This is a genomic window from Lysinibacillus sp. NPDC093197 (assembly GCF_044754025.1).
In the GTDB taxonomy this organism is placed as follows: domain Bacteria; phylum Bacillota; class Bacilli; order Bacillales_A; family Planococcaceae; genus Lysinibacillus.
The window spans coordinates 515727-573397 of the sequence record NZ_JBIVOH010000002.1; the positions used below are offsets into that span (position 1 = coordinate 515727).

Genomic DNA, 57671 nt, shown 5'->3' on the forward strand with positions numbered 1-57671 from the left:
TGCACTTCATTCATTAATGTATGTAGTAATTCGATAAATGCTAATTGACTATCAAGCACAGTTTCCTTTCGTTCACTAGAAAGCTGCTGCCATGTCCAACCAGGTAAACTATAGCCACTTAATCGATAAAGGACGAGTTGTTTATTATTATCTGATACAGGTAAGGTAGCTAATACACGAAGGCACTCTTCAAGTAGTTGTTTTTGCAATTTTCCTGATTGATACTGATAGTCCTGCAAAAAATTACGTACCCATGACTGAACTTGAGCATCTTTACTAATAGGAGAAAATGAACGAATCCCCTCTTTTTGATAAGATAGACTTTGGACGACTAAAGAAAGACGAGCAAAAAATACATGCTCATTTCCTCGATAATACCAGCCGTCAAATAAAAAAGCAGATGTTTGCTCTGCTCGCTGTAAACCGAGCTTTTTCATGGAATAATGACCAGATTCCTGCATACTTAACCAACTATATTGCAAAAAGGTTGCTACAGCCTCGTCAAATATCGCGCGTGGTAGCTTTGGGAGTAATCCAAAAAAGTTATGTAGCTGAAACAGTCCAACATCTTGAATTGTCTGACCTGAACGCTTTCCTCTAAGGATATGATAAGCTGCAGAAACTGTTCGTTCATTATTAAGTTTTTGAAAGATTTGCAATAAAATTTGATAAAACATTGAAGCAAATTCCTCCAATTTAATAGTATTAGGTTGAAATGTAAGTTAAACATCTTTAAAATGAGTATGAAGCTTTGTAGGACCATCGTAAAAGGAGAGAAAGAAATGGCTAAATACACAATTGTTGATAAAGATACATGCATCGCTTGTGGCGCATGCGGAGCCGCAGCACCCGATATTTATGATTATGATGATGAAGGAATTGCCTTCGTTATTTTAGATGATAACATGGGAACTGCTGAAGTTCCAGAAGATCTACTAGAAGACATGCAAGACGCTTTTGAAGGTTGCCCAACAGATTCTATCAAAGTGGCTGAAGAACCTTTTGATGGCGACTCTTTAAAATTCGAATAGGTAAACATCATTACTAAATAAAGGCATCCTTCATTGGATGCCTTTTTGTTTGAGTTGGTTTTGTATTTTGACATTAAGATAAAGAGTGCGTATATGTCATTTCAAATGAAGTTGTAAGCTCTTTTCATCTTGTTATTGCAACCATAAATTATGTATGATAAGATTTTAGTAGTTGGTACTAATAACAGATATTATTTCGTAAAGGGGTTCTTATAAATGATGGACAATTTATTACAATTAAAAGATAAAAACATTGTCGTAATGGGTGTTGCAAACGACCGCAGTATTGCTTGGGGTATTGCAAAACGTTTATTTGACGTAGGTGCAAATGTTATTTTCACGTATCGCCAAGAACGTTCATTAAAAAAATTACAAAAGCAACTTGAAAACTACGGCCAAGCAGATGCATTTGTCGTACAATGTGATGTTAATAGTGATGAAAGCACAAAAGCAGCATTCGATACAATCGGTGCAAAAGTTGGTGTTATCCACGGTATTGTTCACTCTGTAGCATTTGCCAATGCAGAAGACTTACACAATCGCTTTTTAGAGACAACACGCGATGGCTATGCATTCGCTCAAGATACAAGTGCGTATTCGCTTATTTCAACTGCAAAAGCAGCACACCCGTACATGACAGAAGGTGGCTCTATTGTAACGATGAGTTATTTAGGCGCTGAACGCGTACTTGATGGCTATAACGTAATGGGTGTTGCCAAAGCTGCATTAGAAGCGTCAATGCGCTACTTAGCTGCTGATATTGGGCAAGACAATATCCGTGTAAATGCAATTTCTGCTGGTGCTATTCGTACACTTGCGGCAAAAGGTGTTCCTTCATTCAATACGATTTTACACAAAATCGAAGAAACAGCGCCGTTAAAACGCAATGTTCAACAAGATGAAGTAGCTGATATGACAATTGTAATGCTATCTCATCTATCACGTGGGGTAACTGGCGAAACAATCTACATCGACGCTGGCTACAATATTATGGGTTAATAAAAGACAAAAAGTGTTAGATTGACTACAATCAATCTAACACTTTTTGCTGTTGATGTTCGCTACGGCGAGTGCTTTCCGCGGGCACATCGCAAGCCGCAACCGACGCTTACGCGCCGCCTGTTGCGTCTTACGTTTTGTGCGTTCCCGCAGGAGTCACTCGCCTCCGCTATCATCAACTAGTATTCTCTTTCTATTTTTATTTACTGCATAAGAGAACAGCTATGGTTTCATTTATTTTACATAGCAGAAAAATACAAACAATCCAACACTTTCTTGATGCACTGTTGATGTCCACTACAGGGATGCTTTCCGCGGGCATACCGCAAGCTTCAACCCTGCTATGGCACTGTTTGTTGCGTCTTACGTATTGTGCATGAGTCGCCTCATCCGCTACCATCAACGAATGCTTTACTTCTGTTCATTTTCCTTGATGGGAGACTCACCTTCTTTAGAAATTATATTCCGTTTTTTCGCATTTCCGCCATAATCTTTTCCATTTTGTCTTCAATATTTGTGTCCGTAAATCGGCTAAATTGTATTTCATCGACTATTTTTCCGTCACGCATAAACAGTATACGATCAGTCCTTGCGGCAATCTTTGGATCATGTGTTACAAGCAGCACCGCTGTCCCTTCTGCATTAATTTCTGTAATAATGTCCATGATTTCCTGTGCTGATTTTGAATTAAGTGCACCAGTCGGCTCATCACCAAAAATAATTTTAGGATTGCTTATTAGTGCGCGGCAAATGCCTGCACGTTGTAGCTGTCCTCCCGAAACTTGTGTAATATTACGTTTTTCAAGATCGCTTATACCTACCTTTTTCATAAGCGCTCTTGCCTTTTTTGTAATCTTATCAACACTTTTTCTGTTATCTCGCATTGAAGGAAGTATGATATTATCCATAATATTTAAGTTTTTAAGTAAAGTTGGCTGCTGAAAAACAAACCCCATTTTTGTTCTCCGTAAATCGGCAAGCTCCTGTTCACTAAGCATTGACAAATCCATTCCATCAAAAGACACCTTTCCAGTGTCAATGCTATCCATTCCACTTACTGCATACATAAGTGTAGATTTCCCTGAGCCTGATGGACCCATAATCGCAACGAATTCCCCCTCGTTTATTTCAACGGACACACCATTGAGAACATTGTGCCTTTTTTCTCCTGCACCGAAAGATTTTACAATATTGTCACCGATAATCATTTTCTTCATAAACTACTCCTTTATATTTTCGGATATTTTTATTTTCCCAGCCCCAGAAGTACTAATAATTGTTGCAATTAGTACCGAGCATGCCATCATTAGCGGACAAAGTAAGTACGCCGCTAACGGATTGACCGAAAATGTAAACGACGAAGCACCAAAAGAAGAGATAACCGCGCCTGCTAGTAATCCTCCGAGCGTGTTAGCAAGAAGTGTACCAACAACAATTCCAATCATTAGTACGAATAAGGAACGGGCAGCATACTGTGACATAATATCTGAATTTGTAAAACCTAACGCTTTCATTACAGCAATAGAGTATCTATCCTTTGCGATAAGCATTTTCATAAACAATAACGTAACTAATACAGTAATAAAGAGCGCCACGGCAATTGCGACACGAGAAGCCTTTCCAACTGCATCAATTGTTGAGCCGAAAGTTTGTAAGACGTAATCATTAATGTCTGAAACTTTTGCATAGGTAAATAGATTCGTATACTCAGTCATTCTATTATCCAGCACAGCTTTATCGGAAAATTCCACGCTAATAACACTCCACATCATGTCTGTAGAATTGTCATTAAAAATAGCCTTTGCGGTTTTTCCACCGTTTGTAATATCGGAATAAATGCCGCTTATCGTGAAATTTTGCTCCTTTCCTGCAATGATAAGGGTTATACTATCGCCTATTTTTTTACTAAGCTCATCGGCGTTTAACTTTGAAAGTGCAATTTCATTTTGTGAAACGGGTGCCCTCCCAGTCGAATATTTTATTGGGAAGATTGAATGGTCACCAAGTTCGATTTTTATATTTCGCTCTGTTCCATCTTCCATTTTTACTTTAAATGTTTTTGTCGAAAGAACAGTATGCTTTGAAATGGTACTGTCATTGTTTATAGTATATAAAATTTGTTCCGTTTTTTTAGAAATATGATCAGTCTGCTGGATGTCAATACGCATATCGTAGTTGCCAATACCCATATACTTGATGAAGTTATTTGAGGAAATCGTGTTGTAAAGGTTTAGTGGAACAATCATGATAAATGCCGATATTACAAGCACTGTTAGCATTGTGGCGTAAAGTCTTTTTCTTGACAGTACATCTTTAATGCCAAGAAATATATTTGTGTTAAAGAGACGGTTGCTGTTCAAGCAAAACTTCCTTGTAGCACTGTTTTTTTCTTGGGAAGTGCCATGGCGTATTGCTTCAGCAGCGGAAATTTTACGAAAGCGTTTCAACACTCCATTTACATAAGCAATAATTGCAAAAAATACAATAACTATACCAATTATTCCGAAAAGCGATGCAAGAGAAGAATTGTCGCTTTCCCCCATATAAAGCCTAATATTTTCAAGAAGCATGTTTTTGAACAAGAATGAACATACATAGCCGATTACACTACCTGCTAACGCAATGGCTGCATATTTTGCAAGATATATCTTCTTTATGTCTGAGACTGGTAATCCGATTGCCTTCATAACACCAATTTCACGGTAGTCTACTTCGATTTTTGCGAGGAGAGTGAAACGAATGCACATAAATGCTATGGCAACGACTAGTATACTTATAAGAAGTATGATTGCTATCATCATTCCGTCTGAAAGTGCATTAATCGTTTTAAACAGTGGATATGTTATCGTCGGTCCATTCGCTTCAAGTCCTGCAGTTGCATAGGCGTTTTCAAATTCGCCGAGCGACGATAAATCCTTTAATCTGAACTCAATTAAATATTCTGTACGGCCAAAGTTTTTTATGTCTGCGTAATCATTTTTACTAATAAGAAATCTCTTCGAAGAGGAGAGCATGGAATTCATCTGTGAATCTCTTAGAAATCCTGCAACAGTGAATGATTTCCCACTTATCGCTGCAATGTCCCCGACCTTTACGTTGTTTTCCTTCATATAACGTAATGGAACATAAAGCTCACCATCAGATGCGTTAATAATATTACCATCAAGATCCAACAGGTAATCGAATTTCTCACTTTGAATGCTAAAACCATTATCCTGAACATTATTTGCAAACGAACTATTGCCTAAAATAATTTGCGAGCCGTCAATATTAAGAAACTCAAGCACTTGAAAATCTTGGACGTTACTATTCTGTTCAGCAAAGCCTTTAAGTCGCACTGTATTAATATCACCTACATGCATTTGCATAAAATGAGGGGTTTTCGCCTGCTTCATAAGTGTATCTAACTCCCCCGAAAGATTTACAACAAGTATTGCTGATAGCGCAACAAGCATAGCCGCGACCGCAACAAATATCATTGTTGTTAGCGAAATTAGTTTGCTATTGGAAATATCATTGCGGATTATTCTGTAATACATACGTCACCTCTGTTCGAGATTTTTAACAGATTGAAAAACATACCCCCACCAACTAGCCTTCCTGACCTAAGAAAAAAAAGAATTTCCTAAAAAATAGCCGAATTAATCAGTATTTTTCTCAACTAGCTGCCCTCTTTTCCATTGTCAAACATCCTCATCATGTGCATAAGACTTCCACTTTCAACTCCTAAAAGTCGTTCGACGTTAAAAATTAATGCTTGTACTCGACCCGCGAACTCAGCATTCGTCAAATTGACCATTGCATCATCAAAAACAGTATTGGTATATGCCACTATCATTTCCATACATTCATACGGATATGGCGTATGAAATAGTCCTTGCTCAATGCCTTCACGAATAATCCCCGTTAATACTGGTGGAACTTCGTTAACTATAACTTTTTGTATTTTCTGATGCATAAGAGCATTTTGCGGCTTATGCATATGCTCTATTACTTCTTTGCCGTTACCGTCACTAATATTCAATGCCATGACAACGCCGATAATACGCTCATAGACGGATATATTCTTATCAGCAGCAATTTTCTTGGCAGATTCTAAAATTTGCACAGTATAGCGTTCAATCAACGCATCCATAATATCCTCTTTCGACTTAAAGTGATAATACAGCGTACCCCGTGCAATACCTACTTTTTCTAAAATTTCGTTTGTACTTGTGCCATCAAAACCTTTTTGACCGAAAAGCTTATCAGCTACATCCAGTATTTCGTTTCGACGCTCTTCAGCTTCTTTTCGCATTTCTTCCCCCTTACTGACCGACTGTCTGTCTATACCATTTTATGGTACAACTTTCCATTTTGTCAATAATATATGCTAAATATTGTTTTCGAGTGGATAAAAAATCACCCCCTCTCTACGAACAGTTAGAGCTGAGGTGATTGTTCAATTATCCGTCATGTGAAAAATAAAAGGAGTTCTATCAACTTAATACTTCACTTTACTAAGCCGGTAATTAACCGTTGTTTCGCAATGACGCTTTTTAATACAAATGTTAGCATACAAGCAATGACTAAAAATACTGTTATCATTGCAATTACGCCTACCCAGCCGAAGTGCATCCAAAACACACCCCCTGCGGTTCCACCAACACTCGAGCCAAAATAATAGAAAAATAAATACAGTGATGATGCTTGTGCCTTATCATGAGTTGCACGTTTGCTTACCCAGCCACTCGCTATTGAATGGGCTGCAAAAAATCCAAATGTGAAAACTGTAATACCTAATATTTTTAACAAAAGAAGACTTTGTAATGTAATAATTGCACCTGCAAGCATAATAGCAATTGCTAACAATAACATTTTTTGACGCCCAAACCGATCGGCCAAACTGCCGAACCATGCCGAACTAAATGTCCCTACTAAATAAATAACGAATATCCACCCGACAATTGTGGCACTTAAATTATATGGTGGTGCCATTAATTTAAAACCAATATAGTTGTAAAGCGTCACAAAGCTTCCCATTAACACAAAGCTAATACCAAATAAACAAAGCATAGATGGATCCTTTAAATGCTGAATAAGTGATTTTGTTAGCGCCTTTATTTGTAACGGCCGTGCCGTAAAATTTTTGGAATTCGGTAGCATCCATATAAATAACACACTAATCATCAAACTAATTACGCCAAGCACAATCATGCCAACTTGCCAGTTATACAAGTCTGTCAATGTACCGATAATGACACGACCACTTAGCCCCCCTACAGAATTGCCGCTTATGTAGAGCCCCATCGCAACGCCTAAACTAGTCGGAGCAATTTCCTCGCCTAAATAAGCCATAGCAATAGCTGGTAGCCCAGCAAACACAACTCCTTGAATAACACGCAATACTAATATAGTTTCAAAGTTTGGTGAAAAAGCTAGTGCTAACGTTAAAGCCGATGCTGCAAATATAGATATTGTCATTAACGACTTTCTTCCCCAAGCTTCAGATAACGAGCCGACAATTATCATACTAATCGAGAGTGCCAATGTAGTTACCGATAATGACAAACTTGCAACTGCTGGTGAGACACGAAACTCTTCGGCAAACGTCGGTAGTAACGGTTGCGATACATATAAGTTCGCGAAGGTAATAAACCCTGCTAAAAATAAAGCCCAATTTGCTCTGTTAAATGCTTTTGTTCCCTTCTCTATATAGTCCATCTCTATCTCCTTCCAGTGACGCGTCCTATCTATCTATTATTCTAATACAACATTCTGTAAAAAACACTGGAAGGTTGTCAAAATTCAGACAAACTATATGTACTTTTCTTTTTGTTTCCACTATTTTTATTTGACAATTTCACAGAAAGTATAATTCTGCGTCATTAATTTTTCGAATAATACACATGCCCTAGAAAAATATCTTTTTTCTGTTAAATGAATGTTTTTACTATTTTGAATTAGCATTTAGTGTGCTACAGTGAAGGAATAATCTAGAAATCAATGTTTTTATAAAGACTCGGAGGTATCCCATGAAAATGATTGAAGCTTTAGCTCTATCAGCGCACTATATCCATCTTGCATTAAAAGAGGAAGCGATTGTAGCTGTCATTGAGAAGGAAAGTGAAACAGTTGTAAAATATTTAGCAGGCAAACGTGTAGACACAGGTTATGTGGATGGCCAAAAAGTAAATGCGAATGATCAAAATGTGTTCATCGCCTTTGCTGGAAAAAATGCAGATGTCATCATTCCCGAGAACGTATACGGTATTGCCATCAATGCTTTTGCATTTCCGATTCGAGAAAATGGTAAAGTTATTGGGGCACTAGCCTTTGGATTACCAATTGATAATGAGCTCAAACTCGAACAGTATATGAATACAATGGATAATATCGTGAATAATCTTCAAGATAAAGTACATACCATCGCCTCCCATTCAGAGGAGTTAGCAGCAACTAGTGAGGAAATTAACAAACAGGCGCAACACGCGCTTGAGGATTCCGAAAAAACAAATGATGTTACAGATTTAATAAAAAGTATTTCTCGTCAAACGAATTTACTTGGCTTAAATGCGTCGATTGAAGCGGCTCGCGCAGGTCAGCATGGAGCAGGTTTTAATATCGTTGCACAGGAAGTCAGAAAACTTTCATTTGAAACTTCTAGTGCAACGGAAAATATTGAAGCTTCTCTTCGCAATATTAATAGAAATCTTGATAATCTAAAGCAAAATATGGGACAAATTAATGATGCAACAAATGAACAGGCCCAACTTGTGCAAGATTTTAGTGAAATTATTGAAGAACTAACGACGCTAAGTCAAGAAATGAAGGGCTTTATGCATAATGCTTTGAAATAAAATATAGAATTGAGGCGGCAATAGTATGGAAATTATTATCAATCACGAATTATCGTTACGAACAATCACTTTAGATGATGCAGAGGCTGTTTTCACGCTAACAGATAATTCGAGAGAATATTTACGTGAATGGTTACCGTGGGTAGATTTCACAAAAGAGCTTTCGGATACAAAAAGCTATATCGAAGGCTGTATTGCTGGCTACGAAGCAAAAAGTAGCATGTCGCTAGCTATTATTTTCCGCGATAAAATTGTAGGAATCGCTGGCTTTAATACTATTAATTATAGTAATAAAATTGCAGCAATCGGCTATTGGCTCGGTAAAGACGCTCAAGGCCATGGCATAATGACCAAAACAGTACAAGCATTATTACAATATGCGTTTGACGAACTACAACTAAATAAAGTTGAAATCCGTGCTGCTGTGGGCAACACAAAGAGCAGGGCTATCCCTGAACGACTTAATTTCACAACAGAAGGAACAATTCGTGCTGCAGAGTGGCTATACGACCACTACGTCGACCACGTCGTTTACGGCATGCTTGCGAGCGAGTGGAAATAAACGACAATACCTACAATGTAATAAGATAGATTACTGATAGAGTGTTGGCAAAGATGTTAGTAAATTTCCGATAGTTGATGGCAGCGGAGGCGTTGACCCTTATGGGAACGCACGCCACGTAAGACACAACAAACCGCGCGTTAGTAAGGGTGTGCCTTACTGTGTGCCCGCGGAAACAAACCGCCGTAGCGAACATTAACGACAAAACAAAAAAGTGTTAGATTGACCGCAGTCAATCTAACACTTTTTCTAATGTTTATTGTTCAACTGTTTCTTTTTGTTTTTCTGTAGCAACAGGTTCTGGCTGTTTCACTAGCTCTGTCGCAATACGCTCAAGCTCTGGTCTCAATGTGTGCTTACCAGCGTAGCTTTCGATTAATTCCTTCACATCAATGCCTGACGTTTCCTTTAATGTTTCCTGTAGTGTTGACATTAAGTTCGTTGCATAAGAAGTCACCTTATTAGCACCACTTCCGCCTTCTCCGCCACCAGTATCAACAACTGTAATTTTATCGATATTGCCTAGTGGACTTGCAAGCTCTTTCGCATACTCTGGCATCATGCGTACAACCATATCAAGGACAGCTGCTTGACCGTAGTACTCGAAGGCTTCTGCAATTTTACGTTTCGCTTCAGCTTCTGCAAGACCTCGTAGGCGAATAATATCGGCTTCTGTTTCACCTTGCGCACGCTCGGCATCCGCTTTCGCGATACCATCTAAACGAATCTTCTCCGCTTCTGCCTTTGCTAACGACTCAATACGATATTTCTCAGCATCTGCTTGCGCAAGCTCACGCATTTTTTCAGCTTCTGCATTTTGCTCAACTGCATAACGATCAGCATCTGCTTTTTTCTTCACTTCTGAATCGTATTGCTTTTCACGACGTAAAATTTCTTTTTCTTCTAATTCAATTTGCTTTTGACGTTCAATAATGCGAATTTGCATTTCTTGTTCAGTTACTTCCTGTTTGGCACGTGCAGTTTCTAATTCATAAGCTTGGTCTGCACGAGCTTTCGCAATATCTTGCTCACGACGGAATTCCGCCACTTTTAATTGATTTTCTTTTTCTGCTTCCGCAATTTCTGTTGCACGTTCTATTTCAGCCTTTTGTGCTTCTTTTGATGCTTCTGCACGCTTAATACGTGTTTCTTTTTCTGCAACTGCAGTCGCAATATCTGCATCTCGTTTAACTTGTGCAATTCTTGGCTTACCAAGTGAATCAAGATAGCCATTTTTATCGCGCACATCTTTAATTGTAAAGGAAACAATGACAAGACCCATCTTCGCTAAATCTTGAGAAGCAACACGTTGTACCTCTTGCGAGAATTTATCTCGGTTTTTATAAATTTCCTCAACCGTCATCGACCCTAAAATCGAACGTAAGTGTCCTTCCAATACTTCACGTGCTTCACCTTCACGTTCTGCCTTTTGCTTTCCTAAAAACTGCTCAGCAGCTGTAGCGATTTCTGAAATAGAACCACCAATTTTAATAATTGCTGTACCATCTGCCATTACTGGAACGCCCTGTTCCGTATAAACTTCAGGTGTTGTAACTTCTAATTTACTTGATAGTAAGCTTAATGGTTGAGCTTGCTGGAAAATCGGGAAGACGAATGTACCGCCCCCACGAATAATTTTAATTCGATTTCCTGACTCATCTTTATGTACATTTTTTGAGCCAAGATAGCTACCTGTTACAATCAGTGCTTCATCAGGACCCGCTGTACGATACTTTGTTACATATAGTGCTACAAGAGCGATTAAAATAAATGCTACAATACCTAGAACAATCAAAATATCCATTGACATAATAGTATCTCTCCTTTAAATAAATTTTTTTTCATAGGCTCTCACAAAAAGAGTGCCTGCCCTCACTTCAACTACAAGGACTGTCGTATCATAATCAATTACCTCATTGTCAAAGCCTGTTGCACGCTTTGCAATCATACCGCTTGTAGTCTCAATGACAACTTCACCAAAGCCATCAGACGGTATCGGTACAATAACCTTACCTAACTGACCTTCAAGTGATTCTTCTGTATAGGCTAATGAGACATCAGCAGATTTTAGTGGAACGAGAATAAATAAATAAAATAGGGCACTTAAAATAACTCCAATTACAGCAGCTACACCTATATTCCAAACGCTAGGGAAAAAGGCTAACTTTTCTAAAATAAATCCAGCTGCTGACATTAACGTAATGAAAGAAAGAATGACACTTGGATTAAAAATCGGTAGACCCTCTCCTATGCCCTCGACAGCATCACCGAAAAACATAAACAAAACCGTTGCCAGTCCCGCGAAAATTAATACCACTAAATAAATTTGCTCCAATGTATAGCCAAATAGCGTCAAATAGATCACCCCTTTTCAACGTATTACCTACTATACGGATGCACTGAGAAAAAAGTTTCAAAATTTTTTAACAAATAAAAAAGATTTCTATGTAATGATCTTAATTTACGACAACTTGCTTGAATTAAAGACTATGTATCACCTTCTGAATTAGCTTTAAGGATATTGATAATACGTACTTGCACATTATGTCTGCCGTATTTTGTTGCTACTTCTTCAGATTCTACTAGAATATCTAACTTATAACCTTTGATGGCTCCTCCTTTATCTGCTGAAATAGCTCTAAATGATTCATATGGTGTCTTTATTTCTACAATAGTTCCTAATGGAAGTACTGATGGATCCACCGCTACAATCCTTAACCCATTATAATAATTAGTTTCACGAACATTAATGCCCGTTACTGTAATACCACTACAACCTTTGCAATCGGGACCATAATATGATGCATTAAATTTCATCCACTTTTTAGTGTTTTGTTTTTGTTTCTCTTGGTTGCTGATTGTTTGAACTTTCTCTTTAGAAGACGGATTCTTACTTTGTTCAACTAGCAAGATTTTTTCTTTTCTAATCATAGCTTCCTGTTTCAACCTCTGCTTTTCCTTTTCTATTTGTAATTTTTCTTGCCTTAAAGTTATTGCTTTACTACGAATCATTTTCATAGAGGTTTCTAACTTGATCTTTGGGGAATTTTGTAATAGTTCTTCACCATTATGACTGCTTTTATGTAGTTTTTTATCTTCCAAGGTAAAATTCATTAAAATAAAAAGTAGTAATAATATAAACGTTATTTTATATACATTCATTAAAATACCTAGATGCTTCAACAGAAAAACCACCGCATAATCCCAACCTTTTCAATTAATTCATCTAATATGGTAGTTTTATTTCGGTTCTTATTATGTATTATATTTATTAAGTCTTATGTATTAACTATTTTTGATTAAAATATTAATAGTCTTTAAAAATGCTTCTACAGTTTTAAGTGTTTCTATTTCTAAATGTTCCATTTCCGCTGAAATCATTAAATTTAATTTGCCCATTTCCTGGTATGCTAAACCCATTGCATAACGATCAACTTTATTTCTATTTAAATTTCTATTGTTGGAAGCCTTCATTTTGCTCCTTCCCTTCACCTTAGCAGTAATTCAAATCATTCCACATATACCTGTTTTTCTATAAAATCAATTAGCTTATTCAGCCTTTCCAATGTTTTTTCTTTTTCTGACTGAATTTGTAATTGTTCTATGTGCTTTGTAATATCTACCAACTTTATTTGAAATGCTTGACTCTTATGCAAAAAGTCTTTCATATTATTGTCACTTTCAAACACTCTTCCTTGATTAATAGCACCAAAAATATAACCAAAATCTAACGTCAATTCTTTTAATAACTTATTTATCGTATCCATATAAACCCCAACCTTTGTCATTAGTATCACTTCTTTAATTTTAAATTATTTCATTTAAATAATTCCGTTATTTCAATAGATTCTATACTTAGCGCTATTAATTTATCTTCTCTAGTATAATATGTCCTGGATAGTAGCTATTTAAATATTCCTTTAGACTATTTAAACATGTAATACTATCATCAATAATCGACTTTCTTAAAAAGCCATTATATAAATAAATTATATTTTTAAGCTCCACGACACAAAATAAATTTTCTTGATTATCATCCAATTGAACTAAACTATCATATTGGATATCTATACTTTGTGATTGTTGATAGATAAATTTTGTATCATCAACATCTTTAATTAATTCTAGTTCATCCTCATTCCATGTATCCATTAGTATTAAACTCGATACAGAGCTATCCATACATTTACATTCTAAAATATTTCCCCCCTCATCGCTCAAAATAACATTTGTAATTCCACCGTTAAAGTCTTTCAATAACTCGTTTGAAATATTACTTTCATTAAAAAGAACTAACTCTAAAATAGCTGTTGTTTGTAAATCATTCATAATAAAACCTCCTAGTATTACACTAAACTAACATATTTTGCTCAACCATATTAGATTTGTCCTTATCTTATCACGAACAGATGTTCGTTTACAAGTTTATTTTAGAGAATTTTTACATTTTATCTAATGTTCAATTTAAAAATTGCGCCTAAAAACAACAGCACGCTGTTTTTGACTAGAGCATTAGTATTTATTGAGCTACCAATCGTTTAACCTAGTAAGCACAATCCAATCCACTAATAATTGTTTACTTAAAAATCTGCAATAAAAAAAACTGGTATTCACCAGTTCTATAGCTCAATATTAAAGTGTCCATAGTTTTTTTTCATAAAATCAAAATCTAATTTATGTTTAAGAACAGAATAACTTACATACTTGTTATCTTTGTTCGCAAAACCAGTATCATATTTAATTGCGACTTTATCAAGTAGTTCTTTATTTACTATTTTTATTTCATTATCTTTTATCATGTCCCATATATACCACATCATTCCTGAGATCTGTATTGTACTGGCAATTAAATTATTATTATCAAAAACTGTTTTTGCTAATTCCAATGCTCTATTCCCGAAGGAAGCTCTCAGTTGAATATCGTTACTATTTACATTTGCTTTTTTAAAGATATAGGTATTGTCAGAGAAGTATTTTTGGCCTTGTTTAGGGATTAAACTAGTAGACGAAACTTTGTCCAGTTTTTCAAGCTTCCAATAAAGATCTTCTGTAATATTTATTTTTCTTCTACAGCCTTTACTCGTCAACTTAGCAAAATAATTTCCGTTTTCACTACTTAAATCCTCCATTTTTAAATTTAATATTTCGCTATACCCTTCTCCTTTTATTCCCTCAAATAAACATAATAAAAATACCGCATGTCTTTGGTCGTCAAATAAACGCATATAAGTTAGTAATTGTTCTCTTGTGTATCTGACAATCGACGCTTTAAAAACAAATCTACTACAGTATTCCATATCAATGATGCTCGGTAACCTTTGTGAACGATTTTTTGTATGTCCGTTCATTATTGCCCAATCTATATATCTAGAAATAAAACCTATGGACGCACTTAACGGTTGTGGGCTAGGAGATTTCAAACTATAAAATAACTCTTCTAACTCTACTTTATTCATATCAAAAATATCTTTATTTTTTTGATTTTCAATTTGAGTTGCTTTATTGAAGAGTGAGAAATACGTAGTTAAACTATTATCCTTTATATCTAAAGATGTTAAATACCATTCCTTAATATCCTTATTAAATACATTATCTTTCAGCATCAGTTATACACCTCATTATTGAATTAAATTCTCAAATACTTTCTGAAGTTTTTTTCTATTTTGAACGCTTAGTCCCCCATATTGGAGAATGCCAAGCTCTTCCCATAACGGATTATGTATAGAGAAGTCTAGCTGATTTAAATAATTAGCCAAACTTTCAAATGCGATATTTTTGGCATGCATTTGTGCAGCTAATTCAATATGTCCATTAAACATTCGATTTTTAAACATTAAAGAGCTTTTATCATTTAAATGCTCTTTATAATAAGCAAAAAGATACATCATATATTCATTAATTACTTTCGCTATCTTTACTACCTCTATACGACTTTCTAATTCAAAGCTATTATTGATTGCATTTGATAGCTCTGAAAAAGTAACTACCTCACCATATGAATATTTAATATTTGAATTAGAAGTGATTCTTCCCTTCAATTCCCCTTCCACCTTTAATTCAATCACAACTTCATCAGATAACTTATCCTTAGCCAATTCTTGCAATCTTGGTTTTGGAATCGGATTAGCTTTTGCCATATCTACTTGAACTCTTTTACATTGTGCTTCTGTCATATTTGAAATGATGACAATCATATTACCTTCTAGCTCGGTCTTTTTCATGTAGGCATTATAGATAGAGAAAGTTCGATGTGCACCATCTAAAACATCCAATATAGTTCCTTCTAACAATGTCAGTGTTTTTTCTTTTTCATCGTAAAATAATTCTAGTCCTTCATTTCCAGTACCAACTTTTGCATTATATCTCAAAGTAGAAGTAATCAAATCTCCATTTAATGTTTGTTTTTCAATCTCACGTAATGATTTCGGATTTAGATTCATCACTTCTATAATTTCGTTTTTTAACTTTTTCTTTTTTGCTTGCCGCTGGATATTGGGGTTATACATCGTAATGCCACTCATCCATAGCTTACCGATAATTGCATTTGGAATAACTACAGTAAATTCGTTATGTCCTGTTTTTATTACATTTTCAAAAGAATAGGGTAACGTAATAATATCTTCATATGGAGATTCTCTTATATACAATCTTAATTCTTTGATTTCAGAAGGATTTAGCCATTCTTCAAGCCAATTACAATTATATTCTTCAAGTTTTAAATTAAATTGTTCACCTAATAATAATAACTCAAATAAATTTGCTTCACTTAGCACATCTACATCGTTAATCATTTCTAAAATATTTCCTATATTAATGTTATGTCTATTAAGTTGAATGGAAATCTCATCTAAAAATACATCATTTTGAACGATTAATGGAATTTTCGCTTTAATTTCTTCAACTAATAATTCACGGGTTTTACCAATTTTCAAACTTTACACTCCCTTGTTTTTCCATTAATTATCTAATTATTTCAATAGTACCATATGCGATATTAAAATGTAACTACAATAAATGAATTAATTAAATTTACAACCTTTTATTACCCTTAATAATTATTATTTGTATATCTCTATTATATAGGAAGAAACAATATAAAATTATATATTATAGGATTCTAATAAATTAATTAATTAAAAAAACGTTGAATTATTATTTACTGCTATTATAATATGAATAAGTGATATCTAATTTATTACATTAAAGGAGATGAAGGTATGGCCCACCAAACAGCTAAAGATACAAAATACAATCAGTTAGTATTATCAGATGAAACAGTAATTAAGGAATTATTGACGTTTAGGGGTTCGATAGATGATACGATGTTTAATGGAAATCAAGTAGGATGTACTTCGAGCACTTTAAAAATGAATACAGATGTTATCAGTTTATTCGCCGATTTAGATAAATTAATAAAAAAAAGTTTGGACGAAGAACAGATTGAATTACTTAAATACATAGCTAAAGACTTCTCTTATCATAAAATAGGACAGCTTTTAGAAATTCCTATTAAAACAGTTGGCCGAAGATTGAATACAATTTGTTCACGAATAAAACAAGAAAACGATCGACAATGGAGAAAAGTCGTATATACGCAAAAATTAAACTTAAAATCAAAACGATGTAGCAAATGCAAAGAAGTTCTTCCTGCTACGGATGAATTTTATAGTATAAACAACAGTAGCAAAGATTTATATCATTCACAGTGTAAAAAATGCAAAAAGTAATGCGAAATATATTTGGGCGAAAATAGTAGTTTTTAAGATACACTAGTCAACTTAATAAGTAGAAGGAGCAATCATATGAAACTACAATTACCTCACGCTACCGTAGAACTGAATTTAAATCTCCCGATAGAAGAAAGAGTTCAGTATGTAAGTTGTTTGTTAGAAAATGAAAAATTGATTTATAAAGGGGAAGAAATCTCTTTAGAGTTATATTTTAGCCTCACAGCAAATACATACAATACGTTAATTCTGTTAGACATGATAGGCTATTATATAACTAAAGGATATTTTACGAAAGAGGAATTATTATTAGAAGAAGAAAATTTAATATTTATTAAAGAGACGAAAAAGCGCAATAAAAGGCGTAGAGAAATTGCCAAGTTATTTAAAGGTCAAATAGCGCAGCATCGTTTGCAAGATAATTACGTATTGTCTCATTATAAACAAAAAGAAATTAAAAAAGGATCAATTCGACATAATACATTTTCTAATACTTCTTATTTAGAAGCAATCACATTTGGAATCGAAGAAGCAGAGGAAGATTAAATCCGATAAATGAATTAATACAAAATACATAATGAAATTTTCAAATGTATCTATGCACTTGCATGGATACATCATGAAGGTTTCATATTAAAAAAGTTTATCACATTAGTACATATCGAAAAATTAGAAATTAACAATATATAGTAGGCGGTGTTAATTAAATGAAATAATATAAAACACAAATTGAAACCTTCGAAATAAACCCTCTTTAGGAAGTGAGGACAAAGGAGAATGAAAATTGTAAATAATTTATCTAAGTTTTATCAACAATTGAAAAATGATGAAAAATTACTTCGTTTACTGTATTACTTGCCAAAAGATTCATTAGACGACCCGCTTGATGAGTCAAAATTGGAAATCTCTCAATTACCTAATAAAGATTTAATTATAAACAACATATTAGTTATTGGGGATAAAACAAGCGATTTAATAATAGATTCTGCGTTTTGTCGTATTTGTTTATATACTGGTCCACGAACACCTCAAAAACATTATCTCAAAACAACAAATCTTTTTACTGAAAACCCCTATTCTAGCACGCAGCAATATATTTTTGATATTTATACACCGAATACTATTAATAATGTAGATTTTCGACTTGATTGGCTCGGCGAATCCTTGAATGAAGCACTCTTTCAGGAGAATCTCATAGAGTTTAAAGAGTTAAGATTCTACAGTGGGATGCCGCTTTTAAATATGCCTGACGGTTTTGTAGGATATCGTTGGATTTTTACTATCCCTTCCAGCCAAAAAACACGAGGTTTAAAATGATGAGCATTTCAACAATAAAAGCATTTGGCAAGCCAACCCCCTATAAGGGACTCCATCTTCATCCTATTCGAATGGTAGATGCTGATGAATTTTATGATTGCGTGCAATGTTTACTCTTGCCTAAAAGCGACTTTCAAGAACCCGAAGTAATTAGAATGTCTTATTTCATGTTTCTCCTCGCCCTCTCCCAAAATAATGATGGTAAGGATTTAGTATCCAAGCTAATTGCTCTATATCGCTTAATCTTTAAAACAGAAAACATACAGTTAACGGTCAATGAAAAAGGCATGGCATTTATTATTGTCGACGGTATTTCATTACACGAACGTGATTTTGATAAAATCAAGACCATTATTAGCGAGCAAAACCTTATCGATTTAGATGATGAATTTATCGATCCAGGTACTAAAAAAGCGATTCAAGAGGCTCGAGCATTCATGGCAAAAAGGAAAACAAGACAAGCAGATATAGAACAGCAAATAGTAGCCTACCATTGTAAATCTGGGCTCCCCTACCACGAAATAAAAAACTTAACACTTTATCAATTTCATAAAGGGTTAATAAGAATGGATTATATGGTTAGTAGCGAAGCAATTTTAAATGCTCGTTATACAGGTATGGTTGAATTTAAAAATGAGCAAGACCTTCCTCATTGGTTAGGACATATAGAAGAACCGAAGAAAAATGAAGATGTCATTATGACAAAGACTGCATTCGATAAACAAATGAAACAGCTAGGACTTGATCCTAGTATAAATAAAAAACAATAATCTAAAAGGATGGTAATTTATTATGACACAACAAAATCAATTTTTAACTTCAGTAGCAAATGTACGTTTATTTGATCGTTTAACGGATGAATTAATTCTTAATGGGAAAACATTGTTAAATTCATCTATGACGCAAGCAATTCAAACACAAGCAATTCATGCAGGTAAAGGCTCTAAAAAAGTTTATGAGCTTAATTACCAAAAAGAATTAACATTCTCTATTGAAGACGCTGCATTCGATACTGCTTATATTGCTTTACAAAACGGGACAGAAATTAATCATCAATTAGCTGAATTCTACACTGATGAAATTATTCTACTTGATGAAAGTGGTAAAGGAACACTAGCTGACAAGCCTATTGGCAAAGTCCATGTGGAACAATTGAATGGGACATTCACACAATACGCTCCTACGGGTAAAGATATTTCTGTTCCAGCTTTAGCTGGCAAAGAAGTGCAAGTTGTCTATGCAGTACAGGAAATGATGGATACGATTGAAATCTCTGCTGATTCATTCCCGAAAGCTGTGCGTATGGAGTTAAATGTTGATATTCGTTCGAATAATGGGAAAACAGGTGAAGTCATTATTGAAGTGCCGAACTTTAAACCAAATGGTGCAGTTGAAATTTCAATGACGCATGAAGGGGTAGCTTCTTCTTCCCTAGCAGGTAGCTCACTGGCTGATAAAAAAGGAAACTACGCATACATTAAACTTCGCAATTTAACGGACGAAAAAGTACAAGTAACAGCACTAGCTTCAAATCCTTCACGTCTAGTTCTTGATTCAACCGTTCCAGGAGATTCACAACAAATCACTGTACTAGGTATTCGTGGTCCTGGTTACAGTAACGTGCTGTTACAAAACAGTGATTTAACTTGGACTTCAAAAAATTCAACAATTGCAAGTGTTGATACAAATGGCATCGTAACTTTAGGCGCAAGTGCGGCAACGAATGATCAAACAATTATTGAAGTAACAGATGGTACATATCTTGAAGCAATTACTGTTGATGTAATTTAAGTGAATTAATAAAAAAAGGGTAGAGAATAGTTCTCTACCCTTTTATTTCAATGAAGGAGTCGAAAAAATGGCTAAACGTGAAACGAAACTAACACTAGCAGATATTCAAAAGAATGCTGATGAATTAAATAAAAAACAAAAGTTTTACATTGATAAAAATCTTGGGAAATTTATTTATTACTACCCAAAGTTCAGTAGACGTAAAAAAACAATGTTAATTAATGATTTAGCAAGTACATTTAAATATGTTCAACAAAAAAACTTAGATTTCTTTAAAAATGACCATGAGCTTCAACACTATATCCTCTTTTTAATTATCAAACATTTTACTGAACTAAAAGCTGAACTGAAAGATAAATCAATTGAAACTCATTTTGCTACTATGCATAATCTAGTAGAAATTGGCTGGTATGACCTATTCCTATTGGAAATGTTCTCAGTACAAGAAATCTCAAATGTTCTCGAAGAAATTAATAAGCAATTAAATATCAGTATTCAGTTTTTAGAACTTGAAAAACAATTGATGAGTAAATTAGAACCCAATGACAAAATTCAATGAATTTAAATAGTTAAAATTTTGAACTACTCCCCTACCTTTTTAGGTGGGTATTTGAACATTTTAGGATATTTATATATTCATAGAAAATTTGATAAAGGAAGAATGCAGCAACTTTTATAGGCGCTGTATTTTTTGTTTATCTCATAATAGGAGGGAAAAACAATTGAGTACTAACGGTACACAATCAAATAAACCAATGGATTTATTAGTCGCACTAGGAGTCAATGACGAGGTTTCAAGAAAGAATATTAATACATACATAAAGAGATTAAAAAACATAAATACGCTTACGATAAACTTTGACGTAAAAGGTTTTAATACGACTTTATTTATGGAATATGAACAGCAAATTAATGCCCTTCAACAACATTTAGATACGTTAAACGTACAACTGCAAAATGTTGGAGCTGGATCATCCCCTACCCTTTCACAATTCAATGAATTCAAACAACAAATAACCACAACAGTAAAATCGATTGACAAGTTAAATGAAGCTATTGATGATAGCAATGTAAATGTGAAATCATTTTATAAACGTTTAGCAAGCATTCCTACTGGTGACCTACAATCATTAGAACAACTACTAAAGCAACTTAAAAGAGAAGTAGAAAAGGTTAATTCCAACCAAATTCAATTAAACGGCTTACAAGAAACACAACAAAGTCTGCAAAATCTCGAAACAACGTTATCTAATTTTTATGCATTATATAATGCCTATGCAAACAACACTGACTTCGAACAATTAGCTTCCCAAATCTCAGATTTAAATACACAGATCAATGACATACAATTCGGTGAAGGTTTCAATATCGCCGGCATTTCAGAAATCTCAAGCCAATTAGAAAACATTAATCAAGGTATTATGGAGTTTAGCAAAAATACGAAAGAGGCCTCACAAAGTTCTACTTCTCTTGGTGACACATTCTTAAAAGCAATAGATACGACTACCACACTGAAAGGGATCTTTGAAAATACGGAGAGAAGTGTAGGCACATTTGGAAAAACACTTTTATCAGCAACAGGTATCGGTTTAGGCTTTATGGCGGTAGATTTTGTTATAGGGAAAATCAGTGAGAGTATTGCAAAAGCAAAGCAAAAGGCAGAAGACTTAAAGGTAGCTCAAAAGGAAATTTTGAATTCCTATACTGAACATTCCACTGAAATAGATGGTCTGGTATCAAGATACGATCAGTTAGAGGATGCTATGGCATTGGGAAATACAGATGCATCCGTACTTGCCGAATATCGAGATATTTCTAATCAACTTGCAGAATTTTTACCCAATTTAGTTAATGGTGAGGATGAATTTGGCAATAAAATTGTTGGGTCCTCAGAAGCCTTAAAAGTAAAAATTGGTCTTCTTAAAGAACAACAAGTAATTGCCGCACAGCTAGCTGAACAAGCCGCTAATGATGATCGTGATGACAATATTAAAACGCGAAACAAAACCATTTCTAAACTTGAGTCAAAACAAAAAAATTTAGCGGAAGATGCTACTATTACCCTTTCCCATACTGCAAATTTCAACCCTAATTTATATGAAAAAGTTAACTTTAGGGATAGTAAAGGAAAACCTGCACTTAAAACAACAGAGGATTATGATAAAAAAATAAAAGATTTGACAAAGCTTCAATTAGATGCTGAGAATAATGGCGATAGTCAGCTAGCAGCTTACTATCAGAAATTAAACATTCAAGTAAAACACTTTAAAGAAGAAATTGTTAAGAACGAAAGAGAACTTAATCAGGAAGTTTTAGCACAAAAATCAGATTACATTGCTACTATTGCCCAAACCATAAGTGAAAACGATAAATTAACGGAAAGTGCAAAAAACAATGCAGAAGGTTTTGCAGCACAACTAATCGCTGCCACAGATACAAGTAATTTAAATACTTTACAAGAATCTTTAACAACCTTATTTTCTAACACAAATGCTAATTCATTCATAGCCGATATAACAACCGCCTTCCAAAACATGGAGAATGCGACTACTGACACTTTTGACTCAATGGCTAACGAAACAAAAGATAAAATTTCAACTATTAAAGGTGAGTTATCTAAATTAGGATTAAGTGAAGATGAAGTTGGAAGTATTATGGATTCTTTAAACGGTCATTTCAATGATACAATTACTACTCAAAAGAAATTATCAGTAGAAATGCGAGCAAATCATTTAACATTTGCAGAAGCAAAAGCAAAAACTTCTGAACTTAAAGATGAAGTAAAACAATTTCAAACGGTTTATGAACAATTGGCTGGTGTTGAAGAAAAACAAGTTAAACATACAGATGATTTATTATTTCAATATGATGCTTTAACTAAACAATTAGGAGACTATTCTGAACAAACATTAGGAGATATCTTAAACAAAGATGAGTTAACGACAGAGGAACAATTCTTAAGAGAAACTTTAAATAAAAGAATGGAGGTAATGAAAGAATTATCTGCCACCTATCCAAATTTATTAGAAAATGACTCCAAACTAATAGGTATCTCATCTGAAAAAATAAATGCTATCGAAAATGAAAACAAAGCATATGCCACGTTGCTGAAAGCCTATAAATTATATAATGATGAAAAACTAACTGACGATCAAGAAAAGACTGTCGCTTCTGCCCAATTGGCATTAGAGAGAATTAAAATTTTAAAAGCTGAGTTAAATGCAATTTTACTTGCCCGAGCTAGCTTACAAGAAAAATATGATAAAGAATTAGAGACTTTTAATAATAATAGTAAAAACGGCATAAAAGACGATGGCTATAGATTATACTCTATGTCTCGATTAGGGATGATACTGGATTCACAAGAATCTGAAAAAAATAAGGATTTAACTGATAAACAAAAAGTATTAAATGATACAACTATCGTTATTGAAAATATTATTGATACTGTTGAAAATTCTACAAAAGTATCCAAGTCTAGCAATAAAACAATCCAACAATCCACCTATATTACAGATACATATAAACAGTCACTAGAAAATTTAAATCTTGAAATTGAAAAGCAAGTAAAACTTCAATCTACCCTACCGAAACATTCTGAAGAATATCGAAAATCATTAGAACAGCAATTAAAACTAGAAAAAGATAAATTATCGATTATAGAAAAACAAGCTAACTCTATTCAATCCCAAGTCTCTTCATCAAAAATCAATAAAACCGGGATGATTACAAGCAATGAATCGGCATCAAGTACTGCCAAAAAAATAAGTGGATGGTCGGGTAAAATTACAAGTTCCTATGGAGGACGTCTAGATCCTATTACTGGTCAACCAGATAAACATTTAGGAATAGACATTTCAGCTAAAAAAGGGACACGATTAGAGGCAAACGTATCTGGTACAGTCGTAAAAGCAGGTAATGCAGTAAAAAATAAAGAACATGAATCCTATGGAAATATTGTAGTCATTAGAGACGATTCGGGTATTGAACACCTTTATGCTCATTTAGATAAAACGGTAGCAAAGGTTGGAGAATACATTCAAGCAGGAACTTATATTGGTGACACTGGAAAAGAAGGGAGGACAACAGGTCCCCACCTTCATTATGAAGCGCGTAAAAACGGTCAACAAATTGATCCAACAGCTTATTATAATAATGCAAACTCAGGCACTATACCTGATTCTTCTAACGTTGTTGCAACTGGACAACAAGCTATAGATCAAGCAAAATCTGAACTAATCAATTTGCAAATGGATATTTTAAATCAAAAAGAAGCCATTGCCAAATTAGAAAAGGAAATTATTGATGCGTACTTACTTCCGTTTGAATATAAGAAATCAAATTATGATAAATTTCTAGAAAATAGCGCTAATCGCTTAAAGAAATATAAAGAATCATCAAAGGAATACCGCAATGAATTAGATAAGCAAGCACAAGCATTAATTGAAAAAAAGAAAATTAATGTTGCTGAAATTGAGCAATTAAAACAATTTATTAATAGTGGCCAACTATCAGCTGCTGTCGTTGCAGAGTATACTGAAAAACTACATGAATTAGGTAAAATTAATAGCGAAATTGATTTTGCAATTGTTGATGTTGATACCTCGAAATTAGAATCGTATGTAAGTCTTGTTAATGATTTAATCAATTCCTTTGAAGATAAACGTAAAACGAAAGATTCCGCCCTTGATTACGAATATTTGGTTCTAAATGAACTCGATACTGCATCCCTCAAATATCAACAATCACTTGAAAAAATTAATACAACCATGCGTGAAAAACAAAATATTAATCGTCAAGAATTAAGTGATATTCAAAATCTAATGAATACGGGACAATTATTTGGCGAGGCATTAACGACAGCTAATGACAGAGGGACCGAATTAAAAAAGGATATTAAACAACTCCAGCTTGATATTCAAGATAATAATTATGAAATCATTGTCAATATTAAAACCCAATCTGATGTAGCTATTGCAGATATGCAATTTGAGAAAGACAGAGCAGAAGGAATTCGCAAAATGTATGAAGAAGGTTCTGCTGACTATGCCAAATATACTGATATCATGCTTAAGCAGCAAGAAAAGATTGCAGAGAAACATTTAGAAACAAGCAATAAGTTAGCTGAAGAATTGAAACAGAAAGATATAACCATTGAAAAATCCAAACAAATTGAAGACTTATTAAAAGCGGAAACTTTAGCTTATATTAATGCCACACTTGCTGTAAAAGATTATACAAAACAGCTTGAAGAAGCGAATAAATCCAAGTTAGAAAAAATTGCAAATGATTTAATTTCTGCATATAAAGATTATGTTCAAGAACGTAGAGATGAACATATGAAATTAATTGAAGATGAAATCAATCAAGAAAATAATAAACATGAGAAAATCATGAATAATCTTCAAGTTGAAATGGATTTATTTCGAAAGAATGTAGAGGATAAATTAAAACTTCTAGATAGACAAGAATCTGAACGTGATTATGAAATGGAAATTGGCGATATGGAAAAAGAAAGAAATAATGTCCAAAGTCAATATAATCTATTACTACTTGATAACTCACATGAAGCAAAATCTAAGCGAAAAAAACTGCAAGAGCAATTAGATGAACTTGATAAACAAATTGCCGAACGTAGACACGATCGAGAAATTGAATTACGTAAAGAGTCTTTAAATGATGCGCTTGAAACAAAAGAAGAAGAAATAGACGAAAAAACCAAGCTTCAAGAGAAAGAACATGAAAATGTCATCAATAATATTAACCGTGAAAAAGAATATTGGGAAAAACATTATAATGATTTACTTAATGATGAACGAAAGTTTGCACAATTAAGAGAAGACATTATGGATAAAAACTTTGATAAAATTACTGCGGATTTTCAAGGATATATTAATGAAATGAAATTAACGATGCCAGGATTAGCAGATACATTGGATGGCACGATGAAAACAGTAGGTTTTTCTATTCGTCAAAATGTTATTGACCAGCTACAAGAAGCATTAAATTTAATTGCTAAATTTAATGCTTCCCAAATTGAATCAAATGTTCCACCAGAAGGCTATAATCCGGCTATTGATAAAAATTATGGAAATGGTTCATCATCAAAAGGTAATTTATCTGAAGCAAACCTCAAAGTTTTACTAGGAAAATTTTTAACTGATAATGTTGCGAATATGTTGACAGGTGCTGCAAAGGAACAAGCTCATTATAAAGGTAATATTTATGGAGAAGCAGGTCACAACCAAGGTGCTACTATTTCTAAAAATACTAGTTTTGACTCAGCAATATCAGGACTAACTAATGCGGAGATGGAAACTTTAAAAGCATATTTTAAAGAACAATCTAATATAAGCGGCGGCGCATACACTGAATACTTTAATCAGTTTGTAAATGGTGGAGCTATAGGTGGAAATTCTGAAAATGCCTATAACAATGCTTCTAAATATGGTATTGGTACTTCACTTAGCGTAGGCGATTCTAGAGTGTTAACTGCTAAATACTTTAAAGATGTGTTAGTCAACCAAATTAGTGATCCTACACAGCAACAAATATTACGCAATACAGCTGATAATATGGCTAAAGCAGGTAGAGATCAAGGCTCAAAAATACAGACGAATGCAGGTTACAAAGAGATAACGAATACTTTAAATTCAATGCAGATATCTCAATTAAAAAATATGATGCAAAATTACGTGGAATTTATTCAAAACCCTAAATTACAAGATTATTTTCGAAGTCATATAGCATCATTAGATTCTGGTGGCTATATGAATTGGTCTGGTAGTGGTATTGATGGTAAAGGTGGCAAGGCAATCATCGCACATCCGAATGAAATTATGTTAGATTCTGCAGATACTAAAGGGTTGTTTAATTCAATCAACATCATGGATAAAATTTTGAGTAACCTCTCCCCTTCTTCATTGCTTCAGCCTGCAACATCCATGCTAAAATCTTTTCATTCTGAAGGGACTACATACGGCAACATCAACATCGAATTTAACATTGATAAAATGAATGGGGATATGAATGATCTCAATAAGTTTAGCAAAATGATTAACGACAACTTACTACGTAAGAAAGGAATGAGACCTTAGTGTTAGAATCAGTTCATTTTATGTATGATAATATTTCATCAAAAGATATGGGCGTTTATATTGGATGGTCTTCAGGTAATTTATTCGAAGAGAATTTTTTACCACAACGGCGTATTATCGAAAAGAAAATCGCTAATAATGAAACACCTTACTTTCAGAGAGTGGAACATGATCCACTCTCTTTTAAATTGTCTTTTTATCTTGATGATTGGGTAAATGAGCATGACTTAAGAAAAATTGCTCGTTGGCTCTTTCAGCCCTATTATAAACCACTAGTGTTTGATCATAATCCTAATCGAGTCATGTATGCACTTGTAGAAGGAGATTCTAGACTAATCCATAATGGCCTCAAACAAGGTTATGTCGAGTTAACAATCCGGTGCGACTCACCTTACAGCTATTCGCATGAACAAATACTAGATAAAATCGAGTTCAGAAAATCGAATAAGGGCTATTTACTTCAGGATGACATTACTACATTTGTGGAAGGTCAGTGTCATAATATGAAAATTACTTCAAACGGATTAACTATTGATGAACTAACGAATACATGGGGCACCTTGTATGCCAATACTTTAAAATGGAGTGACATTTAACTTGGAAACTACAACTAAATTAGACTTAAAAATTGTAACTGAGACTACCTTTGAACAGGATGATATTAAAGAGACCATTATTAACTATGGTGGAAATTTTACAAAGCTTGAACAATACTTAAAATCATCTACACAATCTATTGAGGATTTAAATGAAAATATTTTCTATTCAATCGGTCATGTAATATGGAATAAAACGCCTGCAATCGGTAGCCATATTGGGTGGGTTGCAACAAGAGAAGGCATCCATGCAAAATCGAGGAAAACGAACAAGGATTATATTGTTGGCGAGTTAATAAAAGCTGTACCTGACAATGGTGGTTTATATGAATGTGTAGTGGATGGCAGAAGTTCAACTAACTCCCCTACTTTTCTTACTGGATTAAATCAAGAGTTCTATGATACAAACGGCAACAATTGGCGCAGGGAGTATAACTATGAAGTGGGCGATATTGTTTACCCTACCAATGGTAGCAAACAATACTACTACATTTGCGAAACAGCAGGATTATCTTCAACAGTTGAACCTGAATGGGCTTCAATTCAAAATGGGGTCACTTCCATTGATGGCTCTGTCGTTTGGCGTAAAGCAAAAACAATTAAATGGAAACGGATCGGCAGCAGTTGTGAATTTAGACCGTTTGGCAAAATAGAATAGAGGTGCTTACATGAAAAAATGGAGTTCAATTTTAAACGTAAAGGGCTCTTATATCTCTAAAATTCATTCAATTACAAATAACGCCCAAAAATATTTTACTACGATTGCCACAAATATTTTAAATGTCCATGCACAACAAGTCGAATTTTATTATTCAGTTTCATACGATGCAGTCAATTGGACAAAATGGCAGCCATTAAATTTATATAGTACAGATTTAGTAGATCAATACGGACTTCAAGGTTTGGCATTTCGCTATAAAATTGTTATGAGTGCTACGCAAGAATATCAAAAGCCATATATTCAGGCATTTTCTATTAATTTTGACCCATGTGCCGTTGTAGAAAACTTAGGTGATTTTAATATTAAGCCTAAGCTTTGGATTACAAAAACAAATGGCAATGGATCAATCGAAATCATAAATACGATGACAAATCAAAAAATGCAATTAGAAAATCTAATCGATAATGAAGAAGTTTATATTCATTGTCAGAAAGAAGAAATCGTGTCAAATAGACAAAATTCAGGTATCTATCGCTATGATGATCATAATGATGAATTTTTAGAATTACTAGTCGGAAACAACTACATTAAAGCAAACGGTGATTTTGATATGCGTATTAGGTATCAGCATCAATTTATTCAACAATAATTTCAGTGAAAGGAGGTGATAAAGTGAATATAGGTGAAATTAATTATGATTTAAAAACAGTTAAACCTAGAGTTTTCCTATGCCGCCCTGATAAAAAGACAATCGCACCACTAAGTGAAGCCTATGATATTAGCTATAGTACAAAACTATCGGTATTAAATGAACTATCATTTAAGATTCCAACTGTTATTTTTCAAGACGGTGTGCCAATGGACAATAAAAATATACAAGCGATTAAAAACCGTTATTTATTTAAACTGAAATTTGGTCCTATTACTGAATACTTTCTATTAAATGAATCGAACAAATCGTATAGTGATGATGAATATATACAGTATTCTGCCCTATCGTTAGGTGTACAATTAAGTGACAAAAATATTAGAGACTTCGAGGTAGTTAGTAAAACACTTGCACAAATAGCTACAGAAATATTGTCTTCTACTAATACGAAATGGAAGATTGGTTATGTCGATAGCTTTTTCGAAACGTATCGAAGCTACGAAGTATCCTCTAATAATATATTAGAAATAATTTATGATTTAGCAAACCTATGGAATGCACTTATTGTGTGGGATACGATTAAATGTGAAATACACTTCTATAGACCTGATAATATTGGTAACAATAAAGGATTTTACATTCGGGATGGCAAATATTTAGAAAGCTTTAATCTGTCTACCAATACGATTGATACAATCACTCGATTAAAGGTATATGGTCAAGAAGGTCTAACTATTCATCGCTTAAATCCAACAGGCCAGTCTTATTTAGAAGATTTTAGATTCTACCTTTATCCTTTTAAACAAGAAAATGGAGTCGTCGTTAGCCATTCAGAATATTTGAGTGATGAGCTTTGCATAGCATTAGAAGATTACCATACATTAGTTGATTCATTAGCAGAAAAGTTTACGTATTTAACTACAGTAATCACAACACAAACAGCGATTATTCAAACAGAAAATCAACGACTCAGCACTTTAATTACACAAAAAGTCATTATAGAGGATGAATTAGATTTATCTAACGCCAATTTTCAATCCACCTCCCCCGCACACTTGGATATTATTAATCGATTAGAAGTAAAAAGAAATGAAATTTCCAATCAAGAAGCATTTATTCGAGAATTAAATTATCAACTAAAAAACTACGAAGATGAGTTGGATCAATTAAGAAATCAATTACAAAGAGAAAATAATTTCTCTAATGAACAGCTAGCTGAGTTATCTAATTTTGAAATTGAAAAAGAATATACGAATGACTCAATTGTCGATGATCAAGATTTATTAGAAGAAGCGCAAGAAATTTTTAGGCAAAACTTAGAGCCTAAAATTAAATTAGATATGAATATCATTGATTTTTTAACAGTCGTAGAATGTCAAAATGATTGGGATAAGCTCAATTTAGGTGATATCGTTTCTGTCCGTTACGATCGATTACAAGTAGATATTAAAGCTAAAATAATGGAAATTACATATGACTTTGAAAGAGAAAGCATTTCGGTTATTATCACCAACGAAATTGATGAAAAAAATACTTGGTTAGAGCAGCTTAGCAAAGCTGGTAATACCTCTACCCTCGTCCAAATGGAAAAATGGAAATGGAATCTTTCCGAAAAAAACAACGGGGCCATCAATGACATCATTAATAATAAATGGGATTCATTAAAAAATGCAGTAATGGCAGGCTATAATCAGCAAATTGAAATCAATGAACGTGGTATTACTGTAAAAGATTTAACGGATCCTTTAAGCTGGCTAGTCATCCAAAATGGATTTTTAGCAATCACAAACGATAATGGAAACTCGTGGAAACATGCTATTTCGAAAGATGGTATATTTGGCGAGCGAATTTTCGGTAAGATTATTTCTGGTGTGAATTTAATCATCGAGGATGAATCAGGTATTTGGCTGACACAAGGTTCACGTACAACAATTTATAATCGGAACGGTGATGAAGTAATGCGTTTGGGGCTAGTGACAGATGAGCCAGACCCAGAATGCTTTGGATTAACTTCATGGAATGATATTACGAAGGTTGCTATTACAACTTGTGAAGGATTTTCAGTTAGTCAAAAAGACGGTGATGCATGGAAGAAAATTTTATGGGCGAATACAGACGGAACATTATATTCTCGAAACATGGTAGCTGAAAATATTAAAATCGTAAATAACCTTGACCAATTAATTTTAGATGCTGAAAATAATTATTTTGATATTGGTTTATTTGACAAAATTGTTGCAGATGGAAAATTAACGACGCTTGAAAAATTGGAGCTTATTAAAGAATTATATAAAATTCACTCCGACTACCAGCTACTACTTCAACAAGCACAAAAGTATATACGAAGTGAACGAGATAATGAGACAGATGTAAATGGCCCGTTTGATACAACTACCCAAACCTTCCCTACTGTCTATTCGATAACAGATCGATACTCAACAAGCAAGGTTAAAGAAGTATATTTGACATTAATGAACTACATTGCTAGCTACATCAAAATCTTAAAGAACGGTTATCTTGAGTCTCAAAACTTAGAAATTGATATGACAGACCCCCTTACTGAATCCACGAGCCCTATTGAAGATCGTGGCTTTTTTGTGCAAAAGTTTAAAGACTATTACGATGAAGCAACACGTTTACGACAAGCAATCGAAGACTCCCTGTTTTATTCTGGCATTCATATGGGTTCTTATAATAATAATTTAATCATGAATGAATTTGGGTTTATCGCTGTTCGAAATGATGGCAAATACCGTGCTTTCCTCAATGCGACAAATGGTCTTGCCCTGCAAAAGTGGGAAAATAATCAATGGGTAAGTAAATTATTTGCTACACTCGGCGACAAAAAATGGGAAGACGGTACCCTTTACGCTGACGGACTAGTCACAAAAAATCTTCGTATTGTAGACGGTGATTTAGGTGATGCCATAACACTTGATTGGGACAAAGGTATTACGATTTATGGAAAAAACGATGAAATTATTCGACTAAATGCCAATGAAGCCATTTCTATTTATGTGAAGGATGATAAAAAATTTTACGTTGGTACTGATGGCAGACTTTATGCAAAAGATATAACCACGCATAATCTTAAAATTGTTGACGGGTCTTTAGGAGAGAAAATCATTTTCAACCAAACTGAAGGCATTACAATCAAAGGGAATAACGGCGAAGAAATACGCTTAAATGCTAATGAAGGAATAGCCATTGATGCCAAAGGTGACAAGCGTATTTGGATTGGTAAAGATGGGCTTATTTACGCGAAAAAGCTTCTAATTATGGGAAGTGATAGCGATGAAATTATTAAAGATGTGGATGGCAGCTATATTTCAGATTTAACCGTCAATAAATTAAAAACACTTAATTCCAATCAACCACAAGACTTTATTCATATTAAGGACAATTTCTTTAAAATTAAAACTAATTATGGAGGTGCCGAAAAAGATAAGCTTACGATTACAGTAAAAGAAACAGGAGATGCCGCTTACCCACATATGACTTGGGGTGCTGGCGGTGATACAGGCTCAGGGAATAATGTTGCCTACCAGTACAAAAAAAGTGATGGTTTTTATTTTGATTATGTAGGCACTGATGGCCAAAAACGAGAATTTGCACTTAAAAATGGCGATGAATCTATTTTAATGAAAACACCTCATTCTATGAACTTTGATGGAAAAAACATCAATTTCAAAGCTTCCACTGCAATTACTTTAGCCGTAGGAGAAAACAAAATCATCATAAATGGTGAGGGCGTTAAAGTGAATGGTACTCGAATCAACTTAAACTAAGGAGGCGATAGCATGCCTGAAGTAGCAACAAAAGGCGCAAAAATACAAAATAGTATTGCTCCAAATCATATCCGAATAAAGAAACTGAATCCTGATACTATTCCCCCTTACTCCTCCTATTTTTATGATTACATTAACGCAACCATTGAAGGAGAAATTAGTGAAGGCAGTACCAATGTATTTGTCAATGGAAAAGAAGTGGCGTTCTCAGGCGCAAAAACAACCGAAAGAGATGATTATCAGCTTCCTGGTGGTTGGTCTTATGATAGCGGTGCTCATACAAGTACGAATGGTTCAGTTAAAAATGGCAGCCCTACTGTTTTTATTAATGGGAAACCATTAGCGAGAAAAAGTGATTCGATTGAAACGCACGCTGGCTCAAGTGCAATCATTACTGACGGCTCTAGCAACGTCTTTGCTAATTAAAAAAAAGCAAGAAAGAAGGTGATACATTGTCATTACCTATTAACTATTTAGAATTTAATAACCCTATCCATATCGTTTGGAGAAAAGGTTCACCTAGCGACCCTTTTATCGATAGACTGGATATTGCCCGTGTAGTAAATCAACGTGTGTGCTTATTAGAAATTCCTTATGAAATGTTTAAGGTGCGTATTGCAGATATGTTTGAAATAAACTACGAAGCATTTATTAAACATAACCTTAGTCATAATGAGTTTTATGTTGACTATACGAATGGCTTTGTTTATTTCCATCAATCAAAAGAAGCTGAGACACTTTCAATTATTTATAAAGGAAGAGGCCTTATCCTCTACCCTTCCACACGTATCATTCATTATGATGGTACAACTGCGACTGAATCATTGCATGACATTATTGAAAAAAGTAAATCACAAGTACAGGAATTAATTGATCGTACAGATACTTATGAAAATTATTTAAAGCGTCTTGTGATCGCCATTAACGATGCTAATAGTGCAACAGACCAGGCATTAATCGCAACACAAAAAGCGCAGGATGCCACAGAATTAGTCAAAGATGCGTATGAAACGACTGTATTAATTTATCAGCCTTATGTTAATACATATAACGATATTGCAAAAAAATATCCATACCCTGAAGTTGGCTGGACAACACAAGTTTTTGATACAGGTATACGTTATCGTTGGAACGGAAAAGATTGGATCCCCATTGATGCATTAGGGGGAAATATTCCTTTAGCCAGTGAACTATTAAACGGCTTAATGAGTAAAGAACATTATATTAAATTAAAAAGTATTACGGAATTTGTTAACGATAAAACGATGGTATTTGTTATCCCAAAAGATATTTTAGAAGGTGCGCAAGACCCACATATTGTTTTTGATTATGCTGGCGAAATTGTCGAAATCAAAGCTTCCGTTTCATCAATAGGCTTAGAACCAACCCCTATTCGTGTACAAAAATCAGCTAACTTCACAGATTGGTTCGATGTAACCGATAACCCAGTAATGATTAGAGAAAACAATAATCTTGATGATCAAACTCATACTTTAACAGCACATACTGTGGAAAAAGGTGATATTTTCAGATTATATATCCCCTCCTTCTCTGTTGATGCCCAAAATTTATCAGTCAATGTCAAAATCATGTTAAACGACTCTTTAAACTCTTAGTGAGGCTTAAAGAGTTTTTATTATATAAAAAACAAAATGAACTAGAAAGTAGGAATTTATTTATGTCTAACTATCCAATCGTATCATGGTATGAAGGTACAAACGAAACATCAAAAGAAGTCAACTACACAGTAGACTACAAAACTGTTGATGCTGCTTCCCAATCAGATACAAAGATATTCTATATTTGGAACAACCGAGGGGGAACAACCGATGCACCTAAAATGGAAGAAGTAACATTTACAACACGTGACCGAAGTGGTGGAACAGGCGATTTAGAAGGAAAGATTGTAGAAGCTGTAAAAGACAATTGGTTCCATGTCCGTGTTGATAGCCTATCAGAGTCCCGTTTCTTACCTGTTGGTAAAGGTGGAAATCCTCTTAATCCCTTTGGTACTAAGGATTTAGGCACAAACGGTACTACAAAAAATATACACGCTGCAACTGCACAAGTTTGGTCTGCAGGAACAGAAATGACACTAGATGCTTATGTTCAACCAACGTCAAATAATAATTATATTTATAAAGTATCGAAAGCAGGAACGACAGGCGCAACACAGCCCCCATGGCCAACTGTAGAAGGCAACGCTATTATGGATGGAACAGTAGAATATTTGGCAATTAAAATTGATAAAACGCCAAAGGCTAAAGAAATTTTAGGTTTAGCCAATGTTACCAATGATGCAGGAACAAACGCTGACCTAGCAGGTGGTAACTTTGTTAAGATTTCTGTTTATGCTGATGTTCCGATGAATGCGTCTGCAGGTAAAAACCAATTAATGCAACGTGTATCTTATCGTTACGTATAAAAAATAGAATAGTTTAACAGGGTAAGGGCCAGTCCCCTACCCTTTTTTCATACAATAAAAAACACTTCAATGCAATGAAGGAGATAGATAAAACATGTTATTCACAACTGCCGAAAACTATCAAGCCATTAATCTTCCCTTTAATTGGAACGCTGATTACGCCAATGGTAAAAACTTCGCTGAGTATGATTTACTTACGCATAAAAAAAATGATTTTTATTTAATTCAGAAAAACCAGGTCATTCGTTTTGGTTTGTTTGGGCAAAGGATGAAATTTTATTTTGAAATGTCAGATGGCTCCTTCAACATAAACGGTAGAAAAATTGAAATTGCTTACGTAGAGGAAGATGGCAAAACTTATCCTTTAACAACTAACTTCGAACAAAAAGACCTTATCACATATAAAGAAGCCTTTACTGATTTTAGTAGTCAACAAGGTGTTCAACGTTCGAATATCAAATCGATACATTTTGGCTATAAAACAAATTATAAAAAAGATGATATACAACTGTTTTTCCAGCCTACTGTAGCTTTGCCCTTTAACGAGCGTGCTTTCATTGAAGTAAAACTCACTTCGAATAAACCAATGAACGGTTATTTGCTATTCCAATCAAACGGAACAGAAGTGGGACGCTTTTACGCTCCATTGGCAGCTAATAGAGTTGGGCAAATTAACTGGATCATTAAATAATTCACGAAAGGAAGAATGTAATGAAACGATTTTGGCTGCAACTACCTGAAAAAAGCAATGTTTTGGAGATTACGGCATCTAACAATAAGTTTTCATTATTTGAATCATCCACTGAACGTAGCTACACAATAGCCGTAGGAAAATACACATTAGAAAAGCTAATCGAAATGTTTACACGTGAAGGCTTAGTTGCCAGAATTGGGCAGATAAATGCAGATAAAAAAGCTAAATTTCTTGTATTGTTTTTAAATCCATCATTTACGAACGTTAATGGAAACTTTATTTCGTTCATTGGTGGAATAGAATCAATTGATGCAGGAGATAGACAAGAAGAAAGTATTATTCATTAAGAAAGGAGGATGCTCTATGTCGTTAATAGGCGGTAATCTGGAGAAAAAAGAAATAGGTCTAGCTCTCGGTGTATCTGGAACTTATAAAAATACTGAAATAGACAAGACAACTGGACATTTGCGATTAACACAAATCGATGTGGATAGTACAGAAAACCCAATCTATGCAGCAGAAGGCAGCTGGACTTCAGATGTAATCAATCTCGGTGATATATTCAACAGCTACGAAAAAGTATTTACAACAAATACTACGATTGGCTCAAGCTCTTTTGCAGTATTAACTAGAGTTTCAGATAACGGTGCGAATTGGTCAGATTGGTTACCACTTGCAATGGACGGAACAATTCAGTCTGATATGAAACAGTACATTCAAGTAAGAATCGATTTATTTGCAGGGTTTGTGTCGGATATATTTATTATTGCTAAGGGGGATTTTGAGGATAACCCATATGTTAAAGAATATGAAGGCAAAAGTGGTGCTTATGTTGTGCCTAAATTAACTTCTAATACATCATCACGAATAGGCTTTGCTTACTCTGAGACAGTATTTAGTCCAACCTACCCTGCTTGGAGAGCCTTTAGTCAAATTGATAATTCAGAAAGCTACATTGCACTAACTGGTGCTACTAGTGGCTTTTTAGGATTCTTTTTCAATGACAAAGTTAAAATTAACAAATATAAAGTTAGAAGTATGGCAGGTGCTTATTTAAACTCCATGCCCAAAAATTGGGTGATAGAAGGAAGCTTAAATACAACTGATGGTATTAATGGTACTTGGATCGAACTAGACAAAAGATCAAATCAATCCTGGTCAACAAACAATACGGACAAAGAATATGAGTTCTTCAATAATAAAAAGTACAGGGCATATAGAATAAAATGGACTGCTAATAATGGCCATGGTTCATATACGGGAATAGGCGCATTAAACTTCTTCCAACCCTCTGAGTCAGCACTAGGCTTAAATAGGAAATATAGTTTTGAGATGCGTTTAGAGCCTACGTGGAGAGAATCAGGGAGTGTTTTTAGAAAAGAAATCCCGCGTAATAAGTGGGTTAGAATTGACAAATTTGACATAAGAAAAAAAGAAGGTGAAAACTAATGGCAATTACAAGTATTCCTATTGGTGCGAAACCTCCAGCAAAATTTAATTATATATCTTCATATAATATTATTACCCCCTACAGCGGAACAACTTCTCATAATGCTACCCCTGAGCAACTTAGAACTCTCTTGCATGATGGTGTAACAATAAAAACAGGTGCTTATGGTACTACATTGTTTTATGGTTCATCAACGTATATTGAGTTTCAGGTTTATGAACGATGTAAGTTTTGGGCCACAAGTGGTGTATATAGTGATAGTGGAGGCAGTACAGGTAAAGACTTGAACATTTATAAATACAATGAGGGCACAGGAACTTACGTTCTTTACGAGACTGCAAAAACTACTTCTACAGAAGATTGGTATATATTATCAAATTTACTAACTATAGGAAAATATAGAATTAATGCAGCTGTAAATTATATTCAATTCAACGAGTTTTATTTTGAATCAATTTCTGAGCAAAAATCATTTATTGCACAAAATGATGGTTATAAAGTATTCAATGAAACAATTAAATCACAAGTTGCTGAGAATAAAGTGCCACTTATGACAAGTAATATAACACCTCAAGGTTTGGCTAATGCTAATGCCTATTGGGGTACAGGTTATGAGCCATACAAAGCGTTTAATAGAAGCAAAACAAATGCAGCTATAAATGGTTGGGCAACCCCTAGTAATACATCTAAAGGTTGGTTGTCCTATACTTTTCAGAATATAGTTTATATTGAAAAATATGTAATTACACCTAGAGAAGCTGTCTATGCACCTATTAGTTGGATAATAGAAATAGATAAAGGTGATGGAATCTTAGAGGTTATGGATACAAGAACAAATGTAACTTCCTGGTCTGATAGTACAGATATTACTTTTACTTTATCAAAACCTTTCAAGTGTAGAGAATTCAGAATCAATGTTTTTGACAGTAATGGTGGTGGAATCACTATTATCCAAAACATGGAGATTCACTCTGCTCAAATGAACACAGTATTATCTAATTGGTCAGCTATGTCCTCTTCTCTACCTAGTCTTGTTCAATTTAAAGAGCGTGGAATGTTATTGCCTAATCTTGAAAGAAAAGTACAAACATTAGATCCTATTAAAATGGATAAAAGAAATGATGTTATAGATACTGGCGATATTGGTTCTGTATTCAGTAAAACAATTGATCTAAAAAAATATATTGATCTTAGAGCTATAACTGTAGAGGTGAAATAAATGGCAGGAACTTCAAGACCTCTTGAATCACAATTAAATAATAAAGATGAAGTAGGCTATAAGATACATGGCTATGTATTATATGATCCTGCTGAAAATCTGTTTAATGGTGGTTTCACTAATATCGCTGTTGCCCCATTTGCAGGAACAGTTAGTAGAACAGGAACTGCTTTTGCTTATTGGTATGAAGCCAACCATTATTTAGATATTGAGTTTTATGATGATGTTAGAATTTGGGATTGTGGGTATTCTAGTTCTTCTTATTGGGGGGCGCTAGATGTGTTTGATAATAAAAATGGTGTGTTAGGTGGTAAAGTTGGTATTTTATCTGCTTACAGTGGAACATTTGACTCTGGTAATCCAAATTGGGTTATGATTGGTACTCTAAAAAAAGGTAGATATAAAATTACTAGAGGTACTAGTTTAAGAATTTCTCATGAATGGTATCTTGAGTTAAACACTAAGAATAAAACAATTCTTAAAGCCAACAGCAAACTTTATTCTTTATCTACTGTTGAGACATGGTATGAAACTAAAATGACCTCAAATACCGCACCTTCTCCATTGGTGGCAAGTTCTAGTACATTTTATAATTCTACATACTTTCCATTCAAAGCGTTCAATGGAACGAATGTTTCAGGAAATTATGACCAATGGTTAACACAATCAGGGGTTTTATTTGGTTGGATTCAATTAGACTTCGGTGTAATTACAAGGATAAATAGATTGAAATTAGGAGCGAGTTCAGACTATCTAACTGCAAATCCTAAAAACTTTAAAATTCTCTACTCTAATGATGGCATTAACTTCAAGGTTGCTAAATCTATAGAAAATCAAACTAATTGGAAAGCGAATGAATATAGAGAGTTTTCATTTAATGCGATTAATGCTAGATATATTAGAATTGATGTTTCAGAAAACAATGGCGGCACTAGCTATCTTGCAATAGGAGAAATAGTTTTCGGCTTAAAAACTAACGATATAACAGAGTTTTCGGAGTTATCAGTTAACAATTTTATAAAACATGGAGTAACTACATCATCAAGTATAAACCAACCTATTTTTTGTAAAAACTATAGCTTTCAAGCGAATACACGAAAAAATGAAAACAATCTTGTTGTCAAATCTACCAATAGAAAACCACTAAGCATAAGTCTTAAAAATATTTAAAGATGGTGGTGTGAAATGTCAGTAAAAAAAATAACATTTAAAGTATCTAGAGCAAGCACCTATTTTACATTAGGTGCTGTTCGTTTTTACGATGAAAAAGGGAACGTTTACCCTGTAAAATTTCATGCAAAAGACCAATTGCTAGAAAACACTTTCTTTATTCAAGGAACAAAAATAACAGGAAAAGTAAATACAACAAACAGTTATTCTACTTATTACTTTGTAGACTCTCCATTTGATACAGATAAACCTACTGTTACAACATATTCCCAGAGGAACTACTGGTTAAGTAGTATTGCAGATACAATTAGTGTTTCATTTGATATTCCTATTAAAATTAGCAAAATTGATTTTGTTCCATATTGTGGTGATGATGCTAACAGAAAGCAAAATGCAGTAGAGATAACTGCCATAAACCATAATGGACAAGTAGCTATCTCAAAAATATATAACACCACTTCTTATTTAATTAATCAGATCTATACAGCTCAAACTGATGAACTTTCTTTCTATGATTGCCAATTTTTTAAAGTTAACAACAGACTATACACTACAGTCCCTTTAAACATTAACTATGAAACAAAAATGACTTCCAATACTAGCCCTTCCCCATTTGTTGCAAGCTCTAGTAGTATTTACTCTACTACCTATGACGCTTGGAAGGCTTTTGATGGAAAAAACACTAGCTCAGATTGTTGGATTACTTTGACAAACACTACTACAGGTTGGATTCAACTAGACTTCGGAACACCAAAGAGACTAAATACACTAACACTTACTTCAAGATATGAGTCCTCTGCACCAACTGTTTCCCCAAAAGATTTTAATATTCTTGGATCAGTTGATGGTAGTAGATTCGACAAAATAAAGGAAATAAGAAATCAAACAGGTTGGGGCGTTGGTGAACAAAGAGAGTTTGCATTTGAAAATGCCAAAGACTATCGCTACTATAGATTAGAAATCCTCGCAAATGGTGGTTCAAGTAGCTATACCGCTATAGGAGAAATAGCTTTTGGCTATAAGGGGTTTGCATTAGTTACAATTGGTAAGCAAAGTAAAAAAAATATTTTTAACTATGGCGCAAACTCTTTAGAAATTTTGAATATGCCTATTTTTCAAAAAAATTATGTTTTACAAAAAGGTGTCTTAGATAGTTCAGATGGACTTTGGACAAAAAAACTAGAGAGAAAACCACGCAGCATTAAGATTTAATGCTGCGTTTTTATTTTACTTCTTAATACAATAAGAAAGGAAATGATTTATTTTGGCTGTTAGAACTCAATATGAGGTTGCAGAAAATGGATGGGTGAGATTCGAAGAAATTAACCCTAGTTTCAAATACACAGCGTCATGGAACACTTGGAGTGGCGCAGCTACAAGTGGAGGTACTGATAAGAGAACAAATACTGTCGGTCAAGTAATTAGATTCAAATTTACAGGAACAGGAATTAGAATCATTTCGCCAATAAATAGTGATTTATCAAGTTCTGTAAGGATCCTTATAGATGGTCAAGAAGAAGTTTTTTCAGAGTATAGTCCCACATTAGTATGGCGCACTTGTGTTTATGAGAAAATAGGATTAGACAATAAGACTCATGATGTTCAAATTATCTCCAATACAACTGCATTAAATATTTTTGATGCAGTAGACTTATTAGAAGGAAACTCTATTTTACCTAGTTCTATAGGAAGCATTCTTTTAAACCCTGAAAACCAGTGGAAAAGAATTGAAGATATTGACACAAAATTTGTTTATGAAGGTAATTGGGGTTCAAGAACAAATGTGGCATACAGTGGAGGAAGTCAGAAAACTCAGGCAAACACAGTTCTTGGAAATAAAGTTAGATTTAAATTCTATGGTACAAAAATTAGAGTAATATCTACATTATATCCTTCTTACTCACCAAAAATTAGGATTACAATTGATGGTATAACAGATTTTTACACACTTCAAGGTGATTCTACTAATAATGCGCTTGTATATGAGAAAAAAAATCTTCCATTAGGTTTACATTATGTTGAGGTTGAAAAAGTGACTAACGGTAGTTACAATCCTGATTTCATTTGGGATGCAATTGATATCGATGACAATGGTTATATTACCGATATTGATTTTACTTTTAATAGATTAGTTATAAAAAGCCCTACTACAGATGAATATTACTCTCTCTCTGATAGTACTCTTATATACATGCCTAATACTTCTAGTAAAAACATGATTTCATATGGGGTTAAGGAAGATAATGAAGTTCAATTAGATATTCCTTTCAACAAGATAAAATATGTAATCGATTCTCCTTTTAATAATGTGATTGGTAAAGTTTTTACACAAGATATTGGGAAGATAAAAACTTTGAATATTAAGGAAGTTAAAAAGGACGATGTTGGGTCTATTTATACATGGTATAACACCAACATGACATCTAATACAACACCTTCACCATTTGTAGCAAGTGCCAGTAATATTCATAGCTCACCTTATGAAGCCTTCAAAGCTTTTAATGGAATAAACAGTTCATCTTCTGACTCATGGGTAACACCAGAACACGTTGGTGTAGGAACATGGGTTCAATTGTTTTTTGGAAAAGAAACCAAAATTGACAGATTAAAAATGTCATCTAGAAATGATTCATTTTACAGCCAAGCACCTCTAGGCTTTAAATTACTGTACTCTAGCAATGGTTCCCAATGGACAGAAGCTCAGTTATTCAATACTCCTGCTTGGACATTACCTAATGAGACAAGAACATTCGTATTGAACAAATCACTGACAGCTCAATATTTAAGAATAGAAGTAACAGATATTTCTGATTCTAATGTTTCTATAGGAGAAATCCAATTTGGTTATAAAGGAGAGGAAGGGTAATATGGCAACAACTGAACAACTTATGTCACAATACGGTATAGCTTGGTTTGGATTTGATGAGGGAACAGGTAATGTCATTGACATGTTGAGTAATGGGTATGTTGGAACAATTACAGGTGCATCAAGAGTTGAAGGCTGGAATGGTGAAGGTAAAGCAATAAATTTTAATGGTATAAATAACTACATTACAATGAATAACAATTCTTTCATACCTTTAAATGAAAAAACCATTCGATTCAAACTAAAAATGAACAACATAAATAAAAAAGGTGTAATCATTGGAAATTCTGTAGGGTATGACTTCAAAGGTATTCGAATTTATATTGATAGTGATAATACTATTTGTTTTTACCTAACAGTAGGTGGTGCGTCAACCTCATCTGTACTTGTAAAAAGTACAGAAAAGATAAGCGAAGCAAATAAATGGTATGATATTTTAATATCCAAAAATGCTAATAATACCTTAGTATTCTATATCAATGGAAAAGAAGACTCTGTTCATACTTTGATAAAAAATGAGGTCACGCCTAATGAAAGCCTAATTATAGGCAGAAGGGTGCATCATAATGACCAACATCTTGATGGCCAATTAGATGATTTACAAATTTACAATAAGGCGCTATCTCCTTCAAATTTTACCCAAAGAAGATTAGTGTTTAAATCAACAGATAATAAAAACATTGTTTTATTAGAAGACAAAATAAGAGAGATTCCCACTTTATCTGAAAAAGATTTGGTGCAATATGGAACTAACATAGAAGAAATTCATTTTTCTACTAGTAGTAATCCAATTGATTTAAATAAATCATACACGCAGTACGAGACAGTTAATACTAATAATGAAATTATAATTAACAGCATTGAGCCAACAACAGCAAAAGAGATTTTAGGTGAAATCCCACAAGTTGTATATTATACAGAATCAGATTGCACATCAACTATATTAGAGACAAACGTGGAACCATTTAGTGTTTATGATTATATTGGTGAACTTCCTGAGGTACTTGTGTATAAAGAAAATAATGAAGACATTATTGTCTCAACTACAACAGAGCCTTTTGATTTATACGATGAATTCGGTGATAGTGTTGAGGTGCTTTACTACACAGACGATACAGAGGTCACAAATGCTGACTTAATTTTAGAAGCAAACTACTCCCCTCTCGATGAATTAGAAGGCGATTTCGAAGTTGTGACGTGGACTGATGAAGCACCTGAGACTGCACAGAGAGTGCTTGAAATGCAAGCTATACCTAAACCTCAGTTCATTAAGCTGGTCAACCCGAAGCGGATTTATGGTGCTTTGGATGATGTTATAGTTAATGATATCTCTCAATCCTATCGGGATGAAGCTCGTTATTTTGTTTCTGGTACAGACACTACAAAGTGGTATGTATGGGATAAGGTGTTTAAAAAATTTGTCATTACGGATGCTTCTAGTGAAGAAGCTATTATTGCAAATGGCATGAAACATACAGACTTAAATAACATTTCTGACACTGAATGGCGGACTTGGGATGAGCAGCACTTAAATATCGGGATTTTCTTAAAAGACAATCCTCGTGATACGATCGTTTCTGTTGTTGAAAATATTTCATATGAAGATTACCTTCCTCGCCATACAACAGCAATTCAAGACACAAGTTTATATATTTTAAATACAACAGCAAAAATAGATATTGCTTTCAACGGAAATGTTCTTAAAGGTGTGTTAAGTGATGATGATTTAACACGTGTTCAATATCGGGTATTGCTGAACAACCGCCACTTCTACCCTTCTGATGGTAGCTTTACAAAGCTAGGTGAATCTCCTCAAAACATTGAATTAGTAATCCGAAGTAAGGACATTAAAATTGATGATTGGAATACTTTAAAAGTGGAGTTTAAAGACTACTTTGGTACTACAGATTATTGGTCAACAAACTTTATGGGTACCTACTCTGGACTTATGTTTAAAGATGTCCATGGAGAATACTTTTCTAATGAAATAGGAGACGTATTAAAGTATCTTGATTTTGGTGTCATTATCGCAGGACAAACGACAATCGAGCATGAGGTAATCCTAAAAAATCAATACGGCTATGATGTTAAAAACGTGCATTTGTTTGCAAATACAGCTAATTTCCCAACCGAAATGACAGTTGAATTCAGTCAAAGTCAGTCACCTTTTATACCTTATCCAGATTTAAAGCTGAGTGGTGTGCTTGCAAATAATGCTGAAATGCCCTTCTTTGTTCGGTTAAAAACAAAATTAGGTTCAACGCCTGACGCAAATGGATCGTTTGACATTATCGTGAGAGCAGATAAAGCCTAATCACAATACAATGTGATAAGGAAGTGAAAATATGAATGAGGACAATAATAATGAAATAGTTAAGGATCTTCCACTACATCCAAAAACCGATGAAATCGTTAACGGAAGCTTGCATGATCATTTGCTAGGAACTGAACTTGCTCCTAACCTTAGCAATAGTTTTAAGGCAAAGTATAGTTTAATTGCGGTTGACAACGCTGATATTCATACAGAAATTATTTCAAGACCTGAAAAAAATGCAGATGTTGATACAGAAATTATCCCTCGTGCCTATAATGAAACTTCGAAAGAAATACACATCAATATTATGTACCGGGGTAATGCTGAAGTGCTAACTGAGATTCAACCAATTGGATATAACAACCTTTTAGCTGAAATTGAAGTTCCACCACATAATAGAATGTCTTCCATCTATGAAGTTCAACAGCCACCAATTATTACAGATAGTTTCACCCCGACTCAAGACGCTTTTACACGTGAAAAAACAGAATATCAAACCATTAACTATGGTGAGTATAAATCTATGTTGGCAGGTCAAAGTCGTGATGACATTTGGCGATCATTTATACAATTTGATGTGACTTCAATCAATCCATCGTATGTTTTAACAAGTGCATATGTAAGGCTGTACTACAGTGGTAGTATTCCAAAAGGAATTACGCTTGAACTTTTAAACGCTGGTAGTAAATGGTCTGAATATAGTATTACGCACTTAAATCGCCCTACGCCTATTCAGTTAATTACAAAAGAATTCACTATTAATGAACAAGCAGGCTACTTAGAATTCAATGTTTTCGATATTGTAAAAAGCTGGGTTGCGCTTCATCAAGTGAATAATGGTTTTATCATTCGTGTCTCGAATGAAATTACCGATGGATATGTGACCTTCCTTACAAGAGAATCACAGTTACCTCCTGAACTAGTAGTAGAGTATTTTGACTCTACAATATTTAGTTTTGGCAGAAGTCAGCACATTACTGAAATCTTTATTTATAAGTCCCTGCCCTCGGATAAAGACACAGAAATCACCGTTGGTTCAACATTTGATAATTCTGAGTACCCAACATATCTTTACGTTCATCGCGTTGAAGTGCCTCTCGATGAAGATATTTTCGTAGAAATCAAAGTTAATAAACCATATATTCCTGCTGAGCTAGTGGTAGCAATTCCAGATGAAAGTAATATTTTGACTGAGGTTAGCGTTATAGTATCAAAAGATCGTACCATTTGGTCGGATATAACTATTAATAAGCCAAGTATCCCTATCGAAATAATAGCCTCCCGAATAAAAGATGACGAGCATGAAACAGAATTAGTTATTAATAAACCTTTTATAGAAGCTGAAATCACTATTCCTACACATAGGGATAGCGATATTATAACTGAAATTGATATTAATACTATTTTTTCGAGTAATGTACATACAGAAATTCTTCTAAGTAAAGATACAATTCCTACAAAAATTTCTTCACGAGCTCTTGAAGATCATAATTTATATACAAAAATTGCTGTTTCAAAACCAAAGATTGAAGCGGAAATCGTGGTAAAATATCGAGACGATATTTGGGTTGAAATTGAACCCAATATTATTAGTGATCTTACAACTGAGATTGTTGTATCTAAGCCTGAAGTTGAAGGTTGTATTGCTATTAGAGTACAAAAAGATTTTGATTCAAATGCAGAAATTTTTGTCTCTTACGTAAATGATATTAATACTGAGATTATAGCTCGCAAAGTCAGCCAATTACCTACAGATATTGATATTAAAGCTGTTAGTCAAACTGACACAAAAATATCTGTATCAAAGCCATATATCCCTACTCAAATTACAATTCCAACTTGGGATGAATCAGACATTTTAACGACAATTAAACCGAGAATATTAACTGTATACAATATTTATACTGTCATTAGGATAAATGGCGGCGTTTCAGGCTATGCATTTATTATGTAAACAATGGAGAAAAAGGAGAAAGAACTATGATTATTAAAAATTACGAAATTAGTGAATTATATGCTTTTCTATTTAACCTCATTTTAAAAGGGAAAGAGTCACGAATGCGCACGCGCTTTCTCAAACTATTAGAAGATCAGCTAAATCTTGTAAATCAAGAAAGACAGCAATTAGTTGCTGATTATGCCGAAAAAGATGAAAATGAGGAAATTTTATATACCAAGGAATTTGTAGATGAAAAAGAAATTGAAGTTCCTATTTTTAGTCCAGAGGCTGAAAAAGAAGTGCAAAGCCAAATTTTAACGTTACTTCAGGAAGATTTTATTATTGACGAGACTGCAGATAAAATTGAAATGCTACAGGTTTTACAAGAAATACTGCTGAATTTAGATTTAGAGTTCACTGGTAAAAAAGCAACTTTATATAATAGGTTTTGTGAAATTTTCGAGGACATACAATTACTTAAAAATTAATTGAAGCATTCTTTTAGGATAGTTGTGGACATACAATCCACTCTATCCTTTTATAATTTTTTAAAGTTGGTGATGAATGTGCAAAGCGAAAAACATGGGGAACGATTGGCTTCTGTAGAAGTAGAAATGAAGAATCATGAAAAACGAATTTCAAAATTAGAAGGTAATCATGAATTATTACAGCGTTTAACAGTCGTTTCAGAACAACAACAAGAAATGAATAAATACCAACAAATTCAATTAAATCGAATGGATAAAACCTTCAATAACATCAACATTAATCTTACTAAACTAAATATGTCACAAGTAGAGCTGCAAGATGATGTAAAAGGTATTGGTAAACGAGTAGATAGCATTGAAGAAGACTTAAAATATGAATCTGCAAAGGATAACCTTTCAATTAGTGACACAATCAAACAATATCTACATTGGTGGATACTTATCCCACTTACAATTATAGGTGCAGAAATTATTAAGTGGCTAGGTTTATAAAGAAAGGAATGATATACCATGAAAATCAATTGGAAAGTCCGTATTTGTAACCCTCAATTTTGGATTACATTCGGATTATCAATTATTACCCCTTTATTCGCCTATTATGGCATCACTGGAGCTGATTTGACTACTTGGGGAAGTGTATGGACATTAATGGTCAACGCGCTTTCTAATCCCTACGTACTTGCTTTAATGGGCGTTAGTATCTATAACGCCGTTTTAGATCCTACAACGGCCAATCTCAGTGACTCTCAAAGAGCATTGGCATATGTAAAGCCGAAAAGAGATGATTTTAATGACAATAAATATTAAACAACTTTTAGTAACACCCTCAAAATATAATTTTAAATGTCCATATACTATGGATGCTCAATATTTAACGATACATAATACAGCGAATGATGCATCAGCAGCAAACGAAATCAATTATATGATTAGTAATAACCATCAAGTATCCTACCATTTTGCGGTAGATGATCAGGAGGTAATTCAGGGATTGCCTTTAAACCGGAATGGGTGGCATTGTGGAGATGGTAAAGGTCATGGAAACATGCAATCAATTGGTATTGAAATTTGTTATTCTAAATCAGGTGGTGAACGTTATGCAAATGCTGAAAAATTAGCTATTCAATTCATAGCACAGCTTTTACAAGAACGTGGTTGGAAAATTGACAGAGTAAGAAAGCATCAAGATTGGAGTGGTAAATATTGTCCACATCGCATTCTTGATGAAGGAAGATGGGCATCATTCTTAAATAGAGTTCAAAAAGAACTTGATAAATTGACTAGCAATAAAGGAGGCTTCACCATGTCACAATATGAAGAATTAAAAGCTGACTGTCAAATAATATTTCAACAATTAGCATTCATTAATACTATGTTAGGGCTAGTGGAACGACCTGTTGACAAATCGCATGAAGCAGGATGGACATGGTGTCAAGAACAAGGTTTATTAAATGGGCAAAACCCACAAAAGCCACTTACAAGAGAGCAATTTTCAACAGTTCTTTATAGATTAAATAATAAAAAATAGTTCTATTTTATTTCCTCTAACTGCTCGAAATAGAATAATTAGAGTTTTTCTCACTTCCATAGCTGAACCATGAATAAACCACTGTGCAAACTCAAACCATGTTACAATAGAAAAGAATAAAGGCATCGAAGGAGATATTGCATGAAGCTATCCACCGTTTTAAATGTTTGTATTTTCTTATTTTTCACTTTACTATTTGTCAATGATTTTTTCCCTGCCACGACGCTAGCAGAGCTATTGTCGAAGAAAATTATCCTTGTCATATTAATCGTTCTTGTATGTATACAAATGGTGACTTCAAAAGGTACATATAAAAAGATATCCAAAAAGGCGTATGCTGGATTAACGCTCTATACAATTGGCCTTTGGATTGTGCTCACATTATTAGGCGGCGAATCAGAAATCGGTTTATCTTATAATAGCCCTATTTTCTATCTTATTGTGATAGTACTTGGCTTTGATTTACTCCGTGTTTATCGTCAATGGAAACGTGAAGAAGCAGAAAAAAATAACGTAAAATAAAAGCATGTCAGCCGATTGGATTTAAAAACCAATTGGCGACATGCTTTTATCTTTCAATTAGGATTCTAATACATTTAATATTGCATCTAGCTCCTGAACAGCGTGATCTAAGCGTTCCTTCGCCTCGATATTTTGTTGCTTCAACTGACTATACTCTAATAAATTTTTTTCATGCTTTAATTTAATAGAAGATAGGCGTTCAATACGTGCCTCGACCTTGTCAATTGCTTGCTCACAAACAGCAGTCCATAATTTTTCCGATTGCTGCATTTCTGTCGTGGACGGATTATGTTGACGCAAAATGCGTGCGTATACCATTTCGATTTGTTCAATTATCTCTGAGTAAAAATGACGCTCTACACGCGTAGTTTGGAACGTTGAATTCTCTACATCTTTAGCATATGGCGTAATTTGACGTAATATCTTCCCCGCATTTTCTCCAAAACTATGCGATAAATTCAATACATTCATTAATTGCAATAGTAAGCGAATTTCTTCAAGATTAATAAGCTGTGAATCGATATTTTCTTTTACCTTTAATGATTCCACATATCGTCGACCGAAATGCTCAATTTCACCATTATGTTGTTCCACTAAATGTAAACTCGCATTTTCTTTTAAACTTTTAATATAACGAATCGCATGACTTCGTAGCTCCTCCATCGAAAGCATGTTGTCATTCCCTTGTTGTGGCTTACCTCGTTGAACATATGCAAATGCATCCACTTTACGTGGCCATGTTGCTTCTTGGTTTTTTTCTGAGACATTGTAGCGTATATAAATTCCGTGCATTTCATATCCTCCAAGTCCATTAAACAAGTATCTCTAAAGACAATAAATCGAATACCACTTTTTTTCAAGTAATATACTTTTAAGATTCTAAAGTTTTTTTAACAAACGTTTATTTTGCTGACCTTATTTCTTGAATACTTTTTCCTTCAGTAAATGCATGGATAGATGTTATTTTACCTAATGAATGGAAATTCGCTTTTGTATAGACATTAGCGACTTGCTCACTAATAGGCAAAATCCACAAATAATTTAGCCTGTTTATAACAGATTCTTTTTGAATATGTTGTAACAAATAACCAATCAAACCTTTTCCACGATAGTTTTCTAAAGTTGCTACACTTTCTATTCTTCCTTGTTTACCAGAAACAAATATATTTGCCGTGCAGCAAGCTACCCCGTCCATCCTTAATAAATAATAGGTAAAATGCTGTGAACGATAAGTTTTATCGAACGCCTCTTTTATTATAGCAGGTTCACCAAATGTGGATATGCTCATTTCAACTGCTAGTGCTTCCTGTACATTATCATTTGTTACACGTTCAATTTGAATTGCTGGATTAACCGGTAATTGAACAGTTACTCCATTCCAGCATTGTACCTCATCTGTAAAAGATTCATATTGAAAGCCATGTGCTTGTAATGCCTCGATACAATGATGATTTTCCTCTAAATTGTATAAATACATTCTTGGTATAAGTCCTTTTGAAGTATAAAAACGTTTTAAGTCTGTTAAAAACTTCTCCTCTTGCTCAATCTTTTTCCAAATATGCGCATGATTAGCGTCAAAGTACGTTGGCATTTCCTTATTGTAAAAGAATACACCTTGTGCACAACGTTCCATCTCACTAAAACTATTGATATAGTCAATGTCTAGTTGTATGATGTGCTCTAGCTTAAGCATAGTCCGAACCCCCTTCCAGCCATTTTTCATATAGTGCTTCTAGTTGTTGCTCTAGTTTTTGACGTTGTTCCTTAACAAGTGTTGGTTCAGATAATTTAAACTCTAACTTTTCAATTTGTTCATCAATTGGGAGCTCTTTATTACTTTGTACAATTGTCTTTGTAATTTTTTCTACTGCCAGTACTTGGTCTATCGGTAGGTGCTTTGTCCTCGCCCATTCATAGTCGCCTTCATATACATGAATTGTTTGATGGTCAATCCAGGCAATCTTTGTAAAAATCTTTTGTAAAAAGTAACGGTCATGCGATACACCGATGATTGTACCTTCAAAAGATTCAAGCGTGTCCTCTAATACTTCTCTTGCCTCAATATCTAAATGATTAGTCGGCTCATCTAAAATGAGTAAATTAATCTCTTCATGCATCAGCTGTGCTAGACGTAGACGCATCTTTTCACCACCACTTAAGTCCTTCACTTTCTTGAATACGTCATATCCATAAAATAAAAACTGTGCAAGCAGATGACGCGCCTCTGCCTCTGATACGGATACACTCTCTCGAAAAGCATCAATTAAACGAATGTTCGGATTTTCATGTTCAAATTGTTGAGACAAATAGCCAATCGTTACACTATTCCCTACTTTACATGTCCCTTGATTCGGTACAATTTCTCCTAACATCATTTTTAATAATGTAGATTTCCCACTACCGTTATTGCCCACAATCGCCAACCGTTCTCCGAAATAGATCGATAAATGACTATCCTGCAATAATGGCTTTTCAAAAGCATGACTTACCGCTTTCATTTGTACGACTTCCTTGCCACTTCGTTCCGCCATCGTTAATGCTAAATTCATTTTCTTTTTCGTGATAGGCTTTTTGACACGCGCTATCCGGTTTAATGCCTTTTCCATACTTTTAGCACGACGATACAATGCAGCATTCGGTGGATTCGCTTCATTTGCCCACTGTCTTAAACGTTTAATTGCTTCTTGCATTTTTTTTATTTTCTTTTGTTGTTCTTCATATTCAGCAAACTGCTGTTCAACTTTCGCTTCTTTTTGCGCAATAAAATCGTCATAATTCCCCTTGTACGTAAACGCCTCTCCATCCTCAATTTCGATGATTTTTTGTGCCATTTGATTCATAAATTGACGATCGTGCGATACGGCAATGACAATGCCAGAAAAATTACGAGTATAGTTTTCGAGCCATTCAATTGCTTGCATATCTAAATGATTTGTTGGTTCATCTAATAGTAAAATAGACGGGTTACTTAGCAAAATTTGACCAAGCATGACCTTTGTTTTTTCACCGCCACTTATACTGGCAAATGGCAATGGGAGTAATGACGTAATACCAAGTCCATTTGCAATGGTCGCTAGTTGAGCATCAATTTCATAGCCCCCTTGCAACATAAATTGTTCTTGGACATGACCATATTGTTGTAATACTTTGTCTGAAACGTTCGCTTGCATTTCCTGTTCCAGCGTAGTCATTTTTGCTTTTAGCGCATAGATTTCAGCAAATGCTTGCTCCAGCACTTCTTTTACTGTAAGCAAAGGGTAGCTAGGAATTTGATGTAGATAGCCAATTGTTGTTCCTTTAGTTTTAATAATACGACCACTATCAGGTACATCTATACCTGCTAATAATTGTAGTAAAGTCGTTTTACCACTGCCATTTACACCTACAATAGCTACATGTTCCCCTTTATTGACTTCCAGTTGAAGCCCTTCAAATAATATATTTCCACCTATTACCTTTTGAATTTGTTCAGCCTTAATTTGCATTGTTTTTCCTCCATAAAACGTGCGAAAAAACATCTTTAGACAACAAAAAAGACTGCTCGATTAACAAGCAGTCTTTTCCTTTTTTATTTGTGAAAAAGAATGGCTAATCCGCTACGTGTAGTATTTGATTTTGCTTAAAAATAGACAGACCTATCCCGTTGTTAGCAAAATCGAAAGTTAGAACACGTGCAAAATACATAGCGGTATCCACTTTTACACTTGTTCTCGTAGCGTTTTGATTCATTCCTTTTCACCTCCGTTCTTATAATTAGTGTTATCATACCATATTACATAGAAATTGGGAATGTATATTTTATACGTATTAATCGAAGTAGTAAGGCGATACTTCGAAAATATTTCTTGCGATTCATCCAAATAGGAAAATAGAATGCAAAAAATGTCTTTCACATCAACCCCTTTAGTACAATATTCTCAAAAAACACAGCCTAAAATTCACTAATTATATTTAATTTAGAAATATACAAAAAGCTTAAGTAATTATATACTAGTAAAAATAGAAATGTTTTCCTTAAACGCATACAAAAACAGCAAGTATTTTAGCAATAACTTGCTGTCTATTTATGTGGATTAAAATGTGGAGGGATCTATGAAAAACTTAAGTATGCAAACGAAAATGAGCTTGCTAATTGTGACGATTATTTTATTTGTTTTAATTGCTGTTGGACTTGTAAATATTAGTGAAATGAAAACGACCCTTGAATCAGAAAATAATACACGCCTTAGCCAAATCTATGATCTAAGTGTCTATAATTTGGAGCAAACATTGCCAGGTGAATGGCATTTGGAAAATGGTGAACTTTACAAAGGAGACGCAAAAATAGCGAACGAAACTGCATTAATTGATAAATTAGGAGAGTTATCCGAAGCAGCTATTACAATTTTTGCTAATGATACACGCGTTAATACAAATGTTATGGTAGATGGACAGCGTGCAATTGGCACAACTGCCGATCCGAAAGTAACAGAAGCCGTTATTACTCAAGGAAACATATATAGTGGAACAGCTGATGTAGTTGGTAAACCTTACTTCACTCAATATGGACCGATAAAAAATGCTAATGGAGAAACAATTGGTATGATTTTTGCTGGTGTTCCCTCCTCTGAAATTAGTGCGGTAGCACAAAAAATGATGCTCAAAATGGGGGTAGTAGCCTTCATAGCTGCAATTATTGCTGTAATTGCAGGTACATTACTTGTGCGTAATATTGTAAAACCTTTAAAACGTTTAAATACCCAGCTCGAAACAATTTCTGCTGGAGAAGGCGATTTAACACAACAACTCGTTGTCAACACAAAAGATGAAATTGGAGATCTTGCCAAATCGTTCAATGCCATGCTCGATACACTTCGTAAAATGATGCATCAAGTAGATGAAACAGCCAATCAAGTATCTGCTTCATCCGCTGAGCTATCTGCAACAGCAGGCTCCACAACGAGAACAACTGAACAATTAACAGCGAATATGCAAGAATTAGCAAGTGGTGCAAGTACGCAAAAACAAAGTGCTAATGAAAACGCCGAAGCCATGTATGATATTGCTGGCGGTATTCAACATGTAACGGAAACAAATATGGAAGTATCATCACATGCTACAGAAGCTTTTGATACGGCGAAACATGGTGAGAAAACAGCACAGGCCATGCAAGCGCAGATGCAGGCTATGACAGAGGCAGTTTTAGAAAGTGCCAAGTCAATCGTTGCACTTGATGCCCATGCTAATACAATTGGAAATATTGTCGAGGTCATTCATGCAATAGCTGATCAAACAAACTTACTTGCTTTAAATGCATCCATTGAAGCAGCACGTGCAGGAGAACATGGTAAGGGCTTTGCAGTCGTTGCAGAGGAAGTTCGTAAATTAGCTGAACAATCTAAAACATCTGCTGCTCAAATTACTGAGACCATTCATACGATGCAGCAGCTTGCACAAGAAGCGAGTGCGCATATGGAACAAAGTGAAAAAGAAGCCGCTTCAAGTGTAGAAATTGTTCGTACAACAAATCTTGCATTTGAAAACATTACAACAAAAGTGGCTGTTGTCACAAATAAAATTCAAGAAGTTTCAGGGATTGCTGAAGAGTTATACGCTCGTATTGAACAGGCCAATGCATCTACTCAAATTATGGCTGAAATAGCCGTCGATGCACGAGAGCAGTCAAAAGTCGTTTCACAGATTGCTGAAACAAACCTCTATTCGATGGAGGATATTAACGATGCAGCAACTACCCTTACAAAAAACGCAGAAACGCTGCAAAATTTAATTCATCAGTTTAAATATTAATAACTCAAGATTGCTCATCGGTAAACCTTATGAGCAATCTTTTTTTACGTGTTCGCTTTTTTCACAAATACTTTCACTAACGGTACAAGGAATATGGACACAATCAACACACGGAATAGCTGAAATGCAGTCACAATGGTAACATTTGCATGAACAGATGCAGCGATAATCCCCATTTGGTCTAGCCCACCAGGTACGATACTCAAAAAACCTGTGCGAAAATCAAGCCCGTACAAGTTTTTCATAACAAATGATAAAGCATATGCAGAACCTATAAAAAGACCCGCTGAAATAAATGCGTAAAAAACATGCTTCTTTGATAAATGTAAATCCTCTTTTTTCAGTAGCAGGCCGATATAAATACCAATAACGAGCTGTGCAATATGAAGAAATGATAATGGCATTTTGGGCACTTCAAGCCCAGCTATATTCAAGCCCATTAATAAAAATACTGGACCTAACATATAGCCTGTTGGAATTCTCGCCTTTTGGGCAAGCCACCCTGCCATTCCACAAATAAGGAGTAAAAAGAATAATCGCAATGAAAGACTTCCATCAACAGTGAGGATATTTTCGCCTATGCCTGTCACCATTAATGGTACAAAGCCAACAATTAGCAGTACTCGCAACACCTGATAAAACGTAATCACAGCCATATTCATATTCCCTTGCTCCTCAGCAAAGGCAACAATTTGTGTCATTCCTCCAGGGACGCAACATGTTAGCGCGGTCGGAAAATCTAACTCAGTACGTTTCGCTACTATAAAACTAATAGCAAAAAATAACAGGATAAAAATCAAGTTCAGTACAATGATACTGCCTAAAAACTGTTGAATATCTTGTACCGCTTCTTTAGTAAAGGCAAAGCCAATGGAATATCCCGCTACGATTAAACCAATATTTCGAAAATATTTATGCCATTGTAATTGTACTTTTGTAAATAACTGTACACAAAGTACAGCGGCTATTGCCCCAAGCAACCACGGCATCGGAATATGTAAAAATTGAAATAACAGCGCTCCTAACAACCCAATACATAGTGTTAAGAACATCTGTTTATAAAATGTATACATTGCTAGCAACCCCTCAAGAATGATAGTTCTATTATGACCGCAACCTAGCCAATTTGCTACTCCTCAAACTTCTTAAAGAAAGTGCCTGTCACTAAAACAATTATGAATTTTCAGATATTAAAAGCCCTCCATCTACACGCAGTGGAAGTTAACAGCAGTTATTGAATAAAACCTACCTGTTAATCATTAATTTTTACCACTTATTAAACAATTTATCTTATCTGAAAATTTCTATGCTACATTAATATTAACCTGATTCAGTAAATAAATGCCTTTCCTTTAATAGGAGATGAGGTAATACGTATTACCAGAGGAGGCCTCCAATGAAAATTCATTTAATGATTAATAGCGCGCTAGAAGAAACCGAAATCCACATACATGCAAAGGAGTATAACGAGCACATCGAAAAATTGATGAAGCAATTGCAAGCAGCCCAAACGACCATGCTCGATGGTTATTTGCAGCAAGAAATTCATTTAATAAAAATTACAGATATTTATTCAATTTATGCTGAAGGCGCTAAAGTCTTTTTACAGACAGAGGAGCAAGAATTTGAATCAAAACGCAAATTATATGAGCTCGAAGCGCAATTAGCGAAAGATTTTGCACGAGTGAGTAAATCCACCCTCGTTAACATTAATAAAATTGCTTCTATTCAGATGGGCAAAATTGGCGCAACAGAATTATTGCTAGATAATGATGTGTCCATTCATGTCAGCCGGAAGTATTTAAAAGAATTAAAACGCCAATTAGGTATTGGGAGGGATTCATAATATGAGAGTATTACGCATGATGATTATTGGTCTACTCATCTCACTTAGCTCATCCTACACTTTAGTGACCTTAAGTCTCATTTCTAATCATGGATTGGCATCAGGACCGGAATTACTCGAACAAATAATCATTGCAGCCATACTCGGAGCAGCAATAGGTCCTCTGTCCATCATTTTTGACATAGAACGTTTACTATTTTCCACTCAGCTTATTCTGCATTTTATTGCCGTGACGTTGTTCGTAATGGTAGCAGGCTATTTTGGCCGTTGGTTCGAACATTCAGGAGTTTTGTATGTGCTCATTGCGGAAATCATTATTTATTTCATTGTATGGTGCATTTTATATGTACTGCAAAAGAACGATAT

The 57671-nt window shown here is 34.3% G+C and carries 52 protein-coding genes and 1 pseudogene (2 of these 53 cut by a window edge); 35 read left to right on the plus strand and 18 right to left on the minus strand.

The window, feature by feature from the left end; all coding sequences use genetic code 11:
* A protein-coding gene (locus ACIP9G_RS08420; protein ID WP_401018744.1) for a YpbB family protein crosses the window boundary here: on the minus strand, positions 1–677 show its 5' portion. 352 nt of this gene lie to the left of the window's left edge; only the first 677 of its 1029 coding nucleotides appear in the window; its start codon is at positions 675–677; its stop codon lies beyond the left edge, outside the window.
* Between the two features lie 105 nt (positions 678–782).
* Between ACIP9G_RS08420 and ACIP9G_RS08425 the strand changes: the two genes are divergently transcribed.
* Together ACIP9G_RS08425 and ACIP9G_RS08430 are read left to right on the plus strand one after the other, a co-directional pair.
* Positions 783–1031: a ferredoxin gene (locus tag ACIP9G_RS08425; protein WP_173478432.1), complete on the plus strand. Its 249-nt coding sequence runs from the start codon at positions 783–785 to the stop codon at positions 1029–1031.
* Between the two features lie 216 nt (positions 1032–1247).
* A complete protein-coding gene (locus ACIP9G_RS08430) occupies positions 1248–2030 on the plus strand; it encodes an enoyl-ACP reductase FabI (RefSeq protein ID WP_401008326.1) in 783 nt (260 codons plus the stop codon).
* 458 nt (positions 2031–2488) lie between these two features.
* Here the strand turns inward: ACIP9G_RS08430 and ACIP9G_RS08435 are convergent, their stop codons facing one another.
* The 4 genes from ACIP9G_RS08435 to ACIP9G_RS08450 form a co-directional block, all read right to left on the minus strand.
* Positions 2489–3247: an ABC transporter ATP-binding protein gene (locus tag ACIP9G_RS08435; protein ID WP_401018745.1), complete on the minus strand. Its 759-nt coding sequence runs from the start codon at positions 3245–3247 to the stop codon at positions 2489–2491.
* 3 nt (positions 3248–3250) lie between these two features.
* Positions 3251–5569: an ABC transporter permease gene (locus tag ACIP9G_RS08440; protein ID WP_401018746.1), complete on the minus strand. Its 2319-nt coding sequence runs from the start codon at positions 5567–5569 to the stop codon at positions 3251–3253.
* Between the two features lie 122 nt (positions 5570–5691).
* A complete protein-coding gene (locus ACIP9G_RS08445) occupies positions 5692–6327 on the minus strand; it encodes a TetR/AcrR family transcriptional regulator (protein ID WP_401018748.1) in 636 nt (211 codons plus the stop codon).
* Between the two features lie 194 nt (positions 6328–6521).
* Positions 6522–7733: an MFS transporter gene (locus ACIP9G_RS08450; RefSeq protein ID WP_401018749.1), complete on the minus strand. Its 1212-nt coding sequence runs from the start codon at positions 7731–7733 to the stop codon at positions 6522–6524.
* A gap of 311 nt (positions 7734–8044) precedes the next feature.
* Between ACIP9G_RS08450 and ACIP9G_RS08455 the strand changes: the two genes are divergently transcribed.
* Both ACIP9G_RS08455 and ACIP9G_RS08460 read left to right on the plus strand, forming a co-directional pair.
* The gene (locus tag ACIP9G_RS08455; RefSeq protein WP_401018750.1) at positions 8045–8869 is read left to right on the plus strand and encodes a methyl-accepting chemotaxis protein; all 825 of its coding nucleotides are present in this window, start codon (positions 8045–8047) and stop codon (positions 8867–8869) included.
* Between the two features lie 25 nt (positions 8870–8894).
* Positions 8895–9431, plus strand: coding sequence for a GNAT family N-acetyltransferase (locus ACIP9G_RS08460; protein ID WP_401018751.1), 537 nt, complete (start codon positions 8895–8897; stop codon positions 9429–9431).
* Between the two features lie 256 nt (positions 9432–9687).
* Here ACIP9G_RS08460 and ACIP9G_RS08465 read toward each other — a convergent pair whose 3' ends face one another.
* The 8 genes from ACIP9G_RS08465 to ACIP9G_RS08500 form a co-directional block, all read right to left on the minus strand.
* Positions 9688–11241, minus strand: a complete 1554-nt coding sequence (locus ACIP9G_RS08465) for a flotillin lipid rafts scaffold protein FloT (RefSeq protein WP_340825250.1) — start codon at positions 11239–11241, stop codon at positions 9688–9690.
* Positions 11242–11256: 15 nt separating this feature from the next.
* A complete protein-coding gene (locus ACIP9G_RS08470; RefSeq protein ID WP_340825251.1) occupies positions 11257–11787 on the minus strand; it encodes an NfeD family protein in 531 nt (176 codons plus the stop codon).
* Positions 11788–11918: 131 nt separating this feature from the next.
* A complete protein-coding gene (locus tag ACIP9G_RS08475; protein WP_401018752.1) occupies positions 11919–12614 on the minus strand; it encodes a 3D domain-containing protein in 696 nt (231 codons plus the stop codon).
* 102 nt (positions 12615–12716) lie between these two features.
* Positions 12717–12905, minus strand: coding sequence for a hypothetical protein (locus ACIP9G_RS08480; RefSeq protein ID WP_401018753.1), 189 nt, complete (start codon positions 12903–12905; stop codon positions 12717–12719).
* A 35-nt stretch (positions 12906–12940) separates the two neighbouring features.
* Entirely contained in the window at positions 12941–13219 is a 279-nt protein-coding gene (locus ACIP9G_RS08485) for a hypothetical protein (protein ID WP_340825254.1), read from the minus strand.
* Between the two features lie 76 nt (positions 13220–13295).
* Positions 13296–13760, minus strand: a complete 465-nt coding sequence (locus ACIP9G_RS08490; protein WP_340825255.1) for a hypothetical protein — start codon at positions 13758–13760, stop codon at positions 13296–13298.
* 290 nt (positions 13761–14050) lie between these two features.
* Entirely contained in the window at positions 14051–15034 is a 984-nt protein-coding gene (locus tag ACIP9G_RS08495) for a phage lytic cycle repressor MrpR family protein (RefSeq protein ID WP_401018755.1), read from the minus strand.
* A 15-nt stretch (positions 15035–15049) separates the two neighbouring features.
* Complete coding sequence (locus ACIP9G_RS08500) at positions 15050–16363, minus strand: ParB N-terminal domain-containing protein (protein ID WP_340825257.1); 1314 nt, start codon at positions 16361–16363, stop codon at positions 15050–15052.
* Between the two features lie 285 nt (positions 16364–16648).
* Here ACIP9G_RS08500 and ACIP9G_RS08505 point away from each other — a divergent pair, with 285 nt between their 5' ends.
* From ACIP9G_RS08505 to ACIP9G_RS08640, 28 genes and pseudogenes are all read left to right on the plus strand, one after another.
* A complete protein-coding gene (locus ACIP9G_RS08505; RefSeq protein ID WP_340825258.1) occupies positions 16649–17158 on the plus strand; it encodes a hypothetical protein in 510 nt (169 codons plus the stop codon).
* Positions 17159–17233: 75 nt separating this feature from the next.
* Entirely contained in the window at positions 17234–17704 is a 471-nt protein-coding gene (locus tag ACIP9G_RS08510; RefSeq protein ID WP_340825260.1) for a hypothetical protein, read from the plus strand.
* Between the two features lie 231 nt (positions 17705–17935).
* Entirely contained in the window at positions 17936–18475 is a 540-nt protein-coding gene (locus ACIP9G_RS08515) for a hypothetical protein (protein ID WP_401018756.1), read from the plus strand.
* Complete coding sequence (locus tag ACIP9G_RS08520) at positions 18472–19245, plus strand: hypothetical protein (protein WP_340825262.1); 774 nt, start codon at positions 18472–18474, stop codon at positions 19243–19245. The genes ACIP9G_RS08515 and ACIP9G_RS08520 overlap by 4 nt, the downstream gene beginning before the upstream one ends.
* A gap of 22 nt (positions 19246–19267) precedes the next feature.
* Positions 19268–20266 (plus strand): hypothetical protein, encoded by a 999-nt coding sequence (locus tag ACIP9G_RS08525; protein WP_340825263.1) that lies wholly within the window; start codon positions 19268–19270, stop codon positions 20264–20266.
* A gap of 67 nt (positions 20267–20333) precedes the next feature.
* Entirely contained in the window at positions 20334–20825 is a 492-nt protein-coding gene (locus ACIP9G_RS08530) for a hypothetical protein (RefSeq protein WP_401018757.1), read from the plus strand.
* Positions 20826–20988: 163 nt separating this feature from the next.
* Complete coding sequence (locus ACIP9G_RS08535) at positions 20989–27363, plus strand: peptidoglycan DD-metalloendopeptidase family protein (protein WP_401018758.1); 6375 nt, start codon at positions 20989–20991, stop codon at positions 27361–27363.
* Positions 27363–27959: a distal tail protein Dit gene (locus tag ACIP9G_RS08540; RefSeq protein ID WP_401018760.1), complete on the plus strand. Its 597-nt coding sequence runs from the start codon at positions 27363–27365 to the stop codon at positions 27957–27959. The genes ACIP9G_RS08535 and ACIP9G_RS08540 overlap by 1 nt, the downstream gene beginning before the upstream one ends.
* 1 nt (position 27960) lies before the next feature.
* Positions 27961–28617 carry a hypothetical protein gene (locus ACIP9G_RS08545; RefSeq protein WP_401018762.1) on the plus strand — a complete coding sequence of 219 codons (657 nt, stop codon included), beginning with the start codon at positions 27961–27963 and terminating at the stop codon, positions 28615–28617.
* A gap of 10 nt (positions 28618–28627) precedes the next feature.
* Positions 28628–29269 (plus strand): phage distal tail protein, encoded by a 642-nt coding sequence (locus tag ACIP9G_RS08550; RefSeq protein WP_401018763.1) that lies wholly within the window; start codon positions 28628–28630, stop codon positions 29267–29269.
* A 23-nt stretch (positions 29270–29292) separates the two neighbouring features.
* Positions 29293–33057, plus strand: coding sequence for a phage tail spike protein (locus ACIP9G_RS08555; protein ID WP_401018764.1), 3765 nt, complete (start codon positions 29293–29295; stop codon positions 33055–33057).
* 12 nt (positions 33058–33069) lie between these two features.
* A complete protein-coding gene (locus ACIP9G_RS08560) occupies positions 33070–33483 on the plus strand; it encodes a PAAR domain-containing protein (protein ID WP_401018765.1) in 414 nt (137 codons plus the stop codon).
* 26 nt (positions 33484–33509) lie between these two features.
* A complete protein-coding gene (locus tag ACIP9G_RS08565) occupies positions 33510–34673 on the plus strand; it encodes a hypothetical protein (protein WP_401018766.1) in 1164 nt (387 codons plus the stop codon).
* Positions 34674–34735: 62 nt separating this feature from the next.
* Positions 34736–35482, plus strand: coding sequence for a hypothetical protein (locus ACIP9G_RS08570; protein WP_401018767.1), 747 nt, complete (start codon positions 34736–34738; stop codon positions 35480–35482).
* A gap of 94 nt (positions 35483–35576) precedes the next feature.
* Positions 35577–36173, plus strand: a complete 597-nt coding sequence (locus ACIP9G_RS08575; RefSeq protein ID WP_401018769.1) for a hypothetical protein — start codon at positions 35577–35579, stop codon at positions 36171–36173.
* Between the two features lie 20 nt (positions 36174–36193).
* On the plus strand, positions 36194–36523 hold the full coding sequence (locus ACIP9G_RS08580; protein ID WP_401018770.1) for a hypothetical protein: 330 nt from the start codon (positions 36194–36196) through the stop codon (positions 36521–36523).
* 16 nt (positions 36524–36539) lie between these two features.
* Positions 36540–37625 carry a discoidin/SUN/FTP domain-containing protein gene (locus tag ACIP9G_RS08585; RefSeq protein ID WP_401018771.1) on the plus strand — a complete coding sequence of 362 codons (1086 nt, stop codon included), beginning with the start codon at positions 36540–36542 and terminating at the stop codon, positions 37623–37625.
* Positions 37625–38845 (plus strand): hypothetical protein, encoded by a 1221-nt coding sequence (locus ACIP9G_RS08590; protein ID WP_401018772.1) that lies wholly within the window; start codon positions 37625–37627, stop codon positions 38843–38845. Before ACIP9G_RS08585 ends, ACIP9G_RS08590 begins: the two co-directional genes overlap by 1 nt.
* Positions 38846–40015, plus strand: a complete 1170-nt coding sequence (locus ACIP9G_RS08595) for a discoidin domain-containing protein (RefSeq protein WP_401018774.1) — start codon at positions 38846–38848, stop codon at positions 40013–40015.
* A gap of 15 nt (positions 40016–40030) precedes the next feature.
* The gene (locus ACIP9G_RS08600) at positions 40031–41227 is read left to right on the plus strand and encodes a discoidin domain-containing protein (RefSeq protein ID WP_401018775.1); all 1197 of its coding nucleotides are present in this window, start codon (positions 40031–40033) and stop codon (positions 41225–41227) included.
* Between the two features lie 52 nt (positions 41228–41279).
* Complete coding sequence (locus ACIP9G_RS08605; RefSeq protein ID WP_401018777.1) at positions 41280–42881, plus strand: discoidin domain-containing protein; 1602 nt, start codon at positions 41280–41282, stop codon at positions 42879–42881.
* Between the two features lies 1 nt (position 42882).
* Complete coding sequence (locus tag ACIP9G_RS08610) at positions 42883–45195, plus strand: LamG domain-containing protein (protein ID WP_401018779.1); 2313 nt, start codon at positions 42883–42885, stop codon at positions 45193–45195.
* A 31-nt stretch (positions 45196–45226) separates the two neighbouring features.
* Positions 45227–47149: a DNRLRE domain-containing protein gene (locus ACIP9G_RS08615; RefSeq protein ID WP_401018781.1), complete on the plus strand. Its 1923-nt coding sequence runs from the start codon at positions 45227–45229 to the stop codon at positions 47147–47149.
* 26 nt (positions 47150–47175) lie between these two features.
* Positions 47176–47622 (plus strand): hypothetical protein, encoded by a 447-nt coding sequence (locus tag ACIP9G_RS08620; RefSeq protein WP_401018782.1) that lies wholly within the window; start codon positions 47176–47178, stop codon positions 47620–47622.
* Positions 47623–47700: 78 nt separating this feature from the next.
* Positions 47701–48114, plus strand: a complete 414-nt coding sequence (locus ACIP9G_RS08625) for a hypothetical protein (RefSeq protein ID WP_401008391.1) — start codon at positions 47701–47703, stop codon at positions 48112–48114.
* An 18-nt stretch (positions 48115–48132) separates the two neighbouring features.
* Positions 48133–48429, plus strand: a complete 297-nt coding sequence (locus tag ACIP9G_RS08630) for a phage holin (RefSeq protein WP_340825291.1) — start codon at positions 48133–48135, stop codon at positions 48427–48429.
* Positions 48413–48901 (plus strand): annotated as a pseudogene (locus ACIP9G_RS08635) (peptidoglycan recognition protein family protein); the annotation flags it as partial. The gene ACIP9G_RS08630 and the pseudogene ACIP9G_RS08635, both read left to right, overlap by 17 nt.
* 390 nt (positions 48902–49291) lie before the next feature.
* Complete coding sequence (locus ACIP9G_RS08640) at positions 49292–49672, plus strand: hypothetical protein (RefSeq protein ID WP_340825292.1); 381 nt, start codon at positions 49292–49294, stop codon at positions 49670–49672.
* A 57-nt stretch (positions 49673–49729) separates the two neighbouring features.
* On the opposite strand, the gene ACIP9G_RS08645 is transcribed toward ACIP9G_RS08640, so the two are convergent.
* The 4 genes from ACIP9G_RS08645 to ACIP9G_RS08660 form a co-directional block, all read right to left on the minus strand.
* Entirely contained in the window at positions 49730–50464 is a 735-nt protein-coding gene (locus ACIP9G_RS08645; protein WP_340825293.1) for a hypothetical protein, read from the minus strand.
* Positions 50465–50573: 109 nt separating this feature from the next.
* Positions 50574–51365 (minus strand): GNAT family N-acetyltransferase, encoded by a 792-nt coding sequence (locus tag ACIP9G_RS08650; protein WP_401018784.1) that lies wholly within the window; start codon positions 51363–51365, stop codon positions 50574–50576.
* Positions 51358–53157, minus strand: a complete 1800-nt coding sequence (abc-f, locus tag ACIP9G_RS08655; RefSeq protein WP_401018785.1) for a ribosomal protection-like ABC-F family protein — start codon at positions 53155–53157, stop codon at positions 51358–51360. Before abc-f ends, ACIP9G_RS08650 begins: the two co-directional genes overlap by 8 nt.
* Positions 53158–53260: 103 nt before the next feature.
* Positions 53261–53401, minus strand: a complete 141-nt coding sequence (locus ACIP9G_RS08660) for an RAxF-45 family protein (protein WP_340825298.1) — start codon at positions 53399–53401, stop codon at positions 53261–53263.
* Positions 53402–53764: 363 nt separating this feature from the next.
* Between ACIP9G_RS08660 and ACIP9G_RS08665 the strand changes: the two genes are divergently transcribed.
* Entirely contained in the window at positions 53765–55459 is a 1695-nt protein-coding gene (locus tag ACIP9G_RS08665; RefSeq protein ID WP_401018787.1) for a methyl-accepting chemotaxis protein, read from the plus strand.
* A 44-nt stretch (positions 55460–55503) separates the two neighbouring features.
* On the opposite strand, the gene ACIP9G_RS08670 is transcribed toward ACIP9G_RS08665, so the two are convergent.
* Positions 55504–56532, minus strand: a complete 1029-nt coding sequence (locus ACIP9G_RS08670) for an AbrB family transcriptional regulator (RefSeq protein ID WP_401018789.1) — start codon at positions 56530–56532, stop codon at positions 55504–55506.
* A 323-nt stretch (positions 56533–56855) separates the two neighbouring features.
* Here ACIP9G_RS08670 and ACIP9G_RS08675 point away from each other — a divergent pair, with 323 nt between their 5' ends.
* Together ACIP9G_RS08675 and ACIP9G_RS08680 are read left to right on the plus strand one after the other, a co-directional pair.
* Positions 56856–57305 carry a LytTR family DNA-binding domain-containing protein gene (locus tag ACIP9G_RS08675; RefSeq protein ID WP_340825302.1) on the plus strand — a complete coding sequence of 150 codons (450 nt, stop codon included), beginning with the start codon at positions 56856–56858 and terminating at the stop codon, positions 57303–57305.
* A gap of 1 nt (position 57306) precedes the next feature.
* On the plus strand, positions 57307–57671 hold the 5' portion of the coding sequence (locus ACIP9G_RS08680) for a DUF3021 domain-containing protein (protein WP_340825304.1). Its footprint extends 40 nt past the window's final position; only the first 365 of its 405 coding nucleotides appear in the window; its start codon is at positions 57307–57309; its stop codon lies off the right edge, out of view.

Excerpts from the sequence above, each read along its gene's own strand:
- ACIP9G_RS08425 (WP_173478432.1), top strand. The coding sequence starts at position 783 with ATGGCTAAATACACAATTGTTGATAAAGATACATGCATCGCTTGTGGC.
- ACIP9G_RS08430 (WP_401008326.1), top strand. The coding sequence starts at position 1,248 with ATGATGGACAATTTATTACAATTAAAAGATAAAAACATTGTCGTAATG.
- ACIP9G_RS08435 (WP_401018745.1), bottom strand. The coding sequence starts at position 3,247 with ATGAAGAAAATGATTATCGGTGACAATATTGTAAAATCTTTCGGTGCA.
- ACIP9G_RS08440 (WP_401018746.1), bottom strand. The coding sequence starts at position 5,569 with ATGTATTACAGAATAATCCGCAATGATATTTCCAATAGCAAACTAATT.
- ACIP9G_RS08445 (WP_401018748.1), bottom strand. The coding sequence starts at position 6,327 with ATGCGAAAAGAAGCTGAAGAGCGTCGAAACGAAATACTGGATGTAGCT.
- ACIP9G_RS08450 (WP_401018749.1), bottom strand. The coding sequence starts at position 7,733 with ATGGACTATATAGAGAAGGGAACAAAAGCATTTAACAGAGCAAATTGG.
- ACIP9G_RS08455 (WP_401018750.1), top strand. The coding sequence starts at position 8,045 with ATGAAAATGATTGAAGCTTTAGCTCTATCAGCGCACTATATCCATCTT.
- ACIP9G_RS08460 (WP_401018751.1), top strand. The coding sequence starts at position 8,895 with ATGGAAATTATTATCAATCACGAATTATCGTTACGAACAATCACTTTA.
- ACIP9G_RS08465 (WP_340825250.1), bottom strand. The coding sequence starts at position 11,241 with ATGTCAATGGATATTTTGATTGTTCTAGGTATTGTAGCATTTATTTTA.
- ACIP9G_RS08480 (WP_401018753.1), bottom strand. The coding sequence starts at position 12,905 with ATGAAGGCTTCCAACAATAGAAATTTAAATAGAAATAAAGTTGATCGT.
- ACIP9G_RS08485 (WP_340825254.1), bottom strand. The coding sequence starts at position 13,219 with ATGACAAAGGTTGGGGTTTATATGGATACGATAAATAAGTTATTAAAA.
- ACIP9G_RS08490 (WP_340825255.1), bottom strand. The coding sequence starts at position 13,760 with ATGAATGATTTACAAACAACAGCTATTTTAGAGTTAGTTCTTTTTAAT.
- ACIP9G_RS08495 (WP_401018755.1), bottom strand. The coding sequence starts at position 15,034 with ATGCTGAAAGATAATGTATTTAATAAGGATATTAAGGAATGGTATTTA.
- ACIP9G_RS08505 (WP_340825258.1), top strand. The coding sequence starts at position 16,649 with ATGGCCCACCAAACAGCTAAAGATACAAAATACAATCAGTTAGTATTA.
- ACIP9G_RS08510 (WP_340825260.1), top strand. The coding sequence starts at position 17,234 with ATGAAACTACAATTACCTCACGCTACCGTAGAACTGAATTTAAATCTC.
- ACIP9G_RS08515 (WP_401018756.1), top strand. The coding sequence starts at position 17,936 with ATGAAAATTGTAAATAATTTATCTAAGTTTTATCAACAATTGAAAAAT.
- ACIP9G_RS08520 (WP_340825262.1), top strand. The coding sequence starts at position 18,472 with ATGATGAGCATTTCAACAATAAAAGCATTTGGCAAGCCAACCCCCTAT.
- ACIP9G_RS08525 (WP_340825263.1), top strand. The coding sequence starts at position 19,268 with ATGACACAACAAAATCAATTTTTAACTTCAGTAGCAAATGTACGTTTA.
- ACIP9G_RS08530 (WP_401018757.1), top strand. The coding sequence starts at position 20,334 with ATGGCTAAACGTGAAACGAAACTAACACTAGCAGATATTCAAAAGAAT.
- ACIP9G_RS08550 (WP_401018763.1), top strand. The coding sequence starts at position 28,628 with ATGAAAAAATGGAGTTCAATTTTAAACGTAAAGGGCTCTTATATCTCT.
- ACIP9G_RS08560 (WP_401018765.1), top strand. The coding sequence starts at position 33,070 with ATGCCTGAAGTAGCAACAAAAGGCGCAAAAATACAAAATAGTATTGCT.
- ACIP9G_RS08570 (WP_401018767.1), top strand. The coding sequence starts at position 34,736 with ATGTCTAACTATCCAATCGTATCATGGTATGAAGGTACAAACGAAACA.
- ACIP9G_RS08575 (WP_401018769.1), top strand. The coding sequence starts at position 35,577 with ATGTTATTCACAACTGCCGAAAACTATCAAGCCATTAATCTTCCCTTT.
- ACIP9G_RS08580 (WP_401018770.1), top strand. The coding sequence starts at position 36,194 with ATGAAACGATTTTGGCTGCAACTACCTGAAAAAAGCAATGTTTTGGAG.
- ACIP9G_RS08585 (WP_401018771.1), top strand. The coding sequence starts at position 36,540 with ATGTCGTTAATAGGCGGTAATCTGGAGAAAAAAGAAATAGGTCTAGCT.
- ACIP9G_RS08590 (WP_401018772.1), top strand. The coding sequence starts at position 37,625 with ATGGCAATTACAAGTATTCCTATTGGTGCGAAACCTCCAGCAAAATTT.
- ACIP9G_RS08595 (WP_401018774.1), top strand. The coding sequence starts at position 38,846 with ATGGCAGGAACTTCAAGACCTCTTGAATCACAATTAAATAATAAAGAT.
- ACIP9G_RS08600 (WP_401018775.1), top strand. The coding sequence starts at position 40,031 with ATGTCAGTAAAAAAAATAACATTTAAAGTATCTAGAGCAAGCACCTAT.
- ACIP9G_RS08610 (WP_401018779.1), top strand. The coding sequence starts at position 42,883 with ATGGCAACAACTGAACAACTTATGTCACAATACGGTATAGCTTGGTTT.
- ACIP9G_RS08615 (WP_401018781.1), top strand. The coding sequence starts at position 45,227 with ATGAATGAGGACAATAATAATGAAATAGTTAAGGATCTTCCACTACAT.
- ACIP9G_RS08620 (WP_401018782.1), top strand. The coding sequence starts at position 47,176 with ATGATTATTAAAAATTACGAAATTAGTGAATTATATGCTTTTCTATTT.
- ACIP9G_RS08630 (WP_340825291.1), top strand. The coding sequence starts at position 48,133 with ATGAAAATCAATTGGAAAGTCCGTATTTGTAACCCTCAATTTTGGATT.
- ACIP9G_RS08640 (WP_340825292.1), top strand. The coding sequence starts at position 49,292 with ATGAAGCTATCCACCGTTTTAAATGTTTGTATTTTCTTATTTTTCACT.
- ACIP9G_RS08645 (WP_340825293.1), bottom strand. The coding sequence starts at position 50,464 with ATGCACGGAATTTATATACGCTACAATGTCTCAGAAAAAAACCAAGAA.
- ACIP9G_RS08650 (WP_401018784.1), bottom strand. The coding sequence starts at position 51,365 with ATGCTTAAGCTAGAGCACATCATACAACTAGACATTGACTATATCAAT.
- abc-f (WP_401018785.1), bottom strand. The coding sequence starts at position 53,157 with ATGCAAATTAAGGCTGAACAAATTCAAAAGGTAATAGGTGGAAATATA.
- ACIP9G_RS08660 (WP_340825298.1), bottom strand. The coding sequence starts at position 53,401 with ATGAATCAAAACGCTACGAGAACAAGTGTAAAAGTGGATACCGCTATG.
- ACIP9G_RS08665 (WP_401018787.1), top strand. The coding sequence starts at position 53,765 with ATGAAAAACTTAAGTATGCAAACGAAAATGAGCTTGCTAATTGTGACG.
- ACIP9G_RS08670 (WP_401018789.1), bottom strand. The coding sequence starts at position 56,532 with ATGTATACATTTTATAAACAGATGTTCTTAACACTATGTATTGGGTTG.
- ACIP9G_RS08675 (WP_340825302.1), top strand. The coding sequence starts at position 56,856 with ATGAAAATTCATTTAATGATTAATAGCGCGCTAGAAGAAACCGAAATC.